Origin of the sequence: Bradyrhizobium sp. YCK136 (genome assembly GCF_044570075.1) — a bacterium.
GTDB classification, from domain to species: Bacteria; Pseudomonadota; Alphaproteobacteria; order Rhizobiales; family Xanthobacteraceae; genus Bradyrhizobium; species Bradyrhizobium diazoefficiens.
In genome coordinates this window covers 5705384-5761786 of sequence record NZ_CP172424.1, presented here as the reverse complement: position 1 = coordinate 5761786, position 56403 = coordinate 5705384, and the positions used below count along the sequence as shown (strand labels likewise).

General features: G+C 64.2%; 53 protein-coding genes and 2 pseudogenes (2 of these 55 only partly in view). 31 read left to right on the top strand and 24 right to left on the bottom strand.

The features are described 5' to 3' along the window. The 3 genes from ACFLEY_RS28125 to ACFLEY_RS28115 all read left to right on the top strand — a co-directional run. Window positions 1-807, top strand: partial view of a sigma-54 dependent transcriptional regulator gene (locus ACFLEY_RS28125; RefSeq protein WP_011086512.1) — the 3' portion only. It extends 570 nt beyond the left edge of the window; only the last 807 of its 1377 coding nucleotides appear in the window; its start codon lies beyond the left edge, outside the window; the stop codon is at window positions 805-807. Between the two features lie 149 nt (window positions 808-956). Next, window positions 957-2675: a class I poly(R)-hydroxyalkanoic acid synthase gene (gene phaC, locus ACFLEY_RS28120; RefSeq protein WP_060911511.1), complete on the top strand. Its 1719-nt coding sequence runs from the start codon at window positions 957-959 to the stop codon at window positions 2673-2675. Window positions 2676-3167: 492 nt separating this feature from the next. Beyond that, a protein-coding gene (locus tag ACFLEY_RS28115; protein WP_110115998.1) for an IS5 family transposase occupies window positions 3168-3928 on the top strand; the annotation gives its coding sequence in 2 pieces (ribosomal slippage) (window positions 3168-3507 and window positions 3507-3928; 762 coding nt in all). Between the two features lie 44 nt (window positions 3929-3972). Here the strand turns inward: ACFLEY_RS28115 and ACFLEY_RS28110 are convergent. Next, on the bottom strand, window positions 3973-5307 hold the full coding sequence (locus tag ACFLEY_RS28110; RefSeq protein ID WP_060909234.1) for an IS5 family transposase: 1335 nt from the start codon (window positions 5305-5307) through the stop codon (window positions 3973-3975). A gap of 1079 nt (window positions 5308-6386) precedes the next feature. On the opposite strand from ACFLEY_RS28110, the gene ACFLEY_RS28105 reads away from it, so the two are divergent. From ACFLEY_RS28105 to dusA, 10 genes and pseudogenes are all read left to right on the top strand, one after another. After that, complete coding sequence (locus ACFLEY_RS28105; RefSeq protein ID WP_211433976.1) at window positions 6387-7466, top strand: HoxN/HupN/NixA family nickel/cobalt transporter; 1080 nt, start codon at window positions 6387-6389, stop codon at window positions 7464-7466. After that, window positions 7447-9762 (top strand): TonB-dependent receptor, encoded by a 2316-nt coding sequence (locus ACFLEY_RS28100; RefSeq protein WP_060911512.1) that lies wholly within the window; start codon window positions 7447-7449, stop codon window positions 9760-9762. The genes ACFLEY_RS28105 and ACFLEY_RS28100 overlap by 20 nt, the downstream gene beginning before the upstream one ends. 40 nt (window positions 9763-9802) lie before the next feature. Further along, window positions 9803-11122, top strand: a complete 1320-nt coding sequence (locus ACFLEY_RS28095; RefSeq protein ID WP_060911513.1) for a DUF3422 domain-containing protein — start codon at window positions 9803-9805, stop codon at window positions 11120-11122. A gap of 67 nt (window positions 11123-11189) precedes the next feature. Beyond that, on the top strand, window positions 11190-12206 hold the full coding sequence (locus tag ACFLEY_RS28090; protein WP_060911514.1) for a HupU protein: 1017 nt from the start codon (window positions 11190-11192) through the stop codon (window positions 12204-12206). After that, window positions 12203-13642, top strand: coding sequence for a nickel-dependent hydrogenase large subunit (locus tag ACFLEY_RS28085; protein ID WP_060908781.1), 1440 nt, complete (start codon window positions 12203-12205; stop codon window positions 13640-13642). Before ACFLEY_RS28090 ends, ACFLEY_RS28085 begins: the two co-directional genes overlap by 4 nt. Before the next feature lie 197 nt (window positions 13643-13839). Continuing rightward, window positions 13840-14931, top strand: a complete 1092-nt coding sequence (locus tag ACFLEY_RS28080) for a hydrogenase small subunit (protein ID WP_060911515.1) — start codon at window positions 13840-13842, stop codon at window positions 14929-14931. A gap of 29 nt (window positions 14932-14960) precedes the next feature. Beyond that, a complete protein-coding gene (locus ACFLEY_RS28075) occupies window positions 14961-16751 on the top strand; it encodes a nickel-dependent hydrogenase large subunit (protein WP_060911516.1) in 1791 nt (596 codons plus the stop codon). A gap of 9 nt (window positions 16752-16760) precedes the next feature. Beyond that, window positions 16761-17504 carry a Ni/Fe-hydrogenase, b-type cytochrome subunit gene (gene cybH, locus ACFLEY_RS28070; RefSeq protein ID WP_060908779.1) on the top strand — a complete coding sequence of 248 codons (744 nt, stop codon included), beginning with the start codon at window positions 16761-16763 and terminating at the stop codon, window positions 17502-17504. Window positions 17505-17520: 16 nt separating this feature from the next. After that, window positions 17521-17604, top strand: a pseudogene (locus ACFLEY_RS28065) (hydrogenase expression/formation protein); the annotation flags it as partial. A gap of 408 nt (window positions 17605-18012) precedes the next feature. Continuing rightward, a complete protein-coding gene (gene dusA, locus ACFLEY_RS28060; RefSeq protein WP_060911517.1) occupies window positions 18013-18972 on the top strand; it encodes a tRNA dihydrouridine(20/20a) synthase DusA in 960 nt (319 codons plus the stop codon). A 53-nt stretch (window positions 18973-19025) separates the two neighbouring features. Here dusA and ACFLEY_RS28055 read toward each other — a convergent pair. From ACFLEY_RS28055 to ACFLEY_RS28030, 6 genes and pseudogenes are all read right to left on the bottom strand, one after another. Next, window positions 19026-19292, bottom strand: a pseudogene (locus ACFLEY_RS28055) (outer membrane protein); the annotation flags it as partial. Between the two features lie 3 nt (window positions 19293-19295). Continuing rightward, entirely contained in the window at window positions 19296-19850 is a 555-nt protein-coding gene (locus ACFLEY_RS28050) for a TIGR02281 family clan AA aspartic protease (protein ID WP_028170824.1), read from the bottom strand. Between the two features lie 28 nt (window positions 19851-19878). Beyond that, on the bottom strand, window positions 19879-20082 hold the full coding sequence (locus tag ACFLEY_RS28045; protein ID WP_011086518.1) for a DUF1289 domain-containing protein: 204 nt from the start codon (window positions 20080-20082) through the stop codon (window positions 19879-19881). A gap of 44 nt (window positions 20083-20126) precedes the next feature. After that, window positions 20127-21722, bottom strand: a complete 1596-nt coding sequence (locus tag ACFLEY_RS28040) for a HAMP domain-containing sensor histidine kinase (protein WP_038966223.1) — start codon at window positions 21720-21722, stop codon at window positions 20127-20129. Window positions 21723-21859: 137 nt separating this feature from the next. Then, window positions 21860-23137, bottom strand: a complete 1278-nt coding sequence (nhaD, locus tag ACFLEY_RS28035) for a sodium:proton antiporter NhaD (protein ID WP_211433978.1) — start codon at window positions 23135-23137, stop codon at window positions 21860-21862. 21 nt (window positions 23138-23158) lie between these two features. After that, the gene (locus ACFLEY_RS28030; protein ID WP_011086521.1) at window positions 23159-24031 is read right to left on the bottom strand and encodes an NAD(P)-dependent oxidoreductase; all 873 of its coding nucleotides are present in this window, start codon (window positions 24029-24031) and stop codon (window positions 23159-23161) included. Between the two features lie 184 nt (window positions 24032-24215). Here ACFLEY_RS28030 and ACFLEY_RS28025 point away from each other — a divergent pair, with 184 nt between their 5' ends. From ACFLEY_RS28025 to ACFLEY_RS28000, 6 genes are all read left to right on the top strand, one after another. Beyond that, on the top strand, window positions 24216-24653 hold the full coding sequence (locus tag ACFLEY_RS28025) for a VOC family protein (protein ID WP_011086522.1): 438 nt from the start codon (window positions 24216-24218) through the stop codon (window positions 24651-24653). Between the two features lie 55 nt (window positions 24654-24708). Next, a complete protein-coding gene (locus ACFLEY_RS28020; RefSeq protein ID WP_060911519.1) occupies window positions 24709-25845 on the top strand; it encodes an Mrp/NBP35 family ATP-binding protein in 1137 nt (378 codons plus the stop codon). Window positions 25846-26048: 203 nt separating this feature from the next. Then, window positions 26049-27140, top strand: coding sequence for a TRAP transporter substrate-binding protein (locus tag ACFLEY_RS28015; RefSeq protein WP_028170829.1), 1092 nt, complete (start codon window positions 26049-26051; stop codon window positions 27138-27140). A gap of 198 nt (window positions 27141-27338) precedes the next feature. Beyond that, window positions 27339-28124, top strand: coding sequence for a hypothetical protein (locus ACFLEY_RS28010; protein WP_249163289.1), 786 nt, complete (start codon window positions 27339-27341; stop codon window positions 28122-28124). Between the two features lie 204 nt (window positions 28125-28328). Beyond that, the gene (locus tag ACFLEY_RS28005) at window positions 28329-29417 is read left to right on the top strand and encodes a TRAP transporter substrate-binding protein (RefSeq protein ID WP_028170831.1); all 1089 of its coding nucleotides are present in this window, start codon (window positions 28329-28331) and stop codon (window positions 29415-29417) included. Window positions 29418-29604: 187 nt separating this feature from the next. Beyond that, window positions 29605-29772, top strand: a complete 168-nt coding sequence (locus ACFLEY_RS28000; RefSeq protein WP_171901253.1) for a hypothetical protein — start codon at window positions 29605-29607, stop codon at window positions 29770-29772. 36 nt (window positions 29773-29808) lie between these two features. On the opposite strand, the gene ACFLEY_RS27995 is transcribed toward ACFLEY_RS28000, so the two are convergent. Then, entirely contained in the window at window positions 29809-30045 is a 237-nt protein-coding gene (locus ACFLEY_RS27995) for a hypothetical protein (RefSeq protein ID WP_038966237.1), read from the bottom strand. 381 nt (window positions 30046-30426) lie between these two features. Here ACFLEY_RS27995 and ACFLEY_RS27990 point away from each other — a divergent pair, with 381 nt between their 5' ends. Both ACFLEY_RS27990 and ACFLEY_RS27985 read left to right on the top strand, forming a co-directional pair. Beyond that, a complete protein-coding gene (locus tag ACFLEY_RS27990; RefSeq protein WP_011086528.1) occupies window positions 30427-31101 on the top strand; it encodes a response regulator transcription factor in 675 nt (224 codons plus the stop codon). Between the two features lie 25 nt (window positions 31102-31126). Then, complete coding sequence (locus ACFLEY_RS27985) at window positions 31127-32539, top strand: ATP-binding protein (protein ID WP_249163290.1); 1413 nt, start codon at window positions 31127-31129, stop codon at window positions 32537-32539. 39 nt (window positions 32540-32578) lie between these two features. Here ACFLEY_RS27985 and ACFLEY_RS27980 read toward each other — a convergent pair whose 3' ends face one another. From ACFLEY_RS27980 to ACFLEY_RS27955, 6 genes are all read right to left on the bottom strand, one after another. Beyond that, window positions 32579-33865 (bottom strand): M20/M25/M40 family metallo-hydrolase, encoded by a 1287-nt coding sequence (locus ACFLEY_RS27980; protein WP_060911521.1) that lies wholly within the window; start codon window positions 33863-33865, stop codon window positions 32579-32581. A 121-nt stretch (window positions 33866-33986) separates the two neighbouring features. Further along, window positions 33987-35588 (bottom strand): TRAP transporter large permease subunit, encoded by a 1602-nt coding sequence (locus ACFLEY_RS27975; RefSeq protein WP_060911522.1) that lies wholly within the window; start codon window positions 35586-35588, stop codon window positions 33987-33989. Continuing rightward, window positions 35585-36124, bottom strand: coding sequence for a TRAP transporter small permease subunit (locus ACFLEY_RS27970; protein WP_011086532.1), 540 nt, complete (start codon window positions 36122-36124; stop codon window positions 35585-35587). Before ACFLEY_RS27970 ends, ACFLEY_RS27975 begins: the two co-directional genes overlap by 4 nt. A gap of 293 nt (window positions 36125-36417) precedes the next feature. Then, window positions 36418-37452 carry a GTP 3',8-cyclase MoaA gene (gene moaA / locus ACFLEY_RS27965; protein ID WP_060911523.1) on the bottom strand — a complete coding sequence of 345 codons (1035 nt, stop codon included), beginning with the start codon at window positions 37450-37452 and terminating at the stop codon, window positions 36418-36420. A gap of 120 nt (window positions 37453-37572) precedes the next feature. Beyond that, window positions 37573-38058 carry a hypothetical protein gene (locus ACFLEY_RS27960; protein ID WP_060911524.1) on the bottom strand — a complete coding sequence of 162 codons (486 nt, stop codon included), beginning with the start codon at window positions 38056-38058 and terminating at the stop codon, window positions 37573-37575. 137 nt (window positions 38059-38195) lie between these two features. Then, window positions 38196-38888, bottom strand: a complete 693-nt coding sequence (locus ACFLEY_RS27955) for an HAD family hydrolase (RefSeq protein WP_060913043.1) — start codon at window positions 38886-38888, stop codon at window positions 38196-38198. Window positions 38889-39038: 150 nt separating this feature from the next. Between ACFLEY_RS27955 and rpiA the strand changes: the two genes are divergently transcribed. From rpiA to gor, 3 genes are read left to right on the top strand one after another with little or no spacing between them, the layout of a single operon-like run. Further along, window positions 39039-39764 (top strand): ribose-5-phosphate isomerase RpiA, encoded by a 726-nt coding sequence (gene rpiA, locus ACFLEY_RS27950; RefSeq protein WP_011086536.1) that lies wholly within the window; start codon window positions 39039-39041, stop codon window positions 39762-39764. 2 nt (window positions 39765-39766) lie between these two features. Then, window positions 39767-40318: a DUF2059 domain-containing protein gene (locus ACFLEY_RS27945; protein ID WP_060911525.1), complete on the top strand. Its 552-nt coding sequence runs from the start codon at window positions 39767-39769 to the stop codon at window positions 40316-40318. Between the two features lie 46 nt (window positions 40319-40364). Next, window positions 40365-41753, top strand: coding sequence for a glutathione-disulfide reductase (gor, locus tag ACFLEY_RS27940; RefSeq protein ID WP_060911526.1), 1389 nt, complete (start codon window positions 40365-40367; stop codon window positions 41751-41753). Window positions 41754-41766: 13 nt separating this feature from the next. On the opposite strand, the gene ACFLEY_RS27935 is transcribed toward gor, so the two are convergent. Next, window positions 41767-42774, bottom strand: coding sequence for an alpha/beta fold hydrolase (locus tag ACFLEY_RS27935; protein WP_060911527.1), 1008 nt, complete (start codon window positions 42772-42774; stop codon window positions 41767-41769). Between the two features lie 373 nt (window positions 42775-43147). Between ACFLEY_RS27935 and ACFLEY_RS27930 the strand changes: the two genes are divergently transcribed. Then, window positions 43148-43597: a hypothetical protein gene (locus tag ACFLEY_RS27930; protein WP_211433979.1), complete on the top strand. Its 450-nt coding sequence runs from the start codon at window positions 43148-43150 to the stop codon at window positions 43595-43597. A gap of 140 nt (window positions 43598-43737) precedes the next feature. On the opposite strand, the gene ACFLEY_RS27925 is transcribed toward ACFLEY_RS27930, so the two are convergent. From ACFLEY_RS27925 to ACFLEY_RS27900, 6 genes are all read right to left on the bottom strand, one after another. Then, window positions 43738-44877: a hypothetical protein gene (locus ACFLEY_RS27925; protein WP_060911529.1), complete on the bottom strand. Its 1140-nt coding sequence runs from the start codon at window positions 44875-44877 to the stop codon at window positions 43738-43740. A gap of 589 nt (window positions 44878-45466) precedes the next feature. Beyond that, entirely contained in the window at window positions 45467-45652 is a 186-nt protein-coding gene (locus tag ACFLEY_RS27920; protein WP_038966239.1) for a hypothetical protein, read from the bottom strand. Between the two features lie 75 nt (window positions 45653-45727). Further along, entirely contained in the window at window positions 45728-46957 is a 1230-nt protein-coding gene (locus ACFLEY_RS27915) for a carboxylate-amine ligase (RefSeq protein WP_060911530.1), read from the bottom strand. A gap of 20 nt (window positions 46958-46977) precedes the next feature. Then, window positions 46978-47805 carry a class II glutamine amidotransferase gene (locus tag ACFLEY_RS27910; protein ID WP_396604262.1) on the bottom strand — a complete coding sequence of 276 codons (828 nt, stop codon included), beginning with the start codon at window positions 47803-47805 and terminating at the stop codon, window positions 46978-46980. A 101-nt stretch (window positions 47806-47906) separates the two neighbouring features. Continuing rightward, complete coding sequence (locus ACFLEY_RS27905) at window positions 47907-48503, bottom strand: redoxin domain-containing protein (protein WP_060911532.1); 597 nt, start codon at window positions 48501-48503, stop codon at window positions 47907-47909. 41 nt (window positions 48504-48544) lie between these two features. Next, window positions 48545-50305, bottom strand: a complete 1761-nt coding sequence (locus ACFLEY_RS27900; protein WP_060911533.1) for an MOSC and FAD-binding oxidoreductase domain-containing protein — start codon at window positions 50303-50305, stop codon at window positions 48545-48547. Window positions 50306-50489: 184 nt separating this feature from the next. Between ACFLEY_RS27900 and ACFLEY_RS27895 the strand changes: the two genes are divergently transcribed. The 5 genes from ACFLEY_RS27895 to ACFLEY_RS27875 all read left to right on the top strand — a co-directional run bounded on the left by ACFLEY_RS27895 (window position 50490) and on the right by ACFLEY_RS27875 (window position 53325). Beyond that, complete coding sequence (locus ACFLEY_RS27895) at window positions 50490-50870, top strand: nuclear transport factor 2 family protein (RefSeq protein ID WP_011086548.1); 381 nt, start codon at window positions 50490-50492, stop codon at window positions 50868-50870. A gap of 364 nt (window positions 50871-51234) precedes the next feature. Further along, window positions 51235-51696, top strand: a complete 462-nt coding sequence (locus tag ACFLEY_RS27890; protein WP_028170845.1) for a TerB family tellurite resistance protein — start codon at window positions 51235-51237, stop codon at window positions 51694-51696. 2 nt (window positions 51697-51698) lie between these two features. Beyond that, a complete protein-coding gene (locus ACFLEY_RS27885) occupies window positions 51699-52061 on the top strand; it encodes a hypothetical protein (protein ID WP_060911534.1) in 363 nt (120 codons plus the stop codon). After that, window positions 52058-52696 carry a TerC family protein gene (locus ACFLEY_RS27880; RefSeq protein ID WP_060911535.1) on the top strand — a complete coding sequence of 213 codons (639 nt, stop codon included), beginning with the start codon at window positions 52058-52060 and terminating at the stop codon, window positions 52694-52696. The genes ACFLEY_RS27885 and ACFLEY_RS27880 overlap by 4 nt, the downstream gene beginning before the upstream one ends. Before the next feature lie 47 nt (window positions 52697-52743). Continuing rightward, the gene (locus ACFLEY_RS27875) at window positions 52744-53325 is read left to right on the top strand and encodes a TIGR00645 family protein (RefSeq protein WP_060911536.1); all 582 of its coding nucleotides are present in this window, start codon (window positions 52744-52746) and stop codon (window positions 53323-53325) included. A gap of 100 nt (window positions 53326-53425) precedes the next feature. Here the strand turns inward: ACFLEY_RS27875 and ACFLEY_RS27870 are convergent, their stop codons facing one another. Both ACFLEY_RS27870 and ACFLEY_RS27865 read right to left on the bottom strand, forming a co-directional pair. Next, window positions 53426-54487: a helix-turn-helix domain-containing protein gene (locus tag ACFLEY_RS27870; protein WP_249162770.1), complete on the bottom strand. Its 1062-nt coding sequence runs from the start codon at window positions 54485-54487 to the stop codon at window positions 53426-53428. A gap of 71 nt (window positions 54488-54558) precedes the next feature. Beyond that, complete coding sequence (locus ACFLEY_RS27865; RefSeq protein WP_060911537.1) at window positions 54559-55497, bottom strand: LysR substrate-binding domain-containing protein; 939 nt, start codon at window positions 55495-55497, stop codon at window positions 54559-54561. Between the two features lie 162 nt (window positions 55498-55659). Between ACFLEY_RS27865 and ACFLEY_RS27860 the strand changes: the two genes are divergently transcribed. Then, complete coding sequence (locus ACFLEY_RS27860) at window positions 55660-56238, top strand: hypothetical protein (protein ID WP_060911538.1); 579 nt, start codon at window positions 55660-55662, stop codon at window positions 56236-56238. Between the two features lie 50 nt (window positions 56239-56288). On the opposite strand, the gene ACFLEY_RS27855 is transcribed toward ACFLEY_RS27860, so the two are convergent. After that, window positions 56289-56403 carry the 3' portion of a substrate-binding domain-containing protein gene (locus ACFLEY_RS27855; RefSeq protein WP_211433446.1) on the bottom strand. 968 nt of this gene lie beyond the right edge of the window, so only the last 115 of its 1083 coding nucleotides appear in the window; its start codon lies beyond the right edge, outside the window — the gene reads right to left on this strand; it ends in the stop codon at window positions 56289-56291.

Sequence of the window (56403 nt, the reverse complement as noted above, 5' to 3'; positions counted from 1 at the left end):
AATCACAGCGGCCGCCGCGGCGGCAATTATGTCGCGGTGAATTGCGGCGGTCTGCCGGAATCGCTGGTCGAGAGCGAGCTGTTCGGCCACGAGGTGGGCGCGTTCACCGGCGCCACCCGTCAGCGGATAGGAAAGATCGAATACGCCAGTGGCGGAACGCTGTTCCTCGACGAGATCGAGAGCATGCCGCTGAGCGTCCAGGTTAAATTGCTGAGATCGCTCCAGGATCGCTCGATCGAGCGCGTCGGCACCAACAAGGCGATCGCGGTGGATTGCCGTGTCGTGGCTGCGAGCAAGGTGAATTTGCTCGAGCTGAGCGAAAAGCGTCTGTTTCGTGCCGATCTGTACTATCGCCTCGGCGTCGCTTTCATCGAGCTCCCGCCGTTGCGCGAACGGCGGGAGGATATCCCGCTGCTGTTCGAGCACTTCACCCTGGATGCGGCGAGGCGGTTCGAGCGTGACGCCCCGATTCTGGACGAACAGACCATGTCTCACCTGCTGGCCTATTCGTGGCCGGGCAACGTACGCGAGCTTCGCAACGTCGCCGACCGTTTCGTGCTCGGTGTCCTCGACAGCAAGGCGGTCAATAAATCCGGTTTCGGTACGTCGGATGTGTCATTGCCGCGGCAACTCGAGAACATCGAGCGATCGATCATCGAGGACGCGCTCCGGCGCAAGCAGGGCGACGTCCAGGCAACGGCCGCGCTTCTCAGCATTCCGAAGCAGACGCTGTACGACAAGATCAAACGCCTCTCCGTGAATGTCGATGGCATCAGGGAGGGTGCGGCCGTCCGCTCCGGGTCCTGAGATCGCGGCGGACCGTGGGACGAACCGACCGGCCCGCCCATGCGGGCCCAGATAGCTAGCACGCTCTCGGTGCAGCCGAGGGCAAAGGGCGCCGGCAGAAGCCGCCCGTTATCGGAAGGCAACGAACCAATCAGATCTTGAGGAACGCCATGAATCGGCCATTCAACGTGCCTGATGAATTTGTCGAGGGCTTTTTGAAGGCGGGGGAAAGTCTGTGGCGATCGCTTGGGTGGGCACCGAACAGCGATCGCGACGGGGCGAACCTCGGCTCAGCCCTGAATTTATCGGGGCGTCTCGCCGAATTGCAGGCCGAGCACATGAAGCGGCTATACCAGCTCACCGAGCACGTCATCAAATCGGCCGCCGGCGTGCAAGGCGAAGGAGGCATTGAGCCTGCACGCGGCGATCGCCGGTTCAACGCCACGGAATGGCGGGACGATGCGGCCTATAGTCTGTTGAAGCAATGCTATTTGCTGAACTCGCGCTACTGCGTCGACTTCGTCGAGGCGCTCGATCTCGACGAGAAGGAAAAGCATCGACTGCGCTTCTTCACGCGCCAGCTCATCGAGGCGATGAGCCCGACCAATTTCCTGGCCACCAATCCGGATGTCATCAAGCTCGCGACGGACAGCGAAGGTCAAAGCCTCAAGGCGGGCCTGGAGAACCTGATGAGCGATCTGGGCAGGGGTAGCCTGACGATCACGGATGAGGAGGCTTTCGAGGTCGGAAAGGATGTCGCCGCATCCAGGGGCGCGGTTGTGTTCGAAAACGAGCTGTTTCAGCTCATTCAATACGCGCCTGCGACGGAGCAGGTGGCCGCCCGGCCTCTGCTGATCGTGCCGCCCTGCATCAACAAGTTCTACATTCTCGACCTCCAGCCGGCCAATTCGTTCGTTCGAGTCGCGGTCGAGAACGGCTTCACGGTCTTCGTGGTTTCATGGCGCAACCCGGATGCCTCCTGCGGCCACATTCGATGGGACGACTACGTTGAGGATGGCGCCATACGCGCCATCGACATCGCCCGATCGATTTCGGGTGTAGACAAGATCAACGTCCTGGGTTGGTGTGTCGGCGGAACGATCTTGTCATCCGCACTCGCCATTCTGCGAACGCGCGGCGATGAATCGGTTGCCAGTGTGACGTTGCTGACGACCATGCTCGACTTCCGAGAACCGGGCGATCTTGGCGTATTCGTGGACGAGGAAGGGGTGCGGCAGCGCGAGCAGACGATCGGGAGGGAAGGCATCTACCGCGGCGCCGAGCTCGGCTTCGTCTTTCAGACGCTGCGGTCGAAGGAGCTGATCTGGCCGAACGTGATCAACAACTATCTGAAGGGAAAGTCGCCGGAGCGTTTCGATCTGCTGTTCTGGAACGCGGATGTCACCAACCTTCCCGGACCGATGTATTGCTTCTACATCAGGAACATGTACCTGGAGAACAATCTTCGGGAGCCGAACCGGTTGACAATGTGCGGCACTCCTGTCGATCTGGCCCGGGTCGATCTGCCTGCTTACGTGCTGGCAACCGCCGAAGATCATATCGTGCCGTGGCGATCGGCCTATCGCACCACCGGCCTGTTCAGTGGCAACACCCGCTTTGTGCTCGGCGCCAGTGGGCACATTGCCGGCGTGATCAATCCCGCCTCCAAGAACAAGCGAAGCTATTGGCTGTCGGACCAGCGATGCGACGATCCCGCCGCGTGGCTTGCGAGCGCCGACGAAAGGCCGGGCAGTTGGTGGAACGATTGGATAGCGTGGCTCAAGCCGTGGGCTGAAGACCGGGTGCCCGCCCGGACGCAACTCGGCAGCAACCTCTATCCGCCGGGGGAAGCGGCACCGGGCCGATATGTGAAAGCGAAGGCGAACTGACATCGTTGAACGGTCATGGAACGATTGGAAGGTAGCGGGAGCGTTAGCCGTTCAAAGCGGTCGCTGAGCGAGGCGATCTCATCATCAGAAATGACTATGGGTTGCTCTTTGTACCGTTTGACGATTTCGATAGGTTACTAAAAGCTGCCACAGAAAAGTCCGAGCGGAGCGGAAGCAGATCTCGAACATTGTGGCGGGCGCGCAGGGATTCTTCTCTGCGCGAGCTGGGCTGCGAAGGTCTCGATTGAAGAGGGAAATTCGTGAGCAGAAATTATACTCACACCGCGAAGTGAGTATGACTCAGGCAGCTACAACCTCGATGTCCAAAGAAGCTTTGCCTGCACATGCACGCCTTGACCTCCGCCTGACGTGTGCACTGAGAATCCGAAGAAGCGATTTCCGCTTCCAATTCATGCAAATATCGTCCTAGGGTCTGTACCTAAATAGCGCCACGTGATTCTCTTGCCTACGTGTTGATTCGGGGGCGAGAGAATGCGCGCTGGTTTGTTTTGGCTGAACGACAGGCAATGGGCGCGTATCGAACCGCATCTGCCGAGGGGACTGACGGGGCCGGATCGGGACGACGACCGACGCATCGTCAGCGGCATCATTCACATGCTGCAATCGGGTGCACGATGGCGTGATTGTCCACGTGAATACGGCCCTTACACGACGATCTACAATCGCTTCAATCGCTGGGCCAAGCGAGGACGATGGTGCGCAATCTTCGAAGCGCTGGCCAAGCCTGGCGAAGACGGCGTCGTACTGTCGCTCGACTCGACCTCGATTAAAGCTCACCGGTGTGCCTCCGGCGGAAAAGGGGGGAGCACAATCAAGCAATCGGCCGCTCGCGCGGAGGCCGCACGACAAAAATCCATGCGCTGAGCGATCCGCTCTGCCGGCCGGTCGTCCTGCATCTGACTCCAGGCCAGGATGCCGATATCGCTGCGGCTCCCGATGTCCTGGCGCTCGCGCCACCCATGAGCGTGCTCCTCGCCGACAAAGGGTATGATGGCGACAAGCTTCGCGGCGAAATCATTCGTCGTGGCGCCAAGCCCGTAATCCCCAATAAATCTAACCGTGTCGTCATCCATCGCTTCAACAAACGCGCCTACAAAGGACGAAATGTCATCGAACGCTGCTTTTGCAGGCTCAAGGACTTCCGGCGCATCGCCACGCGATATGACAAGCTCGCCCGTAATTTTTTGGCCGCTGTTCATCTCGCCGCTCTCGTCGCATATTGGCTCAATTGAGTCTGGACCCTAGTCCTCCGTGAAGAACGCGGACGAGCGCTGATTTAAGCGATCTTTTGAGCCGGGACAGTTTCGGCGAAGGCGCGGATGATGGCACGCAAGAGTTCTGCGAGCCATCGCAGGAGCAGGCCGAAGTTGTAGCCGGCCGCGGCGAGGACGGCGTTGATGCGGTCACCGACGCTGCCTTTGAGATAGTTGCGGTCCATGCGGTGCTCGGCCTTGACGTGACCGATGACGGGTTCGACAGCCGCGCGACGCTTCATCTCGCTCCGGATGGAAGCCGTGACGCGGCGAACCTGACCCGAGATCCAGACCCTGAACCGGTGCGGGTAGTTGTGGCCACGGTACCCTTTGTCGACGTGGATACGACGAGCCTCCACGCCGGTGAGCTTCTCCATGTCGGCGACCACGGGGCCGAGCGTGTGGCCGTCAAAGGGATTGCCGTGCAGCGCCTTGGTATGGAGCACGAACTGTCCACCCTTCGGGGACGTCACGGGGGTGGCGATACTGACCTTGCAGCCGAACTCGTAAGGCGCGCGGGCTTTGCCCTTGCCGATGCACTCGACCTCCGGCGCATGCAACGCATAGACCTTGGGGCCGCGCTGATGCTGATCCTGGCTGCGCACCCGCTGCGCCAGATCGAGCAGCGGGCCGAAGCGCGCTTCCAGCGCCGCATCGCCATCAATCTTGCGGCGGATGTCGCGGATGATCCGGCCAAGCCGCGTCCGCAGGAACTTGAGTTGGCGCCGGGCGCGCTTGAACTGGTGAGCGTGGGTATAGCGGCCGACCATGATGGCGGCGCGCTTGGCCAGGCGCAGATAGCTCTGGCGCAGCGGCACACGGTTGCGCTTGGCAAGCCCGACGAGCTTGGTGATGGCCCGATGCATCAGCCGCGCGTCGGTCGGATGGGCAACGGCCTTGGGCTGCACCGTGGTATCGACCACCACTCGCTCCAGGTCCTTGGGACCGATGGCGCCAGTCTTGTGTGCCACCGACAGACTTTCCTGGATCAACGCGACGAGCTGCTCCTCGCCGAGCCGCTGGCGCCAGCGCGTCATCGACGATCGATCGAACGGCAGCCGGTGGCAGAAGCTTAACTCGCCGCAGAAGTATTGGTAATAAGGGTTCTCGATCCAGCGGGCGCACAGCACCTCATCCGAGAGATTGTGCATGTGCTTCAGAATGAACAGGCCGGCGACAAGCCGCGTCGGTAGGCCAGGCTGCCCCGGCCCGGTTTGGCACACCGAACCAAAGCGGTCATCCAGAAACTTCCAGTCGATCAGCGCCGCCAACCGCACCAGCGGGTGGCCCATGTCGATGATTTGATCGAGCGCCGGAAGCAACAGGTCTTTCTGGCGATCATCCCGCGGTTTGCTCATCGCCGTCCCCAATGCCGATGACCCGTCCGTCAGGGAATCACGAATCGCTCGAAAGCAAAATCCCAAAACGCAAGAAACCGCGGCCCAACACCCGGCTTTCCTGCAAAATCGAATACTTTATCGAGACAACTTCTGCCTATCTCTCAGGCCGATCTGCATTCTTCACGGACGACTCCTAGAAGAGCCAAGCTACGGAAGCCCTCGTCAAACGAGAATTCTCAGTCGGTCTAATCACATAAAGGACTGATCGGAGTTGAAATACCTCAATAAGATGAACAGCTTAGGGCGCAAATTTGCCGTGGCCCCCATGATGGATTGGACTGAGAGTTCAAGTTCTTCAATCGGTTAGAAGGCCGCGTGTGCACGACGTGTGCACCGGGAAATCAAGAGAAATCCTGCGCAGGCTCAGCTGGATCCGATGCACAGTGCCGTCCATGACCAGGACGGGCTGCAGGGACTGCCCGTAACGAAGCGCTGGCCCGGTCAAATGGGCTTGGTGTCAGGTCCGATGGCCGGCTGTGCAGATTGCGCGGGGCCCAAGCCGCTACCGGAGCACTGTACAATGCCAGCACCGACAGGTTGGGCACCGCAGGACGGCGAAGAGCTGTCGCAGATCGTCAACAGGTCGCAGCCGGTCCGATCGAGCAGCATCACGCTGCGTTGAAGACGTCTTCGGCCATGGCGAAAAGCGCCGCGACCGGCCGCCAATGCGGGCATCAACGTTCTGATCCTCTGGGCGCACCGAGGGCAATGCGGTGAAAAAATCGGACAACTAATCGAAATGATGCACGTGAGCGCAATTGGTGCAGTGCTGCAGTTCGTCGGCGGATGGACCGCCGAGGTTTGAGTTGATCCCTCGTATGTGTGCGGCTCCATTCCGTGGTGACTGCGTGTTGCCGATCGTGGATAGTTGATTTCCACACGACGCGTGTTGAGCGACAGCGCTCCCGATCCGAAACTTCCACAAAATCAGTGCTTTCGCCGGCGCCGACCGGGCGATTGGCAGCCTCCCCCGAATGTGGCCCGGCTCTTGCTGAAGAGTATGATGGATTGATACAAACGTCATACTTGGAGGGGGCATGGATCGGTCGGGTCATGTCGCGAGGCGAGCGTTCGAGCCCGGTTCGATCGTGCTGTTCGGTGGACTGATTGCTGCCAACGTCGCCGCGTGGATCTGGGCTTTCACGCTGTTTGCCGACCGGCCCGCGGTGATGGCGACCGCGCTGCTTGCCTGGGTGTTCGGCCTGCGCCATGCCGTCGATGCCGACCACATCGCCGCCATCGACAATGTCGTACGCAAGTTGATGCATGCGGGCGAGATGCCACGATCCGCGGGCCTGTATTTCGCGCTGGGCCATTCCACCGTCGTCGTGGTCGCAACGATATTGATTACGCTCGGCGTGGTGCGCTTCGGTGGCGAAAGCCTGCTCAAGGAGATCGGCGGCCTGATCGGCACCTCCGTCTCGGCGCTGTTCCTGCTGGTGATTGCGGTGATCAATCTCGCCATCTTCGTCGGCCTGCGGCGAACTTTGCGCGAAGTGCGCGAGCAGGGCATCCATCACGCTGCGCGGCTCGATGCGCTGCTCGCTCATCGCGGATTGCTGGCGCACCTGCTCGGTCCCATGTTCCGCCTGGTCACAAAGCCCTGGCACATGTATCCGCTCGGGCTTTTGTTCGGGCTCGGCTTCGACACCGCGACCGAAATCAGCCTGCTCGGCATCTCTGCCACCGAAGCCGTGCGCGGCGTGTCGCTCGCGCATGTGCTGGTCTTTCCCGCTCTGTTCGCCGCCGGCATGGCGCTGGTCGACACCGCCGATTCCGCGCTGATGGTGAGTGCCTATCGCTGGGCCTTCGTCGATCCCACGCGAAAGCTCTGGTACAACCTCACCATCACGGGCGCCTCCGTCGCGGTCGCGCTGTTCATCGGCGGCATCGAGGCGCTGGGCTTGATCGGCAACCGGCTCGATCTCTCCGGCGGTGTGTGGTCGCTGGTCGAGGCCGTCAACCACTCGCTCGCCAATTTCGGCCTCGCCGTGATCGCGTTGTTCGCGATCGCCTGGCTGCTCTCGATCGTGCTCTACCGGCGCTTGATTGCGGACAGCTCAGGCCTTGCCGCCACAGAAGTCCTGGAATGCGCTGATGCGACCGAGGCGGTCTGAGTCTTGCCGACGCTGTGGTCCGCTGACGGTGCTCTCAGCCCTCTGGCCCCTCGCGGTTGACGGCAACGCCTTCGCACGGGACGATGGCGGCCTGCGCGAACTGCCGCCGGTCCAGATTTTTGCCGTTCAGACACCGCGTCACAAGAGGCCGCCTGCGTCGCGGCACGCCGGCACATCGACACGGGCCGGTCATCGGATCTTCGTGTATCCGGCAACAGCGCCAGCATCGGGCACTCGCAGCGTCGTCTCCAGCGCAAAGGGTCCGTCGGGCATGGCCAGCGAACTCACCGTCTCCGGCGAGCAGCTCAACGCGCGCCCCTTCACGCGGCCGGGCGAGGCGCTCGAAGCCGTGCCGGGCCTGATCGTGACCCAGCACTCCGGCGAGGGCAAAGCGAACCAGTATTTCTTGCGCGGCTATAACCTCGACCATGGCACGGATCTCGCGATCACCGTCGATGGCGTCCCCGTCAACATGCGCACCCACGCGCACGGCCAGGGCTATGCCGATCTCAATTGGCTGATCCCGGAAACCGTCAGCGCGATGGACGTGCGCAAGGGGCCGTATTTCGCTGAGGAGGGCGATTTCGCCTCCGTCGGCAGCGTCCATATCGGCCTGATCGATCGCACCGAGAAGGGCCTTGCGCAGGTGACTGTCGGCAGTTTTGGCTATCGCCGTCTGCTCGGCATGGACTCCGCCAGGGTCGGCGACGGATCGTTGCTGGTCGCCGGCGAGCTCGGCACCTACAACGGTCCCTGGAACAATCCGGACAATGTGCGCAAGCTGAATGGGCTCGTTCGCTACAGCCAGGGCACCGCGACGGATGGCATCTCCGTCACCGGCATGGCCTATGTCAATAAATGGAGTTCCACCGACCAGGTGCCGCAGCGCGCGATCACCGCCGGCCTGCTTGATCGCTTCGGCTCGGAAGATCCGACCGACGGCGGCAACACCAACCGCTTCGCGCTCTCGGGCCGCCTCGCGCAGAGCGACGATCTCGGCTCCTGGAAGGCGAACGCCTATGTCGTGAAGAGCCAGCTCGATCTCTTCAACAACTTCACCTATTTCCTCAGCGATCCCGTGCTCGGCGACCAGTTCGACCAGCACGATGATCGCCTGATGGCCGGCGCCAACATCTCGCGCACGCTGAACGGCTCGCTTGCGGGCCTGCCGATGCAGACGAGCTTCGGCCTGCAATCGCGCTATGATGCGATTGATCTGGCGCTGACCAACACGGTCCAGCGCAGCTACCTCTCCAGCATCCGCAGCGACAAGGTCGGCGAGCGCAGCGTCGGCGTCTACGCCGAAAACACCGTGCGCTGGACCGACTGGCTCAGGACCACAATGGGCTGGCGCGGCGACTATTATGCCGCCGACGTCACCTCGCTGTTCAATTCAAACAATTCCGGCAGCGTCAATGCCTCGCTCGGCAGCCCGAAATTCCGCATGGTGCTAGGTCCCTTCAACCAGAGCGAATTCTTCCTTGGCGCCGGCTACGGCATGCACTCCAACGACGCCCGCGGTGCCACAACGACGGAGGACCCGAGCGATCCCGCGATAAAACTCTCGCCGTCGCCGCTGCTGGTGCGCACCAGGGGCGCCGAGGTCGGCGTTCGCAGCAGGATCATTCCCGGCCTCGATTCCTCGTTCAGCGTCTTCATCCTCGACCAGGATTCCGAGATCCTGTTCTCCGGCGATGCCGGCGACACCGAGGCGACCCGGGCCAGCCGCCGCTATGGCTTCGAGTGGACCAACCACTATCGCCCAAAATCCTGGATCGACATCGATGCCGATCTGGCGATGACCCACGCACGCTTTCGCGGCTATGACAGCGACCAGGCGGCGGTCTACGCCGCGCTTGCCGGCTATCCGGAGGCGCAGATCGGCAACGCGCCCGGAAATTACATCCCGAACGCGCCGCCGATGGTGGCATCAGCCGGCATCACGTTCGGCGAGAAGATCGGCTGGTTCGGGACCTTGCGCTGGCGCTATCTCGCCTCCAGCCCGCTGACGGAAGACAATGCGTTCCGCTCGTTCGCAACCAGCATCTTCAACGGCCGCCTCGGCTATCGCGCCGACAATGGCTGGCGGGTCCAGCTCGATGTGCTCAACCTGTTCAATACGAGATCGAACCAGATTACTTATGCCTATGGCTCGCTGCTGAAGACCGATACGCTCTATAATCTCTGCACGTCAGGCACCGCGCCGGCGGCCGTGTGTCAGAACGGCATGATGGATTACGTGCTGCACCCGGTCGAGCCGCTGACGTTCCGCCTCACCATGGCCGGAACGTTCTAGAAGAGGTGGGTTGTGCCCGTTAAAGGCCGAGGATTTGTCGATGAACTCTGGTCCTGATCTCGCCAGCTTCCGGCTGCATCCGCAGCGCGGTGCGGTGCTGAGTGAGGTGCATGCCCGTCCGTTCACGCGGCTGACCGCGCCACTCGGCGCCCTGCGCTTTGCGTTTCTCAGCCAGGGCGACACCGCCGCCGCCGATCGGCAAAGCTTCGCCGCCTTTTGTACCGCGCAGGGACTGCCGGCGCCGGATGCTTCGGCAAAACACCATCAGGTGACGATCGGCGCAATCGTCTTGCGCTGGGAGCAGCATTCCGAGTTCACGACATTCACCTGGATCTGGCATCATGGGGAGCCGCCCCGTCCATTCGGTGCGGTGGACGAGGATCTCGTGGCGCTGATCCGCGCGGTGCCGCAGACGGGACAATTGCTTGTCGCGCTCAAGCTCGAGGTCGAGCAGCCATCAGCCGCGGTCGAACGTGCCGAGCAGCTTTTCGAGAAAGGCAGTCTCGCCATGGCCGCCGTCCAAAGCGGCCCGGCCGTCGTCGCCTCCGACTTCCGCGTGGACGAGCACGGCTTCGTGCGTCTCCTGATTTGCAACGACGGCCTGTCGCCGGGCCGTTTGGGCGCTCTGGTGCAGCGCGTGCTGGAGATCGAGACCTATCGCACGCTGGCGCTGCTCGGCTTGCCGGCCGCGCTCGAGCTCGCACCATCGGTCGATCACATCGGGCGCCGACTGGTCGAGGTGCTCGAGCAGATGCAGGTTGCGGAGGACCTCAAGCTTAACAATCATCTTCTGACCGAGCTGACTGCGCTCGCCGCCTCGCTCGAGCGCGGCGCCGCCGGCAGCCTGTTCAGGTTCGGGGCCAGTCGGGCTTATTACGATATCGTGCAGGCCCGCCTCGGGGTGATCGAAGGTGGCGAGATCGCAGGCTATCCGACCTGGTCGTCGTTTCTCGCCCGCCGGATGGCGCCGGCGATGCGCACCTGCGCCGCCCTGGAGGAGCGTCAGGCCAATTTGTCGATCAAGCTTGCGCGCGCCGCCGATCTCCTGCGCACCCGCGTCGACGTCGAGCTGGAGGAGCAGAACCGCGACCTCCTGCGCTCGATGAACGAGCGCACCAAGCTGCAATTGCGTTTGCAAAGTACGGTCGAGGGCCTGTCGGTGGCAGCGATCGGCTATTACGTCGTCAGCCTGTTCGGGTATCTTGCCAAGGGCGCGCATGACGGCGGCGTACATGTCGAGCCGTCGCTGGCGACCGCGCTGTTCGTGCCGGTCGCTATCGGCGTCACCTGGATTGTCACGCACCGGATTCGCCAGCGGCACTTGAAGCATGACGGCGCGACGTCGGGCGGGCATGATTGAGATCCCTCAAGCCAGAGCCTTGCTCTTGTGCTACGAGCGACGGATGCTTGCGGGCTAAGGAGGAGCCATGAGCCGATCGGAAGGGACGACCAACGTGCTTTGGCTGCAGGGGGCCAGTTGCGGCGGCTGCACCATGTCGATCCTCGAGAGCGGCGCCTCTGGCTGGTTCGACGAGCTCAGGCAGTTCGGCATCAACCTGCTGTGGCATCCGTCGGTCAGCGAAGAGACCGGTGAGGAAGCAGTCGAGGTGCTACAGTCCGTGCTGGATGGCAAGGTGCGGCTGGATCTGCTCTTGCTGGAAGGCTCCGTCGCCCGGGGGCCGAACGACAGCGGCCGCTTCAACATGCTCGCGGGGACCAACCGCTCGATCTATCGCTGGATGCTCGATCTGGCGCCGTGCGCCGACTATGTGATCGCGGTCGGAAGCTGCGCCGCCTATGGCGGCGTGCCGGCCGCCGGATCGAACCCGACCGATGCCGTGGGATTGCAGTTCGAAGGTTCCGATAGCGGCGGCGCTCTGGGCGCGGGCTTCCGTTCGCGCCTCGGTCTGCCCGTCATCAATGTCGCGGGTTGCGCGCCGCATCCGGGCTGGATGATGGAAACCATCCTGGCACTGACCGCCAAGGATCTTGCCGCGACCGATCTCGACGCTTACGGACGACCGAAATTCATAGCCAATCATCTCGCCCATCACGGCTGTTCGCGCAACGAGTTCTACGAGTTCAAGGCGAGCGCCGAGACGATGTCGGAGCGCGGCTGCCTGATGGAGCATCTCGGCTGCAAGGCGACGCAGGCGGTCGGCGACTGCAATCAGCGCTCCTGGAACGGCGGCGGCTCCTGCACCAAGGGCGGCTATGCCTGTATCGCCTGCACCTCGCCGGGATTCGAAGGGGCGCAGAACTTCCTGGAGACCGCCAAGCTCGCCGGCATTCCGGTTGGTTTGCCGACTGACATGCCAAAGGCCTGGTTCGTCGCGCTCGCGGCATTGTCGAAGTCCGCAACGCCCCGGCGCGTGCGGCTGAATGCGACCGCCGACCACGTCGTCGTGCCGCCGGGCCGTTCGACGGCCAAGGGCAAGCCATGACGCGGATCACGATCGGCCCGTTCAACCGTGCTGAGGGCGATCTCGAAGTCCGCCTCGACGTCGAGAGCGGCCGCGTCATGCGCGCCGAGGTGACGGCGCCGCTCTACCGGGGCTTCGAACAGATCCTGGAGGGCCGGCCGCCGCTCGACGCGCTGGCGCTGGCGCCGCGGATCTGCGGCATCTGCTCGGTCTCGCAATCGGTTGCGGCCGCTGCCGCCCTGCGCGACGGCATGGCCATAGAGGCTGCGCCCAATGGCTTGCTTGCCACGAGCATTGCGCATGCGGCGGAGAACGCAGCCGACCATCTGACCCACTTCTATATCTTTTTCATGCCCGACTTTGCCCGCGAGGCCTATGCGGCGCACGGCTGGCACGCGGAGACGCGCGAGCGCTTTGCAGCAACCCGCGGCAGCGCAGCGCGCGATGCCCTGCCGGCGCGGGCACGGCTGCTCGAGACCATGGGCATCATCGCCGGGAAATGGCCGCATAGCCTCGCGTTCCAGCCAGGAGGCACGACGCGCGCCATCGACCTTGGCGAGCGCGTCCGGCTGCTGTCGATCACGACGGCCTTTCGAAGCTTTCTCGAGCGTGTCGTCTTCGCGGACTCGCTCGAGAATGTGCTGGCGATTGCCTCCGCGGACGAGCTGGATAGCTGGCGCGACGGCCGCGGCGGCGATTTCGCCCATTTCCTGCGGCTTGCGGACAGTCTTGCGTTGACCGGGCTCGGCCGGGGCACGGGCTTGATGATGAGCTACGGCGCCTATCGTGGCGTCGACGGCGAGTTGTTTCCGCGCGGCCTGTTCGGCCCGCGCGCCGCGGTCGAACCGCTGCCCCTGACGCAGATCACCGAGGACGTCTCGCACGCCTGGATGCGGGAGTCCTCTGCGGACCCAGCACATAGCAGCACCGTCCCCGATCCCGACAAGCCGGCGGCCTATAGCTGGTGCAAGGCGCCGCGGCTGTCGGGCCAGCCGATCGAGGTCGGCGCGATCGCGCGCCAGACGGTGGCCGGTCAGGCGCTGATCACGGATCTGGTCGCGCGCGATGGCACCAACGTGCGCAGCCGCGTGATCGCGCGGCTGATCGAGACCGCGCGCATCGCGCTGGCCATGGAGCAGTGGACGCGCGCGCTGCGATTGTCGGAGCCATTCTGCAACAATGCGCGCGAGATCCCCGACGGAAGCTATGTCGGGCTCGTCGAAGCCGCCCGCGGCAGTCTCGGGCACTGGATGGCGGTAAGCCAGGGTAGGATCGAGCGCTACCAGATCATCGCGCCGACCACTTGGAATTTCTCGCCGCGCGATTCCTTCGACGTCGGCGGCCCGCTGGAGCAGGCGCTGGTCGGCACCGATGTCGGCGACGCCGGCCCACGTGCGGTCGCGATCCAGCACATCGTGCGCTCGTTCGATCCCTGCATGGTGTGCACCGCGCACTGACCGGAAACTTCGTTGCCGGCTGCAAATCGAATTGTTTCCGCTTCTCGTATCTCCAGCATCCTCGTGTACCGCTCCTGCGAGCAATTCAAACACCCAACGTTCTGGAATCTCTCCACTTTTGAATCGCTCCAGGCTGTTGGCCTGCTTCTTGCTGTCCTTGGCGTCATCGAAAAGTCAAAGCGAAGGCGGGAGGATACATGGGCGCGGCGACGGAAACGTTTTACAGCGTGATCAGGCGGCAAGGCATCACGCGTCGGAGCTTTCACAAATTTTGCAGCCTGACGGCGACGAGTCTCGGGCTCGGGCCGCTGGCGGCGAGCCGTATCGCGAACGCGCTCGAGACCAAGCCGCGCGTGCCCGTGATCTGGATGCACGGCCTCGAATGCACCTGCTGCTCCGAGAGCTTCATCCGGTCCGCGCACCCGCTGGTCAAGGATGCCGTGCTGTCGATGATCTCGCTCGACTATGACGACACCATCATGGCGGCCGCGGGTCACCAGGCGGAGGCCATCCTCGAGGAGACCCGCGCCAAGCACAAAGGCCAGTACATCCTCGCGGTGGAAGGCAATCCGCCGCTGAACGAAGGCGGCATGTTCTGCATCGACGGCGGCAAGCCGTTCGTCGAGAAGCTCAAGATGATGGCCGAGGACGCGATGGCGATCATCGCCTGGGGCGCCTGCGCGTCCTGGGGCTGCGTGCAGGCGGCAAAGCCCAATCCGACACAGGCGACCCCGATCGACAAGGTCATCACCAACAAGCCCATCATCAAGGTGCCGGGATGCCCCCCGATCGCCGAAGTGATGACCGGCGTCGTCACCTTCATCACCACCTTCGGCAAATTGCCCGAGCTCGACCGCCAGGGCCGGCCGAAGATGTTCTACTCGCAGCGCATTCACGACAAGTGCTACCGCCGTCCGCATTTCGACGCCGGCCAGTTCGTCGAGGAGTGGGACGACGAGGCCGCCCGCAAGGGCTACTGCCTCTACAAGATGGGCTGCAAGGGCCCGACGACTTACAACGCCTGCTCGACCGTGCGCTGGAACGGCGGCGTGTCCTTCCCGATCCAGTCGGGCCACGGCTGCATCGGCTGCTCCGAGGACGGCTTCTGGGACAAGGGCTCGTTCTACGACCGTCTCACCAACATCAAGCAGTTCGGCATCGAGAAGAACGCCGACCAGATCGGCATGGTGGCGGCGGGCGCCGTCGGCGCCGCGGTGGCCGCGCATGCGGCCGTGACCGCAGTGAAGCGGCTCGCGACCAAGCGCGAAGACGCCGACCGCAACAGCTGAGCGAAGAGAAACACTAGGGTAGGAACACAATGGGTATCCAGACTCCCAACGGCTTCAATCTCGACAATTCCGGCAAGCGCATCGTCGTCGATCCGGTGACCCGTATCGAAGGTCACATGCGGGTCGAGGTCAATGTCGACGCCGACAACATGATCCGCAATGCGGTCTCGACCGGCACGATGTGGCGTGGGATCGAAGTGATCCTGAAGAACCGCGATCCCCGCGACGCCTGGGCGTTCACCGAGCGGATCTGCGGCGTCTGCACCGGCACCCACGCACTGACGTCGGTGCGCGCGGTCGAGAACGCGCTCGGGATCACCATTCCGGAGAACGCCAATTCGATCCGCAATCTGATGCAGCTTGCATTGCAGGTGCACGACCACGTCGTGCATTTCTATCACCTTCACGCGCTGGACTGGGTCGACGTCGTCTCCGCGCTCTCGGCCGATCCGCGGGCGACCTCGACGCTGGCGCAGTCGATCTCGAACTGGCCGCTGTCGTCGCCCGGCTATTTCAAGGATCTGCAGACAAGGCTGAAGAAGTTCGTCGAATCCGGGCAGCTCGGTCCGTTCAAGAACGGTTATTGGGGCAGCAAGGCCTACAAGCTGCCGCCCGAGGCCAATCTGATGGCCGTGGCGCATTATCTGGAGGCGCTCGACTTCCAGAAGGAGATCGTCAAGATCCACACCATCTTCGGCGGCAAGAACCCGCATCCGAACTGGCTGGTCGGCGGCGTGCCCTGTCCGATCAACGTCGACGGCACGGGTGCCGTCGGCGCCATCAACATGGAGCGGTTGAACCTGATCTCCTCGATCATCGACCGGCTGATCGAGTTCAACGAAATGGTCTATCTGCCCGACGTGGCGGCGATCGGGTCGTTCTACAAGGACTGGCTCTATGGCGGCGGCCTCTCGGGCCAGAGCGTGCTCGCCTATGGCGACGTGCCCGAACATGCCAACGACTATTCCGCCAAGAGCCTGAAGCTGCCGCGGGGCGCCATCATCAACGGCAATCTGTCCGAAGTGTTTCCGGTCGATCACGCCAACCCCGACGAGATCCAGGAGTTCGTGGTCCACTCCTGGTACAAATACCCTGACGAGACCAAGGGCCTGCATCCCTGGGACGGCGTCACCGAGCCGAACTACGTGCTGGGGCCCAATGCGAAGGGCACCAAGACCGCGATCGAGCAGCTCGACGAGGGCGGCAAGTATTCGTGGATCAAGGCACCTCGCTGGAAGGGCCACGCCATGGAGGTCGGCCCGCTGGCGCGCTGGGTGGTCGGCTACGCGCAGAACAAATCCGAGTTCAAGGATCCCGTCGACAAGTTCCTGAGGGATTTGAACCTGCCGACGTCGGCGCTGTTCTCGACGCTCGGCCGCACCGCCGCGCGCGCGCTCGAATCCGTCTGGGCCGGACGGCAGATGCGCTACTTCCAGGACAAGCTCGTCGCCAACATCAAGGCCGGGGACAGCTCGACCGCGAATGTCGACAAGTGGAAGCCGGAGAGCTGGCCGAAGGAGGCCAAGGGCGTTGGCTTCACCGAGGCGCCGCGCGGCGCGCTCGCGCACTGGATCAAGATCAAGGACACCAAGATCGACAACTACCAGTGCGTGGTGCCGACGACCTGGAACGGCTCGCCGCGCGATCCCCAAGGGAACATCGGCGCCTTCGAGGCGTCACTAATGAACACGCCGATGGTCAATCCCGAGCAGCCGCTCGAGATTTTGCGCACCATCCACTCCTTCGATCCGTGCCTGGCTTGTTCGACGCACGTCATGAGCCCGGACGGCCAGGAACTCGCCAAGGTCAAGGTCAGGTAGGAGGGGATCATGATGGATGCAGTTGCTCCGGCCTCGGACGCCAGGCCCGACCTCGCGGCGATCGCTGCCGACGCTTCCGGCGAACGTGCGGTGGGCCGGCCCACCGTCTACGTCTACGAAGCGCCGGTGCGGATCTGCCACTGGGTGAACGCGTTTTCGATCATTGTGCTGATGGTGACCGGCTATCTGATCGGAACGCCGCTGCCGACGGTCGCGGGCGAGGCGTCCGACCATTTTGTGATGGGCTACATCCGCTTCGCCCATTTCGCCGCGGGACAGGTGCTCGCGGTATTCTTCCTGACGCGTATCCTGTGGGCCTTTGTCGGCAACCACCATTCCCGGCAGATCTTCTACATCCCGGTTCATCGCAAGCAATTCTGGAAGGAAGTGCTGCATGAAATCCGCTGGTACGCGTTCCTTGAGCGCGAGCCGAAGATGTATGTCGGCCACAATCCGCTGGCGCAGACCGCGATGTTCACGGGCTTCACGCTGTTCGTGGCCTTCATGATCATCACCGGCTTTGCGCTCTATTCCGAAGGTCAAGGCATCGATAGCTGGCAGCACAAGCTGTTCGGCTGGGTGTTTGCGATCTGGCCGAACAGTCAGGACGTTCACACCTGGCACCATCTCGGCATGTGGGCGCTGGTCGTATTCGTGATGGTGCACATCTACGCCGCGATCCGCGAAGACATCATGTCACGCCAGAGCATCATGTCCTCGATGATCTCGGGCGAACGGCAATTCCGCGACTGAAACGGGAAGGCTAACGATGCCGACATCCTCGCAAGGCGACCGCATCCTGGTGCTCGGCATCGGCAATATTCTGTGGGCCGACGAAGGCTTTGGCGTGCGCGCGGGGGGCTTTCCAACCTCGCGCATGTCTTCGTCATGCAGATCAATCAGATCGCCAAATGTGCGAACGTCCCGCACCGCGCGTGGTTTCGACGATCCATTGCGGTCAATGTTGCGCTCCATCTCAAGCGCCCATTCTTCGCCGTCCTTGCGCCGCCGGAAAGTCTCGGCCACATAACGGTTCTTGCGGCGGACTTGAACCCGCCAGTTTCCCGATCCCAATTGAGTGAAGGTTGCCACGCGTGTGCACTCCGGCTTTCGTGTGCACTATGTGTGCACCGGGAGGTCAAAACGGGTACAAACGTGTGCAATTTCGGCTAGTTTGGAGTGCACACGTTCTCCTTCCATCCCATTGAGAGGATAGGATAAACGATTGAAATATCAAGATTATCGCTTTTCCGTGGCACCCATGATGGATTGGACCGACCGGCATTGCCGGGTGTTCCACCGTCATCTCACGCGGCGGGCGCTGCTCTATACGGAGATGCTGACCACCGGCGCCATCATCCATGGCGACCGGGAGCGGCTGCTCGGGTTCGATGCGTGCGAAAACCCGGTGGCGCTTCAGCTTGGCGGCTCGGATCCGAGCGAGCTCGCGCAGGCCGCGCGCATCGGCGAGGCGTTTGGCTATGACGAGATCAATCTCAATGTCGGCTGTCCGTCCGATCGCGTGAAGGATGGCCGCTTTGGCGCCTGTCTCATGGCGGAGCCGGAGCTGGTGGCGAGGTGCGTCGATGCGATGAAGCGCGCAGTTGCCGTGCCGGTCACCGTGAAGTGCCGCATCGGGATCGACGACCAGGATCCGGAGGTGGCGCTCGATACGCTCGCGCACGCGGTGGTCGCAGCGGGTTGCGATGCGCTGATCGTGCATGCCCGGAAAGCTTGGCTCAACGGCCTGTCACCGAAGGAGAATCGCGATATTCCGCCGCTCGACTATGAGCGCGTCTATCGGCTCAAGCGCGCGATGCCTGATGTGCCCGTCATCATCAACGGCGGCATCCCAGGCATCGACGATGCGAAAGCACATCTCGAACACGTCGATGGCGTAATGCTCGGCCGCGCCGCCTATCAGGAGCCATGGCGGCTGCTCTCCGTCGATTCCGATATCTTCGGCGAGGCGGCGCCGCATGCGACCATGCAGGACGCGCTCGAAGCGATGATGCCTTATATCGAGGCGCAGCTCGCGCGCGGTACGCGGCTGCACGCCATCACACGGCATTTCGTCGGTGCATTCCACGCCGTGCCCGGCGCGCGTGCCTTCCGCCGCCATCTTGCCGAGCAGGGGGTAAAGCCGGGCGCCGGTCTCGACGTGCTGCGCGATGCGATCGCGCGCGTCGGTGTGCGTGCGCCGGCGGAGGCGGCCGCCTGACTGCCGCGACGTGAAGAGCCGGATCGCAACATCCGGCTCTTCGTCGATCGGCCTCAACGGAACAGGTCGAAGTGATAATTCACGCCGACGCGGAAGGTGTGGAATTTCGCGGCGTTCCAGTCCGGCAGGTCGTCGTGCTTGAACTCGGTGTAGAGCTATTCGGCCTTGGCCGACCATTTCGGCAGGAACGCCCATTCGACGCCGCCACCCGCTGTCCAGCCCATCTTCATCTTGTTGATCGGACCGTCCTTGAATTCGCCGGCGGCAAGGCCGGCGGTCCCGAAGAACAGCAGGCGTGAATCCATCGTCGCGATGCCGGCGCTCTAGTCGACCGCCATCCGCGCGCGGCGGGGGCTGCCCTGGAGCTCCGGATAGCCGGTGAGCATCAGCTTGTCGGCGCGCACGCCCCAGCTCTCCAGGCGGTCGAGGAAGCTCATGCCGAGCAGATTGGTCTTCATCTGCCCGCGCTGCACGACGAGGGCCGGCACCGATTTCTCGACGAGGTGGCCGACGGCAAGACGGTCGAGCGTGAGCCGGGCCGCCTTGGTGTGGCCGCCCGCGGTTTCGAGATCGACGTCATATTCGAGCATCTCGAGCGGCAGCCCGATCGCCTTTGCGGTTTCCCAGGTCAGCACCACGGAGGTCGCACCGGTGTCGATCACCATCGGTGCGGCGACGCCGTTGATCTTCGCGCGCAGCGCGAATTCACCGCCCTGGCCGCGCTGGATCTGCACGGCGGGTGCCGGTGTGACGGTCTGGGTGCGGAAGATGTGCGAGACCTTGTTGCTCGCGCGCGCGATCTGATCGGGATCGCCATAGGCGACGACGGCACCGGCTGTGCCGGCAAGCATGACGAGAACGAGCAGGAAGCGGATCATTGCGCACCTCCATATGCGCGCCGGCCGGTCAGGCGTGTTTCCGCGATCCCGCGATCGGCGCAAGTCCAGCTTCCGCCATGCGTGCCGGCAGCAGCGCCATGACCGAGAGCCGTTCCGCGCTTTCCATGGCGTGCCAGCGCGCGATCTCCGGCAAGGTGCGGCCGCAGCCGAAGCACAGCTTGGTCTTGGGATCGATCATGCAGACGGCGACGCACGGCGTTTCTTTGCTCATTTCGGCATAGTGAGGGATCGTCGGGCATTTCTGCAAGCATATCGTTAAGAGCCCGTGCCTGCGCTCATGATCGGCTTGTGGCGCGGCCGGCGCTTCTCGTCAGGCGCGAGGGAGCCCTCCGGCTGGAGCGGCGGAGAATCATCTGACAGCGGCGCCAGCGCGCTCATCACGCGCTCCGGCGGGAAGGTGACGATCACCTCGGTGCCGATGCGCAGCTTCGATTTCAGCGTGAACGTGCCGCCATGCAGGTCGATCAGGTTCTTTGCGATCGGCAGGCCCAGCCCTGCGCCCTGTTCGGCCGACTTGATCGAGTTGGAGCCCTGGCCGAAGGAAGCGAGCACGACCGGAATCTCGTCCTCGGGGATGCCGGAGCCGGTATCCCTCACCGAGAGATATTGTCCGCCCGAAGCTGTCCAGCCGGCCTTGAGCCAGATCTCGCCGCCCTGCGGCGTGAACTTGATCGAGTTGGAGAGCAGGTTGAGCACGACCTGGCGGATCGCGCGCTCGTCGGCCCAAAGCCGCGGCATGGCCTGCTCGAATACCTCGTGGATGGTGATGCCGCGGCTGGAAGCGCGCAGCTTCATCAGATGGTGGCAGTCGGCGACGATGCCGACCAGCGACACGGCTTCCTCGTTCAGCTCGTAACGGCCGGCCTCGATCCGCGACAGATCGAGAATCTCGTTGATGAGGTTGAGCAGGTGCACGCCGGAATTATGGATGTCCGCCGAGTACTCCTTGTAGACCGGCACGGCATGCGCGCCAAAAATCTCGCTCTTCATCACCTCGGAGAAGCCGAGGATCGCGTTCAGCGGCGTGCGCAGCTCGTGGCTCATCTGCGCGAGGAAGCGCGACTTGGCGACATTGGCGGATTCGGCGCGGTGGCGCGCTTCGTCCGAGATCGCCTTGGCCTGCTCCAGTTCGCCGATCAGCGCGTCCTTCTCGGCGCGCGCCTCGAGCGTGGCGAAGGTCGAGGAATGCAGGCGATGCGCCAGCAGCACGAAATAGCCTTCGGCGGCGAGCGCGAGTGCGGCCAGGATGTAATTGTCCAGCGAGCCGGTCACCGCAAAGCTCAGCGCCATGGCGACTGCGACCGGTGCGGTGGCGGCAAGGGCGGCGATCGGCAGATTGGCGGCGAGCATGCTCGATACTGCGATCACCAGCAGCATCAGGAACATCATCAGCGTTTCCGTGACCATGTCGAGCACGGGATGGATCAGGATCGCCATCCAGCACAGGCCGTAGAGCAGGTCGAGCACGACGAAGCGTGTTCGCCACGCGCGCGTCGCGGCGGGCGAGGCGGGCTCGGTCAGGAACCGGCGGCAGCTGCGGATCATCGCGCCGTGGATGCAGAGCATGCCGGCGGTCCAGGCCGCGGCCGGGATCGGCTGCATCCACAGTCCGAACAGCACGCCGGTCGCAACCACCAGCAGCATCACGACATAGGAGGCCGACAGCCGCGTCTGGGCATATTGGCGCAGCATCTCGGCGTCGAAAGCCGGTCGGGTTCCACTGGTCGACGTTAACTTATCGCGCGCCTCGCGCACCCGCTGCGCCGCAGCCCTTCGGCTGCTCGCCGATGGAGCGCTTACCGGCTCGGCCGGAAGCTGCACAACCTCAGGCTTTTCAGCGGGGTTACTCATCAAGCAACACGATTCCTGCCCACGCCGGACGCGGGCCTTCTGCATTGTCTATCTCTGGCAAGAAATCCTTAAGAGCTGACTTAAGGAGCTAAAGAATTACGTTAACCGGGCGTTAATCTGGAGCCGGTCCGAACCGCTCAATGCAGCGCCGCGTACTGCGCGATGTACACCACCGCACCGGCCAGATAGCCGGCGAGCGCGGGGCCAGCGATGCGGCGGGCATACCAGAGGAACTCGATCCGCTCGAGCCCCATCGCGGCAACGCCCGCGGCCGAGCCGATGATCAGGATCGAGCCGCCGGTCCCGGCGCAATAGGCGATGAACTCCCAGATGAAGCTGTCCGGCGGATAATGCGCGAGGTCGTACATGCCCATGGTCGCGGCAACCAGCGGCACGTTGTCGATGATGGCGCTGAGCAGGCCGAGCACGACGACGATGACGTCCTGTCGGCCGAGCGTGGCGTCGAGCCATTTGGCCAGCATCGAGAGCAGGCCGGCATGGTCGAGGCAGGCGACCGCGAGCAGGATGCCGACGAAGAACACGATCGAGGTCATGTCGATCCGTTCCAGCGCATGCACCAGCGTGAGGGGCTGGCGCACATGCTCGTCCTTGTGCCGGTGCACGATCTCGCCGACCAGCCAGAGCACGCCGAGCCCGAACAGGATGCCCATGAAGGGCGCCAGATGCGTCACCGCCTTGAACACCGGCACCGCGATCAGGGTGCCGAGCCCGAGATAGAACATCAGGTTGCGCTCGAACCGGTCGACAGCCAGCAGCCCGGTGTCCTTCGACGGCGGCGCGATGGTCTTGCCCTTGAGCGAGAAGCTGATGAAGGCGAGCGGCACGAGCAGATTGAGGAGCGAGGGCAGGAACACCGCGCTCATGATCCTCAGCGGCGAGATCTGCCCGCCGATCCAGAGCATGGTCGTGGTGACGTCGCCGATCACGGTCCAGGCGCCGCCGGCATTGGCGGCAATGACGATGAGGGAGGCGAACAGCAGGCGGTCGTCGCGACGGGCGATCAGCTTCTGGATCAGCGAGATCATGACGATGGTGGTCGTCAGATTGTCCAGGATCGCGCTCAGGAAGAACGTCACGAAGCCGATCAGCCAGATCAGCGCCACCTGGCTCGTGGTGCGGATCAGCGAGGTGATGACCTCGAAGCCGTCATGGGCGTCGATCACCTCGACGATGGTCATGGCGCCGATCAGGAAGAAAACGATCTGCGCGGTGGAGCCGACGGACTCGTCGAGCTGGCGGCCGACCAGCGCGTGGTCGCCCGTCGCGATCGCGTAGACACTCCAGAGCAGGCCCGCACCGAGCAGCGCGGAAGCGCTCTTGTTGACGCGAAGCGGGTGCTCGAGCGCGATCGCCGCATAGGCCAGGACGAAGATGGCGGCGATCGCGATCAGCAAGGTCGTTCAGATGGTCAGGTGTCAGCGGTTGAGGCGCGCGAGCAGGCTGGACGTATCCCAACGCTTGCCGCCCATCTTCTCGACTTCGGCGTAGAACTGGTCGACCAGCGCGGTCACCGGCAGGGTGGCGCCGTTGCGGCGGGCTTCGGCCAGCGAGATCGATAGGTCCTTGCGCATCCATTCGACCGCGAAGCCGAAATCGTACTTGCCCTCGTTCATGGTCTTGTAGCGGTTCTCCATCTGCCACGACTGCGCCGCCCCCTTGGAGATGGTCTCGATTACCGCGGCGACGTCGAGGCCACTCTTCTTGGCGAAGTGAATACCCTCGGAGAGGCCTTGCACGAGGCCGGCGATGCAGATCTGGTTGACCATCTTGGTCAGCTGGCCGGAGCCGGCGGGCCCGAGCAGTTTGCACATCCGCGCATAGGCGCCTGTGATCACCGGCTCAGCGCCGGCATAGGCGTCCTCGGCGCCGCCGCACATCACCGTCAGCACGCCGTTCTCGGCACCGGCCTGGCCGCCGGAGACCGGGGCGTCGATGAACTTGAAGCCGGCCTTGGTGGCGGCCGCGTCGAGCTCGCGCGCGACTTCGGCGGAGGCGGTGGTGTGGTCGACGAAAGTCGCACCCTTCTTCATGCCGGCGAAGGCACCGTCGGGGCCGATCGTGACCGCGCGCAGGTCATTGTCGTTGCCGACGCAGCACATCACGAAATCCTGGCCCTCGGCGGCGGCCTTCGGGGTCGCCGCGGTCTTGCCGCCGAACTTGTCCGCCCATTCCTTCGCCTTGGCCGCGGTGCGGTTGTAGACGGTGACCTCATGGCCCCCTTTTTTCACGAGGTGTCCGGCCATGGGGAAGCCCATCACGCCGAGACCGAGGAAAGCGACTTTAGCCATGTGTGGTACCTTGTCCGTAGTTTGGGTTTTACGGTTCTTGCCGGGCGGGGCGCGCCGGGTTCCGCCGTGAAGGCGGATCGGGGCGCACCATAAACCCTTGAGGGCAGAGGGCAACGGCTTCGTTTGGCGGCCCCCTGTGCTAGGATGGCGGGACTAAAGGACTTCAAAAAAAGGGAGCGAAAGCATGGGCGGCGTGAGCGTTGGCGTCCTCGATCATTTCAACATCCGGACCCGTAATCTGGCCGAGACGGTGCGCTTCTACGAGGATGTGCTGGGCCTGGAAAAAGGCGCCCGGCCGAATTTCGCCTTCCCGGGTGCCTGGATGTACAGCGAGGGCAAGCCGGTGGTGCACCTCGTCGATATTTCTCCGACCTCGGAGCCACAAAAGCCGGATTCCGGCGTTGTCCACCACGTCGCCTTCGTCAGCCGCGGTTTTGACGGCATGAAGCAGCGGCTGACGTCCAAAGGGATGAAATTCGACTCCCGCCAGGTGCCCGGCGGCGACCTCTGGCAGATCTTCGTGCACGACCCCAACGGGGTGATGATCGAGCTGAATTACGAGGCAGCCCTGGAGCAGGGGGCGGCGCCCGCCGAGATGGCTGACGATATCGGCAGGCAGTAGCCTTTTGGCCGTTTCCGCTCTAATGGGGCACATCCTGGACTCAAGGAGATGCGCTTTGAGCGTGACGCAGCAACAGGTTCTCGACAGCCTCGCCCGGATCAAATCGCCGCGCGGGGTTGCGCTTCCCAATGCCAATGTGCTGAGCGCGATCAGCGCCTCTGACGGCAAGGTGTTCTTCTCGATCAATGTCGATGCCGCGGAGGCGCGGGCCTGGGAGGCCGTCCGGGCCGAGGCCGAGGCCGCCGTGCGCGCCATTCCCGGCGCCACCACCGTGATGGTGGCGCTGACCGCCGAGCGCAAGCCGGGCTCTGCACCTCCGCCGCCGCCCACGCCAAGCCGCGGCACGCCGGGCGTGCAGCCGGTCCATGCCCACAAGCCGCCGCAGGGCGGCCAATCGCCGATGGCGCGGCAATCGGAGATTCCGGGCGTCGCCGCCGTGATCGCGGTCGCCTCGGGCAAGGGCGGCGTCGGCAAGTCCACCACCGCGCTCAATCTGGCGCTGGGCCTGCGCGATCTCGGCCTCAAGGTCGGGCTTCTGGATGCCGACATCTACGGCCCCTCGGTGCCGCGGCTGACAGGCCTGCGCGACAAGCCGGAGCTGGATGGCGAGCGCAAGATGATTCCGCTCCGGCGCTTCGGCCTCGCGATCATGTCGATCGGCTTCCTGGTGGAGGAAGAGACCGCGATGATCTGGCGCGGTCCGATGGTGATGTCGGCGGTCACGCAGATGCTGCGCGACGTCGCATGGGGTAGCCTCGACGTGCTCGTCGTCGACATGCCGCCGGGCACCGGCGATGCCCAGCTCACGCTGGCGCAGAACGTGCCGCTGAAGGGCGCCGTGATCGTCTCGACCCCGCAGGACCTGTCGCTGATCGACGCGCGGCGGGGGCTTGCGATGTTCCGCAAGGTCAACGTGCCCGTGCTCGGCATCGTCGAGAACATGAGCTACTTCCAGTGCCCGCATTGCGGCACGAAATCCGACATCTTCGGCCATGGCGGAGCGCGCCACGAGGCCGAGAAGCTCGGAGTCCCGTTCCTGGGCGAGATCCCGCTGCACATGGCGATTCGCGCTACCTCGGACGCCGGCAATCCCGTCGTCGACAGCGAGCCGGACGGCCCCCATGCGGCGATCTACCGCGCCATTGCGGGCCAGGTTCGGGACCAGCTCAAGGGCGCCATCGCGGCGGCCTGAGCGGGGCGACGCCAATCCATTGGGGACATGCGACTTTCGTAGAGCCCCGTCATGCCAATGTCGCGTTCCGCAGGCGGGGCTTCCGTGTTAAACGCCCACGGCAGTCAAGCCCCATCGGTTCGACGCGGCCCAAGCGCGTCGCCGGAATGAGCGGCGGCAAAGAGGAAGTTCGGGGGAACGCCCCAGCAAGGAGAGACCTGAAAATGAAGCGTCGTGATTTCCTGAAAGTGTCGGCAGCAGGCGCGGCGGCGACAGCCGCGGTGGCCTCGCCGGCGATCGCTCAATCATCGCCCGAGATCAAGTGGCGCCTGACCTCGAGCTTCCCGAAGTCGCTCGATACGATCTATGGCGGTGCCGAGCAGGTGGCGAAGTACGTCGCCGAAATGACCGACAACAAATTCCAGATCCAGGTGTTCGCGGCCGGCGAAATCGTCCCCGGCCTCCAGGCGCTCGATGCGACCTCGAACGGCACGGTCGAGATGTGCCACACCGTGTCGTACTACTATGTCGGCAAGGATCCGACCTTCGCGATCTTCGCCTCGGTGCCCTTCGGCCTCAACGCGCGCCAGCAGAATTCGTGGCTGTACCAGGGCGGCGGCAACGAGCTCGCCAACGAGTTCTTCAAGAAGTCGAACGTGATTGGCCACCCCTGCGGCAACACCGGCACCCAGATGGGCGGCTGGTTCCGCAAGGAGATCAAGACGGTTGCCGATCTCTCCGGCTTGAAATTCCGCATCGGCGGCATCGCCGGCCAGGTGCTTCAGAAAGTCGGCGTCGTGCCGCAGCAGCTCGCCGGCGGCGACATCTATCCGGCGCTGGAGAAGGGCACCATCGACGCCGCCGAGTGGGTCGGCCCCTATGATGACGAGAAGCTCGGCTTCGCCAAGGTCGCCAAGTACTACTACTATCCGGGCTTCTGGGAAGGCGGTCCGACCGTCCACGCCTTCACCAACCTGGACAAGTGGAATTCGCTGCCGAAGAACTACCAGGCGATCCTCACCAACGCGATGGCCAATGCCAACAGCTGGATGGCCGCGCGTTACGACATGCAGAACCCGTCGGCGCTGAAGCGTCTGGTTGCCGGCGGCACGCAGCTTCGTCCCTTCACCAACGAGGTGCTCGAAGCCTGCCTCAAGGCGACCAACGAGCTGTGGGGCGAGATCTCGGCCAAAAACGCCGACTTCAAGAAGTCGATCGACGCCATGCAGGCCTACCGCTCCGATGAATATCTGTGGTGGCAGGTTGCCGAGTACACCTACGACAGCTTCATGATCCGCTCGCGCACCCGCGGCTGATCTTCGAAGAAGTCGCAAGATCGGAAAGCCCGGCCTCCAGACGAGGCCGGGCTTTTTCTTTGCTGGTGCATCCAGGGTCAGAAACAAAAAATGTCTAAAACAACCCCATGCACAGTAGAAGTGGGGCCGGGGCGCCTTGCTCGGTGGATGCTGCCAACAGTTTGACGGGGCGGGGCAAATCAGCGGGACAGAGCAATCATGGAGCAGCCGGTGCCGACGGGGCGATTTGCCCGACGGCGACCGGAACGACATCGTCATTTGGCGCGCCGCATCGGCCCCCCGTCATTGCGAGCGCAGCTTGGCCCCGCCGCATTGCATTCGCGGCACTGGCTGCGCTCTGCGAAGCCGCTTGATTCGTCGGGCAAAACAGTGCCAGAAAGCGATCATCGCAGAATCCGAAATTTGTCCGATGATCCCTGGAGTGACGATCGCGGATCGCGTTGGGGGCTTGCCATGATGACGCATGCAAGGCTGCTTGGAATCGTTGTCGCTGTAACGTGGCTCGGGTGGTCCGCGGCATCGGCGGCCGGCGGTATGTCGAAAGATATTTGGAAGGGTGCCTGGAAATTCGAGATCGATCGCCAGGATCGGCCGTACCTCGGCTATTACGACACCAGGGGCAAAACAGTATTTCGCATCGGCTGCGGCGCGCATTTCGAGATGGATGCGGTCTATCCGGGGGAAGCGCCGAAACAGGACCACACCAAGGCCTCGATCACGATCGCCAACGGCAAGACGCAGATGGATTTTGCCGGCTTCAACTACGCCGGTCCCGAGTCCTTCCCGCCGGACACAACAATGTTCAACCAGCCGGACCTCGGCTATCCCGGGCTTGCCGAAGACAAATGGCGCGCGCTGGAAAATCGCCTCTTCGATCTTCTGGACTCCGGGCAGCCGCTGACGATCTCGGCCGAGGGCAAGAGCTACGTGCTGCCGCCGGTCGCGCTGCCGCGCTGGCGGCCGCGCTTCCAGAAAATCTGCTGACGCGCCCTCCGCTCGCGCACCCGCGGCTGATGATCCAAGCGCTACGCCTTAAGTCGCACGCCGCAAGACTCGCGCCTCCGGAGGAGGCCAGGCTTTTTCTCTGCCGCAGTGCGATGACGATGGAATTCCGTTGGGCCTTGCGTCATGCTGGCCCCAAGCCTCGGCAAGAAGGCTTCACAATCAGATCCATCAGGGCAGGAAATCATGAAGAGAAGAGACTTCATCAAGGTCACAGGACTTGGTGCGGCCGGCGCCGCCACGCTCGCCGCTCCCGCGATCGCGCAGTCGATGCCGGAAATCAAATGGCGCATGCCGACGAGCTGGCCGAAATCGCTCGACACGCTCTTTGGCGGTGCCGAGATGATGTGCAAGATGGTTGCGGAAGCCACCGACAACAAATTCCAGATCCAGATCTTCGCGGCCGGCGAGATCGTGCCGGGCCTCCAGGTACTCGACGCCGTGCAGAACGCCACCTGCGAGATTGGCCACACCGCCTCGTACTATTATTTCGGCAAGGACCCGACCTTCACCTTCGGCTCGGCGGTGCCGTTCGGGCCCAACATGCGCATCAACCAGGCCTGGTACATGCAGGGCGGGGGACGGGAAGTCCTCAACGAATTCTACAAGAGCTACAACGTCGTCTCGCTGCTTGCGGGCAACACGGGCTGCCAGATGGGCGGCTGGTTCAGGAAAGAGGTCAACACGCCCGAGGATCTCAAGGGCATGAAATTCCGCATCGGCGGCTTTGCCGGCCGCGTGCTGCAGAAGCTCGGCGTTGTGCCGCAGCAGCTCGCCGGCGGCGACATCTATCCGGCGCTGGAGAAGGGCACCATCGACGCCGCCGAATGGGTCGGTCCCTATGACGACGAGAAGCTGGGCTTCTACAAGATCGCGCCGCACTACTACTATCCCGGCTGGTGGGAGGGCGGGCCGATGCTGCTGGCCTTCGTCAATCTCGACAAGTGGAATGCGCTGCCGAAGTACTATCAAAGCGTGCTGGAGCAGGCCGGCCATTACGCCAACAATTACATGATGGCACGCTACGACACAGCCAATCCGCTCGCATTGAAGAAGCTGCTCGCCAACGGCGCCAAGCTGCACGCCTTCTCGCCGCCGATCATGGAGGCCTGCTACAAGGCCGCCAAGGAGCTGCACGCCGAAGTCGGTGCGACCAACGCCAACTTCAAGAAGGTCCACGACTCTCTCGCCAAGTTCACCGGCGATGGCTACGCCTGGTTCCAGGTCGCGGAAGTCGGCTACGACATCTTCATGGCGCGGCGGTCGCAGAGCTGATCGCGACTTCTGTCGCATGCAGCGCCCCGGAGCGAAGGCTGCGGGGCGTTGCGGTCGCAGCTCTGGAGGTGACAGACTCAAAACATGAAAAACGACCCCATCCTCAATAGACGAGGGGACATGGCAAGAGGCTCCGTGGATGCTGCCAACAGCCTGATGCGTCAGGACAAATCAGCTGAAGCAGGCGATGATCGCGGAGCCGGGGTCCGTGCCGCGTTTTGAGAGCCAGGTCAGGATCAGCCACGGGCAGTCGCACCGATGGATGGCGCTGCCGTTCTTTGAAACGGCAGTTCCGCTGCTTGTCGTGATGGGATTCGCAGCTGGTCTGACGCTGGTGATCGAGCGCGCGTTCTGAAGTCGCTACGCGCATGTTCGAAGCGTCGAGGTCGGTCTAATCCCCGATGTCATACTGCTTGCTGAGGTGATCGCCGATCTGGACCAGCATGGCGACACATTCGGGGTAGCCGGGTCGATCGGACGTGGCCTGATCCGCGTCGGCGCGAAACTCCCAGGAGGTGCCATCGCGAACGATGGAAATCGCCATTCCATCGGGGCAGTCGGCGTGGACCTTCAACTCGGCCCTCGCCATTGCGATCAGCTCGCCTTCAGTCTTGACCGGCCTGCTCATGAAGCTCGTCCCTCCGTCCTGGAACAGAAATTTGCCTATATCCGGCAAATTAGCAAACAAGTCCTGGATAGTAACTGATCCATATCATCGGGATCAGGCGCTCACCGGCGGTGGGCTCGGGTTTGGAATCCGATCCTACCCGCGTGCGTGGTGGATGACCGTCGGAGGCCTGTAAGCGGCAATGCCGTCTCGTTGCGCTCCACCGGCCGGCATCGCGGCTTTATCAGGACACTTCTGATCGGCTTACGTGAGCCTGACAGGAAGGCCCGCCGCGTGTTTTTTCGCTGGCCGAGGCGTCCGGAATGGTGGAAGAGAGCGATGATGCGGCCCTGGCCGTAACCTTGGCCGTAAGATGACTCCGGAACATCCGGCGGGACTGAGATGCGCCTTCTGATCGTCGAAGACAATGCCGAGCTGTCGCGGCTGGTGGCCGCTGGGCTGTCGGCGGCCGGCTACGAGAGCGACATCGTGAGCAGCGCGGCCGAGGCGCGCGAGGCGGTCGGCAGCGTCAGCTATGCCGCGATGATCCTCGACCTCGGCCTTCCCGACGGCGACGGCCTGTCGGTGCTGCGCGAGCTGCGCCGGCAGATGGAGCCGCTGCCGGTGCTGGTGCTGACCGCGCGCGGCGGCTTGCAGGATCGCGTCAACGGCCTGCGCAGCGGCGCCGACGACTATCTCGCAAAGCCGTTCGCGATGGAGGAGCTGGTGGCGCGGCTGGAGGCGATCCTGCGCCGGCCGGGCCAGCTGCTCGGCCGCTCGCTGCGGTTGGCCAACCTCGTCTACGACACCGAGAGCCGCCAGATCTTCATCGACGACCAGCCGCGGATCATCTCCGCGCGCGAGGCCTCGGTGCTCGAGATCCTGCTGCGCCGGCAGGGGCGGGTGGTGCCGAAGAAGAACGTCGAGGATCACATCTTCGGACTCGAGGGCGAGGTCGCCTCCAACGCCGTCGAGGTCTACGTCTCGCGGCTGCGCAAGCAGCTCACCGAACACGGCGCCAAGGTCGTGATCCACACCATCCGCGGCGTCGGCTATCTCATGGCCGAGGAGAAATAGCGTGTCCGCCGCCCGGTCATTCGCCATGCCGACGTTCAAATCGCTGATCTCGCGCATCGTGTTCCTGCATATCGTGGCGGTCGCGGTGGTTGCGATCTTCCTGCCGCTGGTGCTGTTCTGGCTGCTCAACTCGGAGGTCGACCAGCTGCACCGCGATGCCATGCGCGCCCAGGCCGAGGTGCTCGCCGAGCGCATCGTCCCGCAGGCAGACGGCACGTTGACCTTCAATCTGCCCGACAGTCTGAAGGGCCTCTATTCGGAAGCCTATGGCCGCTACCAGTACGACATTCGCGATTCCGAGGGACGCGTGCTGTTCTCGTCGCGGCGAAAGACCGGTGATACCGCCCCGCCGCGCTTGTCCGAGACGATTTCCGGTGCCGGCGTGAGCCGCGTGATCGAGGGCAGGACGGTGCGCATCCGCGTCGCCGAGGATCTTTCGCACCGCGACGTCATCATCGACGACATCATCTCGAACTTCTTCCGACGGGTCGGGTGGATCACCATCCCGATCCTGCTGATCCTGCTCGCGACCGACATCATCATCTTCCGCCGTGCGGTCGCGCCGCTGTGGAAGGCCTCGGAGGAGGCCAGCAATATCGGCCCGGCGCGCACCGACATCCGCCTGCCGACGGAGCAGATCCCGCGCGAGATCATGCCGCTCGTCACCGCCGTGAACCAGGCGCTCGATCGCCTCGAGGACGGCTTTCGCGTGCAACGCCAGTTCACCGCGGATGCCGCGCATCAATTGCGCACGCCGCTTGCGATCCTGCGCACGCGGATCGAGACGCTCGGCGACCGCGAGGCAAGGCAGGCGCTGCATGCCGACATCGAGGGCATGAGCCGCATCGTCGCCCAGCTGCTGGAGATCGCCGAGCTCGACACGCTGGTGCTCGATCCCGGCGAGACCGCCGACCTGCGCGCCGTCTGCACCGAGGTGGTCGGCGCGATCGCGCCGTTCGCGCTCGCCCAGCACAAGGACATCGCACTCAGGGGCACCGACGCGCCGGTGATGGTCCACGGCAATTCCGAGATGCTCCAGCGCGCGATCTTCAACCTCGCCGAAAACGCGATCAAGTTCACCGCAAAGGATACGTCCGTCGATGTCGAGGTCGGTGACGACGGTGTAGTGCGCGTGCGCGATTGCGGTCCCGGCATCGCGGACGCCGAGCGCGAGCTGATCTTCCAGCGCTTCTGGCGCGCCGACCGCCAGCGCAGCGACGGCGCCGGTCTGGGGCTCTCGATCGTGCGCGGCGTGGCGGAGGACCATGACGCGACGGTGGCGGTGGAGAACCTTCCCGGTGGCGGCGCGGAGTTCACGCTGCGGTTTCGGCTGGCGGAGAGGGCAGGCGGCCCCTCTCCCCTCATGTCCGCCGAAGCCTTGGCGAAGGCGGATGTGGGAGAGGGTGGCATAGGCGGCCTTCGGCCGCCGTCCTCATAACGCCGATGCTTTGCATCGGCGTCCACTTTAGGGCGGCCGCTATTTCAGCTTACCCGTGGACAGGTCCATGATCATGCGCGTGGCCAGATAAAGCCGCGGCACGATGCTGTTGATCTGCACATATTCGGCATCGTTGGAGTGCGCGCCGAAGCCCGACAGGCCCATGCCTTCCACCACGGCTCCGCTGGTCTTGAGCGCGGCAAACGCGGCGTCGGTGCCGCCGCCGGTCGCCTTCTCGTCGACCTTGAGGGACAGTCCGATCTCCCCATAGATCGTCTTGCCGTAGGCCGCGACGCGGCGCGAGGCGTCGTTGGCTTCCAACGGCGGACGACGCACCTCGAATTTCAGCTCGACCCTGGAGTCGGGCAGCAGGCGATTCTTGATCTTCTCCTGCAGCGCCTTCTGCAACTCGTCGAAATCGGCGACCTTGAGCGCACGCGCATCGGCCTGGGCCGTGGCGTCGGCCGGGATGACGTTGCGGTTGGTGCCGGCCTTGGAGACCGTCCAGTTCAGCTTCAGGCCCTGCTCTGGCTTGGACAGGTCCTTCATCTGCAGCACCTGGTGCGAGAGCTCGTACAGCGCGTTGACGCCGCCCTCGGGCCGCGCGCCCGCGTGCGAGGACTTGCCCTGCACCGTGAGATAGGCCGAGCCGATGCCACTGGTGGCGAGGCGCAGCGTGCCGTCGGTGCCGCCGCCTTCGAACGAGAACACCACGTCCTGATCCGCGGCGAATTTGGCGATGGTGCTGCGCCAGCCGGGCGAGGAGATCTCCTCGTCCCCATTGGTGAGCACCGTGAGCGTGCCGTAATCCTTGAAGTTGAGTTTCTGGAGCATCGCCACGGTATGGAGAATGAGCGCGACGCCCTGCTTGTCGTCGGCAATGCCGAGGCCGTAGGCCTTGTCACCGTCGACGCGGAACGGTTGGTCCTTCAGCATGCCCTTCAGGTACACCGTGTCCATGTGGGTGATCAGCATGATCTTCTTGCTGCCGGTGCCCTTGAACACGGCGTGCACGGCCGGGCCGATTGTCTCGGGCGTGTCGTCGAGGCGATAGATGTCGGTGGGGTGCAAAATCTCCACTGTGCCGCCGAGCTGCTTGAGCTGGCCGGCAACGCGCTCGGCAATCTTTTCCAGGCCGTCGACGTCCTTGCTGCCCGATTCGATGCCGACGAGATCGCGCAGCGTGTCGAGCAGCGGCTGCTGCTCCTTTTGCGCCAATGCATGGACATCGGTCATCGGTTCCGCATGCGCAAACGTTGCGGCACATGCCAGCCAGAGCGATGCGATCAAGGGAGTGAACGACGGAGCAGGGTGCGATCGGGACATGCGCGGCGGTCCATCAGTTGGAGGATGGCCCGGTATGCCCGTGTTTGCGGCGCGTGTCACGTGCGCGGACGCGCGCGTCATGAACCGCCGAGGCGGAACATGACGGCGATGGTCATGGCCGCTACTTCTGCGGCGGTCCGAGATCCAGCGGCGGCAGCTCGATCTGCGGCACCTCGATCTTGACCTTGTCGAGATCGACGTTGAGAGGCTTGTCGAGCAGGCCCGTCACGGTGATCGGGAAGATGATCACGAGCATCACCATGATCAGCTGGAGGCCGATCCAGGGCATCGCGCCCCAGTAGATGTCGGAGCTCTTCACTTCCTTCGGCGCCACGCCGCGCAGGTAGAACAGCGCAAAGCCGAACGGCGGATGCAGGAACGAGGTCTGCATGTTCACGCAGAGCATCACGCCGAACCAGATCAGCGCCGCGTCCGGTCCCACCACGGGGGCGAGGATCTTCTGCGCGATCGGCGCGATCATCGGCAGGATGATGAAGGCGATCTCGAAGAAGTCGAGGAAGAAGGCCAGGAAGAAGATGAAGAGGTTGATGAAGATCAGGAAGCCCCAGACGCCGCCGGGCAGCGAGGTCAGGAGGTGCTCGAGCCAGACGCCGCCGGAGACGCCGAGGAACACCACGGAGAAGCAGGTCGAGCCGATCAGGATGAAGGTGACCATGCAGGTGAGGCGCATGGTGGACTGGTAGCCTTGCGTGATCAGGTCGCGCAGGTCGGGGATGCGCGCGGCCCGGATGCAGATCCACGCCACCGCCAGATAGGTAAGGGCGAAGGCGAGCTTGAAGATCAAATTCTCGCTCATCATCATCGCGACGATGATGCCGACGCCGGCGGCGATCACGCCTGTTATCAGGATCTTGCGGTCGGTCGAGGTGAAGTCCTTGTGGTGGATCGCGGCGAGCACGATGGCGCCGACGGCACCCATCGCGCCGGCTTCGGTCGGCGTGGCAAGGCCCATCATCATGGTGCCGAGCACGACGAAGATCAGCACGGCCGAGGGGATGATCCCCATCAGGCACTTCTTCCACAGCGGCCAGCCGGTCAACGTGCGCGCGTCCTTCGGCACCGGCGGCACGTGGCCCGGCTTGATCAGGCCGAGGATGAACGTGTAGCCGGCAAACAGCATGATCTGGAACACCGAGGGGCCCCAGGCGCCGAGATACATGTCGCCGACCGACTTGCCGAGCTGGTCGGCGAGCACGATCAGCACCAGCGAGGGCGGCACCAGCTGCGTGATCGTGCCGGAGGCAGCGAGCACGCCGGTGATGTAGCGCATGTTGTAGCCGTAGCGGATCATCACCGGCATCGAGATCAGCGCCATGGCGATCACCTGCGCGGCCACCGTGCCGGTGATGGCGCCGAGGATGAAGCCGACGATGATGACGGAATAGCCGAGACCGCCGCGGATCGGGCCGAACAGCTGGCCCATCGAATCCAGCATGTCCTCGGCCAGCCCGCATCTCTCCAATATGGCGCCCATGAAGGTGAAGAACGGGATCGCGAGCAGCAGCTCGTTGGAGAGCACGCTGCCGAACACGCGCCCGGGAATCGCCTGAAGGAAGTTGAGATCGAAGAAGCCGAGATGGATGGCGAGGAAGCCGAAGGAAAGGCCGACGGCCGCCAGCGTGAAGGCGACGGGGAAGCCGATCAGCATCGCCAGAACCAGGCCGCCGAACATCAACGGCGGCATCATCTCCAGCGTAATCATTGGGTCGGCCTCTCGTACTTGGCGTCGATCGTCACATAGCCCTGGAGAGCCGCGATACGCTTGATGACCTCGGAAACACCCTGGAGCGCCAGCATCACGAAGCCGGCGGGGATCACGAACTTGATCGGCCAGCGGATCAGGCCGCCGGCATTGGCAGACGTCTCGCCGACGCTATAGGCCTGCATGAAGAACGGCCAGGACAGATAGGCGAGCAGGAGACAGGAGGGGATCAGGAAGAACAGCGTGCCGATCATGTCGAGCCAGAGCTGGCCCCGCTCGGACAGGGTCAGGTAGAAGATCTCGACCCGCACATGCTCATTGCGCTTGAAGGTGTAGGCCGAGCCGAACATCACGAGGATGGCGAACATGTACCATTGCAGCTCGAGCCAGCCGTTCGACGAGTCGTTGAAGGCGTAGCGGATCATGGCGTTGGCCGCGCTGACCAGGCACGCCAGGAGCACGAGCAGGTTACAGACGTACCCAATCTTTTCGTTGAGGGCGTCGATGGCGTTGCTCAGCGCCAGCAATGGACGCATCTTACTTTCTCTCCGTCGCGGCCTTACACTTCACGGAAGGCTTCAGCACGCATCGCTCGGCTCGCGTGCAAGATGCACACGACCGCACGGATTGTATTCCGGAGCGATTGCGGCGTCAGTCCTCCCCTCGTGCCTTGCCGTCTTGACCGCGACCGCCAACGGGCGGGCCGGCTTATTGTTGCCGGGCAAGCAAAGGCGGTCGCACCAAATCAGTGGCGTCACGTGTCGTCAATTGGAAAATGGACAAATTGACGCGCCGTCAAAAGCTTAGGTTAGCGGAGCGGGGCCGATCCTCAGCCGCCGGTGACGCTCATGTGCCTGGAGACGCTGGGGCGGTTGTGGCGGCGGTCGATGATGAAATCGTGGCCCTTGGGCTTCAGCCCGATGGCGCGGTCGATCGCATCCGCAAGCAGCATGTCGTCGTCCGATGCACGCAGAGGTTTGCGCAAATCGGAGGCATCCTCGTGGCCGAGGCAGGTGTGCAGCGTGCCGGTGCAGGTGATGCGCACCCGGTTGCAGGATTCGCAGAAATTATGGGTCATCGGCGTGATGAAGCCGAGCTTGCCGCCGGTCTCGGCGACGCTGACATAGCGCGCCGGCCCGCCGGTGCTCTCGGCCAGGTCCGTCAGCGTGAATTGCTGGGCGAGGCGCGCGCGCACCAGCGACAGCGGCAGATACTGGTCGATCCGGCCTGCGCCGATCTCGCCCATCGGCATGACCTCGATCAGCGTCAGGCCCATGTTCTTGCCGTGGGCCCAGCGCATCAGCGAAGGCAGCTCGTCCTCGTTGAGGTTCTTCAGCGCCACCGCGTTGATCTTCACGGCGAGCCCTGCGGCACGCGCGGCCTCGATGCCTTCCAGCACCTTGTCGATCTCGCCCCAGCGGGTGATCTCGCGAAACTTCTTGGGATCGAGCGTGTCGAGCGAGACGTTGACGCGGCGGACGCCGCAATCGGCGAGCTCCCTGGCATACTTTGCCAGTTGCGTGCCGTTGGTGGTCAGCGTCAGCTCGCTCAGGGCGCCGCTCGACAGATGGCGCGACAGCGAGCGCACCAGCGTCATCACGTTGCGGCGGACCAGCGGCTCGCCGCCGGTGAGTCGCAGCTTCTTGACGCCCTTGGCGATGAAGGCCGAGCAGAGCCGGTCGAGCTCCTCCAGCGTCAACAGGTCCGCCTTGGGCAGGAACGTCATGTCTTCCGACATGCAGTAGAAACAGCGCAGGTCGCAGCGATCCGTGACGGAAACGCGCAAATAGCTGATGGTCCGCCCGAACGGATCGGTCATGGCGCTGGACAGCGCTGCGCGGGGGTTCGCGGAAGATCCGTTCATACCAAATGCCTTGTCACTTACGGCGACGGGCGCACCTTTGCTTCAACGGTGCTCTGAAAGCAATCTAAGCATCGGACGCGGCTAGGACAATCGGGTGGTATACGTAACTCAGCCCTTGGATCAGCGATTGCTCGCGTTCGGATCGGGGAACGGCGAGCCGGCGGCGGCCGGTTCGGCGGCCGCGGGCGCGGCTGCGACCGGTTTCGGCTTCTTCGGCCGGTGCGCTTTCCTCACCGGCTTGGGCGGCACCGCCGGCTGGAGTTCCGCAAACACCGGATTCGGATCGGTGGTGACCGAGGCGGGCGTGGTGAGATCGCCGGGGTTCTTGATGATGTTCACCGGGACGCTCGCCGGCTGGTACTTGGGCAGCGCGAAGGCGACCGTGAACGGCGCGTCCGGGGCGGGAACCGAGACCGAGCAGGGGGTCTTGCAGCCCGGACCGAGCGAGGTCGAGGCATCAGCCCCCGGGGGATTGGATTCGAGCCGGACCTGAATGGTCGGGGGCGCCGATTTGAACATGTCCCAGGACATCGAGGAGCAGCCACCAAGACTTGTTGCCCCCAGGAGGCTCGCTCCCGCTAGCGCAATCGCGATCACACGACGCATCAACCACCCACTTCTACTGCGACGAACCGCCACATCCCGGGCGGACCTTAGGGACGTCGCTGAGGGCAGGCAACCGGCGCGCCGCGCATAGTTAATAGTTGGTTAACGCGGGGGTATCTTCGCTTTTTGCTGAGATTTCAGGACCTTGCCGAACCCAGCGGCGTCATCAGGCTGGTGGCTGCGGCCGGCAGGTCACGCATGTGATGGATCAGCCGGTCCGGCTTCAGCTCGGCGATCGGCACGTCCGTGTAGCCGAAGCTGACCCCGATCACGGGCACCCCGGCGCGCCGGGCTACCCCGACATCGGTTCCGGCGTCGCCGACCATGATGCTGGCTTTGACCTCGCCGCCGGCGCGGGCCACCGTTTCCCGGAAAATGGCCGGATCGGGCTTCTGGACGCCAAAGGTGTCGGCGCCGCAGATCGCCGCGAAGCGGCGGCTGAGGTCGAGCTGGTCCAGCAGGCTCTTGGACAGCCATTCCAGCTTGTTGGTGCAGACCGCCAGGCGATGGCCCTGCGCCGCAAAATGGTCGAGCGCGGTCTCGAGCCCTTCGAAAGGCCGGGATTCGACCGCGATATGCTCGGCGTAATAGGCGATGAAATCCGCCGTCATCCGGTCCATGTCCGAAGGCGTGACGATGCGGCCCTCGGCCTCCAGGCCCCGCTCGATCAGCTTGCGGGCGCCGGCGCCGATCATGTTGCGGGCTGACTGCATCGGCACGGGCGGCAGGCCTTCGCGGTCGAGCACGTAGTTCAACGCGGTGATCAGGTCGGGCGCCGTATCCACGAGCGTGCCGTCGAGATCGAAGACGATGGTGTGAGGGGAGGTCATGGTCCAAGCGCTATCGGTCCGGCCGTGCCGGCGCAAGGGGCGATGCCATAAGATCAGCTTATAGGCCTGTTCCCGCGCGGAAAACGAGGCTACATAGGCCGCCGCAAGCAACCTATCGGCGGCACACTCTCAATTCAGGGGCGGCGCATCGTGAACATGGACCAGTTGAAGCGGCAGGCTGCGGCGCGCGCCCTCGAGGAGGTGCGTGACGGCATGCAACTCGGGCTCGGCACCGGCTCGACCGCCAAGCATTTCGTCGAGCTGCTCGGCGAGCGCGTCGCGGCCGGACTCAAGGTGATCGGTGTGCCAACCTCCGAGGCGACGCGCCTCGATGCGACGCGCTGCGGCGTGCCGCTGACCACGCTCGACGAGATCGATCATCTCGACATCACTGTTGACGGCGCCGACGAGATCGATCCCGAGCTCAACCTGATCAAGGGCGGTGGCGGCGCGCTGCTGCGCGAGAAGATCGTGGCGGCCGCATCGGATCGCATGATCGTGATTGCCGACGACACCAAATGGGTGCCGACGCTCGGCCGCTTTCCGCTGCCGATCGAGGTCATCCCGTTCGGGCTCGGGGCGACGCGCCGGGCGATCGAGACGGCATTTGCGCAGTGCGGCGTTTCCGGGCAAATGGCGGTCCGCAAGGCCAAGGGTGGGGACAAGGATGGCCACGTTTTCGTCACCGATGGCGGCCACTGGATCCTCGATGCCCAGCTCGGACGGATCGTGGATCCGCCCAGCCTCGCCAAGGCGTTGAGCGCCATCCCCGGCGTGGTCGAGCATGGGTTGTTCATCGGCTTGGCCAGCTCGGCTGTTCTGGCGGGTGGCGAGGGAATTCGCGTGATCGAACGGCGAAAGCCGAAAGGAGACTAGGAATGAAGAGCGTTTTGAAATTCTTGCCGGCCGCGACCCTCGCTGCGGGACTGGCCCTCTCGGCTGCCCCGGCCATGGCGCAGCAGCCGGCGCCGGCCCAGCCCAAGGCCGCCGTGGCGCCGGCTCAGCCGAAGGCCTCGCCGGCGGCGGTTGCGGCGGCCAGGGAAATTCTGCAAATCAAGAACGCGACGGCGATGTATCAAGGCGCCGTGCCCGGCCTGGTCGAGAAGACCAAGATCGCGCTGATCCAGCAGAACCTGAACTATCAGAAGGATCTCAACGAGGTGGCAGGGGTCGTCGCCCAGCAGCTCAACGGCCGCCAGAACGAGATCGGCGAAGGCATGGCGCAGATCTATGCCAGCGAGTTCACCGAGCAGGAGCTGAAGGACCTCGTCACCTTCTACAAGTCGCCGCTCGGCAAGAAGCTGATCGACGCCGAGCCGCGCGCCATCGGCCTCAGCATGGCCTTCATGAACTCCTGGGCCCAGAACTTCGCCGAGACCGTGATGGGCGCCTTCCGCGCCGAGATGCGCAAGCGTGGCAAGGAAATCTGACAGTACCTATCTGATAGGGAGTTCCTGAAAGAGGTCGGAGTGGACAATGGCTGAATTCGACGTCGACCTCTTTGTCATCGGTGGTGGTTCGGGCGGCGTGCGTGCCGCCCGCATCGCGGCCGGCCACGGCGCCCGCGTCATGATCGCGGAAGAGTACCGCATGGGCGGCACCTGCGTGATCCGCGGCTGCGTGCCGAAGAAGCTGTTCGTGATCGGCTCGCATGTCCGTCACGAGATCGAGGACGCCGCCGGCTTCGGCTGGACCATTCCGTCCATGAGCTTCGACTGGGCGACGCTGATCGCCAACAAGGACAAGGAGATCGCGCGGCTGGAGGCGGCCTACACGACGAATGTCGAGAAGTCGGGCGCGCAGATCGTCAAGAGCCGTGCGGTGATCGAGGACAAGCACACCGTCCGCCTGCTCGAGAACGACAGGAAGATTACAGCAAGATACATTTTGATCGCCACCGGCGGCGCGCCCAACCATGGCGCCTCGATCCCCGGCATCGAGCACGTGATCTCCTCCAACGAGGCGTTTCACCTCAAGATGCTGCCGAAGCGGATCGTGATCCAGGGCGGCGGCTACATCGCGCTGGAATTCGCCGGCATCTTCGCGGGCTACGGCTCCGACGTCACCGTGATCTATCGCGGCGACAACATTTTGCGCGGCTTTGACGAGGATGTCCGCACTCACGTTCGCAGCGAGATGGAGAAGCAGGGCATCACCATTCTCACAGGCTGCACGGTGGCGAAGGTCGATCGCCATGGCGAGGAATTCACCACCCATCTGTCGAACGGCTCGAGCGTTGCGTCCGACCAGGTGATGTTCGCGATCGGCCGTCATCCTTCCGTCGCCAATCTCGGCCTGGAGAAGGCCGGCGTCGCCATCAATCCGAAGAACGGCGGCATCGCGGTCGACCATTTCTCGAAGAGCTCGGTCGACAGCATCTATGCGATCGGCGACGTCACCCATCGCCACAATCTGACGCCGGTCGCGATCCGCGAGGGTCATGCGTTCGCCGACACCGTGTTCGGCAAGCGCGAGGCGAGGGTGGATCATGCCTATATCCCGACTGCGGTGTTCTCGCAGCCGGAGGTCGGCACCGTCGGTCTGACCGAGACCGAAGCGCGCGCGCAGTTCAGTCACGTCGACATCTACAAGACGACCTTCCGCCCCATCAAGGCGACGATGTCAGGCCGCGATACCCGCGTGCTCATGAAGCTCGTCGTCGATGGCACGTCCGACCGCGTGCTCGGCTGCCACATCGTCGGTGACGCCGCCGCCGAGATCACCCAGGCGGTCGCGATCGCGGTGAAGATGAAGGCGACCAAGGCCGATTTCGACGCGACCATCGCGCTGCATCCGACCGCGGCCGAAGAGCTCGTCACCATGCGCACCCCGACCGCGCGCCACGTGCGTCAGGCGGCGGAGTAGGGGCGTTCCCGTCTCAATGCAACGTTCCGGCCGCGGCTTCCTCGACTGCGGCCATCAGGTCGGCCGTGTTCGATTGCTGGATCATGTGACCCGCGTCCGGGACACGGTGCATCTTGCTGTGCTTGATCTCGTCATGCAGACGGCCCGACTGCTCGTCGATGTCGATGAGGCGATCGTCTTCGCCGGCCAGGATGGTGACCGGCATGGCCAGTTCGCCGTAGGTCTTCGCCGACAGCATTGCCGCAGGGACCATCAGCGCCGCCTCGGCGGCGCCGGCACGAAGCTGCGAGGGACGCACGGCCAGTGACTTAGGGAAGCCGTCGAATTTTTGCGGGACGGATTTCGGTCCGAACAGCTGTCGCAGCATCGCCGGCCACATCAGGCGGCTAAGGATTGGCGAAATCGTGTGACTGAGGATATCGCCGAATCCCGGTATCGCCGGCCCGGCCATCGCCATCATGGCATCGGTGTGGGCGGTCGGGAAATAATAGCCCGATGCCAGGATCAAGGCCTCGACCGTCGAGGGGTGTCTGCTTGCCAGGGCGATCGCAACCGACGCTCCCCAGGAATGTCCAAGCACGATCGCCTTTTCGACGCCGATATGCGCAAGCGCGTCCTTGAAGAGATCGGCTTGCGCCGCAGGCGTCCACACCACATTGCGCGGCCGCAGGCTGTGGCCGAAGCCGGGACGGTCGAACACGATGACGCGATAGTCTTTCGCGGCGAGGTCGATCAAGCCGCTCGACTCGAAATCCTGGATCATGCTGCCATTGCCATGGAGCAGGACCAAAGGGCGTCCGGATCCGCGCTCGACATAGTGCAGGCGAACGCCGTCGATGTCGATGAACCGTCCTTGTGGCGGGTTATCGCGTTGTGCCTTGTCGGCAAGCCGCCGATTGACGACCGCGGCCGCAGCCATCAGGCCGGCTGCTGCGATGAGCGCGGAGGCGAACGGATATTCCGCAAGAGCATGAAGGGTCGTCGCCGCCAAAGACGGCGAACGCTTTTTCAGTATGCGCATATGACACTTTCGCTGACCGCAGCCAGCTGTTGGAGAGTAGGAAGGGACGCTTCCGTGTCGACTCGGACCTCGCCTTTGTCGTGCCAACGGAGGGCACGCATGGCCAGATTCCATTCTTGGAGACGGCATGCGCATTCACGGGTCATGTCGTGCAGACGCAACAGGAGGCGTGGAGATATGTTCCTAACCCCAATTGATGCGGCAAGCAGGTCGCATCATGGCCGTTGGTCGGACGCCAAGGGCGGTTTCTCAGGATCGCGCTCTGGTGAATGTCGTGTGAGGCACCATATCCAGCATATCACTGGCACAGACATCACAGGCGCCAGTGACAGAGAGACGCTGCCGCGCTCCCGCCACAAACAGGAGGCGCGCGATGAACGTCTTGCTTTATCCTCTGCATCTATGCCGTAAGTTCGAACGTCGCTGGAGCGCGAAAGTGATTCAGGACGACGGCCAATTGCCGCCGTCGCAAGGGACGGACGGCTGTACTGCCTGCGGGCGGCTCGTCGTGGCTCCCGTGCACTCGACCTATTTGCCCACCGGGAAGCTCGTCAATCAGTGGCGGTGTCCGGTGTGCCGGAACGCCTGGCAGACCTCTGCAGATTCCGCGAGCAGCACGGATCTTCAATCGAACCGGTCCGAGCATCTCCGGGAGAACGCCGGACACTGTCTGGCCCTGGAAGGCACCGCGCCCGACGACACGGAGCGCAAGCAGTTCAGGCGCATGGGCGATGCCTGGCTCGCTCTTGCGGACACGCAGGATTGGCTCGACGGCGTGACGCCGCCGGTCTCGCGACCTTCGCCGCAAAGCGCGCAGGCCTGATCCCGTCAACCTTCCCGACGTGCCTCAAGGACATTGCATGATTGAGACGCGCAACCGCGTATGTCAGGCGGGCGCTGCGGCGGATCATTGCGCTAAATGAGATCTCGACGGCCCGCTTCGGCGGGCCGTTGTTTTGGGCGCTAGGCGTATAGGTACCCGACCGGCCTGCCTTCGGTGCGCAGGGGACGGATGTCCTTGTGCGTGATGATCTGACCGGCCAGGCCGTCGATCTCGTCGCGCTGCGTCGCCGTCCAGCTGCGAAGGTCGTTCATGCCCTTGAGCAGGCCGAGCCGGAGGACCTGGGTGTTCTCACCGACGCCAATGAGGTTGATCGAGCTCTTGCCGGCCGTCACCACGTCGCCGGCAGAGAGCTCAAAGGTCGCGCCTGACTTGTTCTCGAATTCGGCCGTGCCGCGGATGACGCGATAGATCACGACCTCGCCCTTGGCAAACGAGGTGCCGTCCGCTGTTGCCGACGTGCTCTTCGGCAGCAGCGACTGACCGGGCGGGTCGGTTGCGATGATGTGGCCGGTGACGAGATGCCCGCTCGGCACCTCGATGCCGATATCGCGCACATGGACCGGCATGGCCGATTTGACCGAGCCATCGGTGAGCGGCTTGAACAGCGCATCCAGCGCCAACGGGTCCTGAAGCCAGAAGCCTGCATCGGCAGGACGATCATGCAGAGGATGGCTCCAGGCCACACGCGGCGTCTCGGCCTCGTTGATCTGGCTCGGACCGACAATGGTCGGGTTCGGAAACGTGGTGGGATCGGTGATGAAGGCTTCGAGGAACTTGCCCGAATAGCCCATCGAGATCGGATCGGGCACCACCGTCTGCGGCGTCTTCAAATTCTCTTCGGTCGAAAGGCCCGACCAGGTGTAGAACAGCTGGCGGTGCACGATCGCGCTTTGCAGCATCACAGCGCCCGGGCCGACACTGTAGAAGCGTCCGTCGTAGTCGAAGGTGAATGCGCCCGAGGTGACCAGCACGAGCTGAAAGCCGCCCGGCGGAAGATGAAGATGGAAATCGGTGGGGCCGGTGTCCGGGCGGTAGATCGGCAGATTGGTCGCGACTTCGTGCAGGAGGAAGGTTTCGTTGTTGGCGTGAAAGCCCTCGTCGGCGCGATTGTAGAGGGCTTGCGGCCGGTAGGTCGCCTCAAACTTCGCATTCTTGTCGCGGTCGATCGCGACGAAGTCCTGATCGTTCAGACGAAGGGGCGTGCCATTCGGACGGGTGAGGCCGGTGAATTTGAGATCGCCCGCAGCATGCACGTTCATGGCATTCTCCGATCTGATCCGCTCGTCCCGGCTGCCCTGGTGGCGAGGGAGGGGACTTGGGGCCTGATAATGCTCTGCGAATCTTGGGCCAGTTCGGTTGCAGGGCAGCAGAGGGCCTCCGCGGGTCGGGATGGCGAGACCGGACAGCAGAAAATCCAGTGGTTCCGCCGAAGGTTAGACCGCGCGTTGCGCGGGATTGCCCGACCGTCCTGCCGAACCTCGCGATCTCGCGAACGTGACGCAAACTGTCTAATTTGTCGGCAAGCCCTGACGGGCAGCGTGCAGGACATGGCTGCTCCCAGGCGCAACCGCGGAACGCATTCGGCTCGGCGGGATTAGGCGTCCTAGGTTGCCTTTCGACCGAGGCAGCAGGTCTCGTCCGGCTCTAACCCGGGAGTTTCCATGCAAGACGGCTACGCAAGGCCGCAGGAGGCCGCCCGCTACATTGCGGAGATCTGCACCGAGCTGCGCGAGATCGCGCACACGGCCGGACTTTCATTCCTGGCTCACCTGCTCAGCATGGTGATCTGCAAGCCGGAAGGCATTGCAGCACCGAGGGACAGGAATTCCGTAAGACGTCCGAAGCCGCTCATTCGAACGACTGAAGCGCGGCGCGCTCGGGCTTGCCGGAGGGGCTGTCCGCCCACTTCGCCATGTCCATCGTTCGGGCATCGACACCTTCGCACCAGAAGCAGCTCGATTCCGTCGCGCCCTTCTCGGACAGGATGGGCACCAGGCCGTGGCCGCAGCCGGCGCAACAGGTGATGTCGGTCATGCTTTTCTCCAAGACACCGTACGAGACACGGCAAATTCCGGAATGCCGTTATCGTTCCCAAAGCTTGCGCGGGCGCTATGTCGGCGCAGACGCGGTGCGTCCGACCGGAGCGCTCGTCCCTGATATCGTCGATGCAGCGATCCAGCGTGACACGGCCGCGATGTCGTTGCCGTTTTCACGGTAGGCGCGGAGCTGGAATTCCGCCGAGCTGCCACGTTCCACGATGGTGCGGCAATGCTCGACCTCGGCCGCGCAATTCAGCGCATCCGCGTCCTCGGCGATGTCATCGATCAGGCGGGAGAGCAGCTCCGAGATGGTGACTGGCCCGTCCTTCGAGGCAAAGATGCAATCGGTGCCGTAGCGCTGGGCGCGCCATTTGTTCTCGACGGCGATCGCGCGCTCGACGACCGTGACGGCTTTCGACAGATGAGGCCGCCGATACAGATGTCGCGTCAGGCAGCGATAGAGCGAGGCGATGGCAACGGCGTCGTCGACGAAGGTGCAAGTGTCGGGCGCGCGAAGCTCGAGGGTCGGATGCTTCATGGAAGGGCGCATCGCCCACCAGATGTGACTCTCGTCAGGGATCACGCCGGAGCGCTGCAATGCGCCGACATACTCGTCGTAATCATGCCTGCTCTCGAACAGTTCGGGCAGGCCGGTGCGCGGCAGCTCGGAATAGGCCGCCAGGCGGTAGCCCTTCAGGCCCGTCTTGTGCGAGTTCCAGAACGGGGAGGACGCCGACAGCGCGATGAACAGCGGCAGGTGCGGCAGCATCGCCCGCATCACCGCCATGCGCTTCTCGGGATCGGGTAGCTGGACGTGCACATGCATGCCGCACATCATGTTGCGGTGGCCGATGCTGCGCAGATCCTCGATCATCTCCTCGTAGCGCGGCTTCGGGCTCGGTTGCGACATGCGCCAGACGGCGGTCGGATGGGTGCCGCAGGCCATGATCACGAAGCCGTACTGGGCGGCAACGTTCGCGACTTCGCGGCGGAGAAAGCGCAGCTCTTCGCGCGCGTCGTTGACGTCGACGTGAACGTTGGTGGCGACCTCGAGCTGGGATTGCAGCATCTCTCGCATGGCCTGACCGCCGGTCGACCAGTTCGCCGACTCGAACAGCTCGTTGGGCGTCTGGATCGCGACGTCCAGGCTGCGCCGATCGGCGAGGAAGTATTCCTCCTCGATGCCGAATGAATATTCAGCGGCCTTGCCACGACCGCCGGCCGAGCGAATGACGAGGTGCTGCTTGTCGTCGGAGGAATCGAGACGCAGCAATTTCAAGACGTCCGAAGCAAATGTCATCGTGCCACCCGGCGAAGGCATTACCTGCGGGAAATAATCCTCCTGACGGGGGCGGGTTCCGCGTCAGCCCCACTGGAAATTGCAAGGTCGAACGGAACAATTTTCGCGCTTTCGGACGCGCGCGCGATCAGGGCGTGATTCGGCGGCACTTCCGTCCAGTCCGATTCCTTGTCGAACGGCTCGAACACGACGACGACCTGGCCGCCGGCCTCGCGAAAATAGAGCGTGTTGGCGGCATCGTTGACCGCGACGCGAAACGCATAGAGATCCCTGCCGTTGGCGATCGCGCTGGTGAAGCGCAGTCGCTCGCGAAGCCGGCCTTCGTTGACGAGACCGACGAGCGATTGCAGCACGGCCTGGGTTGCTCGAAGCGGGTCGTTGTCGAGGCCCGCGCCCATGATGGCGAGGAAAACGGCTTCGGAGTCGGTCGTCCCCAATCGCGACGGATAATACGCATCCGGAATCAGCGCCTCGACCTTGCGCCGCAGCCGGTTCCAGCTGCCGACGAATCCGTTGTGCATGAACATCCACTGGCCGCAGGCGAAGGGATGGCAATTCTGCCGCGTCACCGCCGTGCCGGTGGCGGCGCGCACATGGGCGAAGAAGAGGTGCGAGCGCAGATGGCGGCAGAGATAGCGCAGGTTTTCATCCGACCAGGCCGGGCGCGTCTCACGGTAGAGGCCGGGCTCCGGATGCTCGCCGTACCAGCCGAGCCCGAAGCCGTCGCCATTCGAACCCGCGGTGGACTGGAGCGAGCGGATGCTCTGCGCGATCAGCGAATGCTCGGGCTCGGTGACGTAAGGTTCGAACGAGGTGGTTTCGCCCCGGTATGCAATCCAGCGGCACATGCAGGTTCCAGTCGAGGGTTATTCTTGAGGTGCACCAACAAACCCGACGGCGTTTGTGTTCCCGACAGAAGCCGCGGCGACTGCGTGACACCTGCCTGTGTCTAATCCTGCTCGTCGAGTACCTTGGACGGAGCCTTGCCATACGGATAGAAATGCTCCTTGCGGCCCTGATCCCAGAGCGCCTTGAGCCCCGGTGCGGTGATGTCCCAATCCGGACGGCACTTCATGGTGACGGCCCTGAGATCCTGGCGAAGCTCTTCGACGGTCGGGCGGCCGAAGAACCAGTAGCCATTGTAGATCTTGTGAACGACGAGGCGGGGCTCCAGCACGACGACGTGCGGGATCATCGGATTGTGGACCGGATCGGTGTATTCGGCGATGTCGAGATCCTTCTGAACGATACGCCTGGCATCGGAGAGGAAGGGCCAGTGAGCTCCGACCCCGCTGCGGTATTCGTTGGTCTGGAGGATCGTGTCGGTGGTGATGGTGACCATGCGGCAGTAGCCCACCTCCATCTCGCGATGGAGTTGCAGCAAGCCCTCGGCCTGGCGTCGATCCTTGGGACAAAATCCGCCGCGGCCAAGGACGAGCACCATGGGATCATCGCCCTGCAACTCCGAGAGCTTGCGGCGTCTGCCGGTGTGGTCACTGAGCTCATAGTCCGGGAAGGTGACACCTTCCGTGATGTCGGGCCGCATTTGAATCGCTCCATGGTTTGGCGAGGGTGTGTCGAAGCCGGTCAAAGATCGATCACGACATCTGCCTTCGGTTGCGAGCAGCAGATCAGGACATTGCCGTCCGCGGGCGGGTCGAGCGGATCGGGCGCGTAGCTGACTTCTCCGGCCACGAGCCCGCTCTCGCAGTTGTGGCAAACCCCGGTCCGGCACGACCAGCGCACCGGGACGTCGCACGCTTCGGCCAGCTCGAGCAGGCTGACATAGGATGGTCCCCAGCGGACATTGAGGCCGCTGCGCGCGAATGACACCATCGGGCCCGGGCCGGGTGCTCCGACCGGCGCATGCGCGGGTGTCCGCGGCGAAGCCGCGATGCCGGGCGTCAGCGATGGCCTCGCGCCGAACAGCTCGGTGTGGATGCGATCGGGCGCGACGCCCAATGCGGCCAGGCCGGCCGTGAGATCGCTCATGAAAGCGGCCGGCCCGCAGAGATAGAAATCGCCGTCGCGCGGCATGTTGAGCCGTTCGATCAGGTGCTGATCCAGATGTCCGGCGCTGTCGAAATCCGCTCCCGGACGATCGGCCGGATCGGGTGCGCTGAAGCAGACGTGCCTGTGATAGTGAGCGAGTCCGGCCAACAGCCCGCGCGTCTCGGCGGCGAACGCATGCTCGCGGCCGTTGCGCGCGCCGTGCAGCCACCAGACGTCTCGCGTCGACCCTTCCGCGACGAGCGCGTGGAGCATGGCGAGCACCGGCGTCACGCCGATGCCCGCGCTGAGCAAGACGACGGGCCGCGCATCCTGCCGGAGCGTGAAGCTGCCGCGTGGCGCACCGACTTCGACGACGTCGCCAACTCGGAGACTGTCGGCGATATAGAGGGAGGCCGCGCCGTGTGCTTCCCGCTTGATGCTGATGCGGTAGGGCGGGGCATCGGAGCGGCTCGACAGCGAGTAGCTGCGCGTCATCGCCTGTGCCTCAGAGGGCCCGAGCCGCACGACGACAAATTGACCGGGCAGGGCGGGGGCCGCGCGATGGCCGTCCGTGGGTTCGAGGATCAGTGACGTCACGGTGCCGCTTTCGGCGATCTTGCGCGAGACGCGAAACGGACGGAAGCCGCGCCAGGCAGGAGGTGGGCTCGCCGCCGGGCCGAGCCCGGCGTTTCCTGCGGCAATCTTGCTTGTGCGCTGCTGCTCGAGCAGCGCTGCGAAGGAACGATTCCAGCCGCGGCTCAGCGCCGGAATCCGCAGCGCGCGCTCCAGGCGGTCGCGTGGGTGAGGGGGCAGGTAAAGCAGCGCGTTGATCTCGAACACGCTCATGCTTTCAGGACCTCTGGCGACTTGCGTGATCTCGTCACCGGCCTCCACGTCGCCTTCCTCGATCACGCGAAAATAGAAGCCGGGCCGGCCGTGCCTGACGAGCAGTGCGGGCATGTCCGGCTCGTCCATGCGAATGCCCAGCCGGTAGCAGGTGACGCGCGGCTGCGTCACCTCGAACAGGGCGGAGCCGATCCTGTAGCGGTCTCCGATGCACACGTTGGTGTCGGCAAGGCCTTCGACGGTGAAGTTCTCGCCGAATTGACCATGAACGAGATCCGGTCGTCCCAGATGTTCCTGCCAGTACCGATAGGACTCGTCCTGGTAGACGAAGACGGCGCGCTGTTCGCCGCCATGGCCGGCCGTATCGCCCTGGCCGTCGCCGTCGATGTTGAGCCTGCGCACCCTGCGCGGCCCTTCGACGGGGGCCTTCCAGATGCCGGTATGGACGGTCTTGCCTTGCCAGGCGACGTCGCGCGGCAGGCCGACATTGACGGAAAGCAGACGTGCCATCACGGTTTCCCGACCCTGAGGTGCGACCCGATCCGACGGGTCGCCTGCACGCTAATCTGCATCCAATTCGAACTGTTAGCTCGTTAGCCGTTGTTAGACGTTGCAAGGGAACCCTTGCCGCCGGAGTCCTGCGTCATCAGATCAAGGCGGCGGGAGGCGGTTTCATTCGGGATCGGAGGTCGAGATGGACGATCGAGCCAGATTGGCGGCGCTCCAGCGCCATTGGGACGCTTCGGACGCGAACGATTTCGAGGCCGAGCACGCCATCTATCGCGACGACGCGGTGCTCGACTATCCCCAATCGAGCGAGCGCATCCACGGCCGGAGGAACATTCAGGAGAGCCGCCTCGTGCAGCCGAACAAGAAGCGCTTCTCGGTTCGGCGGATCATCGGCGGCGGCGATCTCTGGGTGAGCGAGTTCGTGCTGACTTATGACGGCGTGCCGTCCTACGTCGTGAGCATCATGGAATTCCGCGACGGACTGGTGGCGCACGAAACGCAATATTTCGGCGACCGGTTCGATCCATCACCCTCGCGTGCGCATTTGGTTGAGGTCGTGAGGTAGGAGCGGTGCCCGTGCCCACACTCCGTCATTGCGAGCGCAGCGAAGCAATGACGGTGGGGATGCAGCGCGTCCTGGACATGCGCACCACTGCTTAACCAAACATGGCAACACGGAACCGATGCGGCGGCTGGTCGCAGTCTCATCGCCTTGATTCCGACAGACCCATCTTTATGTCTGAGGCGAACAAGAATCCGGGCCCCTCTGGCGAGGCCGCCGACGAATGTCGGCAAACCTCGTGATGTCGGATGACCTGTCCCGCGCGAATGCGATGGATCGGCCGATCGTCGGGTCTTCTCTGTTCCCTCCGACCCAATCGTCCCCATCGCAGCTCCGCGCGGCCATTTCGCAACGTTGAGGAGCATCGATGTCCGACGCCAAGTACTCAAACCCGATCGAACTCGAGATTGCCGAACCGTCCAGCCTCAACGAGCAGGCAGCGGCGGCGCTGATCATCGCCGGTGCGCTTGTCGCGGTGGCCGACCGGCGCGTCTCGCCGGTCGAGCGCGACGAGGTTATCCGTTTCATCAGGGATCGCGGACTGGCGCCGCATATCGGCGACGACCGATTGTTCGCGATGTTCGACGAGCTGGCGGAACGGCTCGAGGAGCCGGACTTTGCCAATGTGGTGATCGACACGCTGCGCCCGGTCTCGAACATGTCGCTCTCGTCCCATCTGATGGAGCTGTCGGAGCGCGTTGCGGCCGCGGACGAGGACGTGCATCCTCATGAGGTGCAGGCGATCAAGCTGCTGCGGCTGCTGACGCTGGTGTTGCCGCGCGCCAAGCAGGTCGGACCGGGTGCGGCAGGCCCCGTCCCAAAGGAGTGAGCATGAGCGCGGCATCGGACGAGCATACGACCCGAACCGAGGGCACCACGGGCCAGATGGCCGGCGGTGACCCGCGCCTCGACAGGCTCGTCCATCGCCTGCCGCCGCGCGTGGGCGACACCGTCACCTATCTGCTCAAGCCGTCCAGCCGCTGGGTGAGAATCCCCTCGGGCGCGCTGCTCGTCGTCGGCGGCGTGCTCTCCATCCTGCCGGTGCTCGGCATCTGGATGCTGCCGCTCGGCCTCGCGCTGCTTGCCGAGGACGTGCCGGCGCTGCGCTCGTCCCGGTCGAAGGTGTTCGACTGGATCGAACGCCGCAAGCCGCAATGGCTCGAACCGTCCGCATCGAAGAATGATCAATCATGATTGAATTCATCACCGCCGACGCGCTGACCGCGCTGCTTCAGGTCGTCCTGATCGACCTCGTGCTCGCCGGCGACAACGCCGTCGTCATCGGCCTTGCCGCTGCCGGGCTGCCGGCCGAGCAGCGCCGGCGCGCCATCGTCGTCGGTATTGTCGCGGCGACTGCGCTCCGGATCGCCTTTGCCGGCGTCGCGACCCAGATCTTGCAGGTGATCGGCCTCCTGCTCGCCGGCGGCGTGCTGCTGCTCTGGGTGTGCTGGAAGATGTGGCGCGAACTGCGCGAGCAGGCCGCGCATAGAAGCGGGCTTGCGTTCAGCCATGGCGGCGGCGGAAGCGCGGCATCGGCACCGCGCAAGACCTTCGGCCAGGCCGCGTTGCAGATCGTCGCGGCCGACGTCTCGATGTCGCTCGACAACGTGCTCGCGGTCGCGGGCGCGGCGCGCGAGCATCCCTACATCCTGGCCTTCGGCCTGCTGCTGTCGGTCGCGATGATGGGTGTGGCCGCCGATCTGCTCGGCCGCGTGCTCCAGAAGCAGCGCTGGATCGCCTATGTCGGCCTCGCCATCATCGTTTACGTCGCCTTCGAGATGATCTATCGCGGCTCGCTCGAGCTCGCGCCGGTCATCGCGAGTCTCTGAGGCCGAATCTCTTGGGCGACATCTCTTGCCTGCACTCGGAGTGATCAATGATTTCTGAACCCAAAGCACCTTCGGCCGCGCCTTCGCTGCCGCAAATCGGCCCGTTCGCCCAGCTGATCTTTGGCTCGCGCTGGCTGCAGGTGCCGCTCTATGTCGGCCTCATCATCGCACAGGGCGTCTACGTGCTGCTGTTCCTCAAGGAGCTCTGGCACCTGGTTGTGCACTCCTTTGACGCCAGCGAACAGCAGATCATGCTGGTCGTGCTCGGACTGATCGACGTCGTCATGATCTCGAACCTGCTGGTGATGGTTATCGTCGGCGGGTACGAGACCTTCGTCTCGCGGCTGAACCTGAGCGGCCATCCCGACGAGCCGGAATGGCTCAGTCACGTCAACGCCAGCGTGCTCAAGATCAAGCTTGCGATGGCGATCATCGGCATCTCCTCGTTCTCGCTGCTTCGGACCTTCATCGAGGCCGGAAATCTCGGAACCACGCGCAGCAATTTCACCGAGACCGGCGTGATGTGGCAGGTGCTGATCCACCTGACCTTCATCATCTCGGCGATCGGCATTGCCTGGGTCGATCGCCTGAGCGAGAGCGGACACCGCAAGGAAGCGGGGCGCGGCTGAGCGCCTGGCGGGCCGAGATCGAGGTCGGCGAGGGGCGGCGAGGTGGTTTCTCTTGCGCTGAGCGAACTGCTCGCGACCGCGCGATTTGACCGGAGAAATCTCAGAGGTGCGGACTGTCGTCCGCAAAATCGCGGGCCTGCGCCAGCGTCCCGGACGGCATCTCGCCGAACGTCGTCTTGTAGAGTTTCGAGAATTCGCCCATGTGCCAGAAGCCGTTCGCGAGCGCCGCGGCCTTCACGGTCATTCCGTTACCTCCGGTCAGGAGCTGCGTGCGGGTCGACCACAGCCGCTTCAGCCTGAGATGGTGATGCAGGCTGACGCCATGCACCGCCTGTGTCGCGCTCTGGAGCGTGCGGACGGAGACGCCGAGCGCATTTGCGAGATCGCCGCTGTAGAGCGGGATGCCGCCGGACAGCGTGGCCGCCTCGTCCAGCCGCGCGACCAGCTTGCGATGCTTGTCGAACGATCCGCGCCGGCGGTCTTGCGCGTCGACGGGGGCAAGGGCGGCATCGAGGCCCGCGAGAAGCCTTTCCTGGATCGGCCGGTCGATGGCTTCGAATTGCCTGGGATCGTTGCAGCGCGAGGCCAGGCAGAACATGTCGAGAATCGCGGCGCGCAGGCCCGCCATCGTGTCGCCGCTGAGACGCGTGAATTCGAGCCCGGTCTCGTAGTCCGCCCAGCCGCGATGGCGCATGTCGGAGTTGAAGCGCAGCATCAGATAGGTGTTGGCGTGATGCTCGACCGCCTCGGTGGGCACCTTGCCGCGCACGATTCCGATCATCGAATTGTCGATCTCGCGCCCGTTGGCGGTGAAATGACAGGCGAGCGGGATGACGAGGCCGACGCCGTGATCGGTGCGGATGTTGGCCTGAAGGCGCCGGGCGAAGGTTCGCTGGAGCACGAACAGACCATCCTGGAGCGGCAGGATGGCGCGGTGCAGCGAGAACTCGCGCGGCTCGAGCGGTGTGCTGATGCCGCCGCCCAGCACCTCGCTTGGACGAAAGGACTCGAAGTCGCTGTAGCGCTCGATGCCCAGGACTCGCGACGGCTTGAGCCAACGTACCGGCATCTCGGGTCCCAGTGATCTCAGGCGTTCGGCGTGTGCCGGCGCGTCCTCGACCTCGCGCGCGCGCGACATCGGCCGGAAATGTTGCCGGAGCAACCGTGCTTCAGGCAAGTCCGCAAGACCACGGGGCGCGCGGTCGCCTCCAAGCTGGCCCGTTTGCCGAGATGTCACGCCGTCTGCGGATAGGCCGCGTTCTCGCGCCGCTCGCGGTCGCCCAGTTCGCGCACCAGTTCCTGGAGAAAGGACTCGGTGTAGGCGGGCAGGGTGCGCTCGGCGCGAACATAGATGCCGAGGTCGGACCAGACCGGGCTGCCGGCATTGTCGAGCGGCAGGAAGACGAGCTGGCTCTCGCGCGACAGCCGGCCGATGCCAAGCTGGGTCAGGAAGGCGACGCCGACGCCGCGTGCGGCAAGCTCGCGCATCAGGTCGATCGAATTGGCCTGGATCGCCGGCTCCGGCGTCTCGGAGAGCTGTGCGATCAGCGGCTGGAGCAGATGATAGATCGACAGCTCCGGCAGCGCATTGATGACGGGGAAGGCGAGGCATTGCTCCAGCGTCACTGTCTTGCGGCGCGCCAGCGGATGCTCGCGCGATACCACTGCGCCGAGGCGGAACCGCTTCAAGGCGACCTGGCGCAGGTCCGGCGGATGGCGGAGCGCCATGGCGATGCCGATGTCGGCCTCGCCGCGGCTCAGGGCCTCGAGCACGTCCGACGATCCCTTCACCTCGGTGGTGAAGCTGACGCGGCGGGCGCGGCCGCGGTGCGAGGCGATCAGGTCCGGCAGCACGGATTCCGTCAGCGACTCGATGCAGGCGATGCTGACGGTGCCGCGCCAATTGCCGGACAGGGACGCGACGTCCGAGCGGAAACGGTCGAGGTCCTGGAGCACGTTCATGACATGCCGGGCCAGCATCTCGCCGACCGTCGTCAGCGTCAGGCCGCGCGCATTGCGCTCGAACAGGGGCGATCCAACCTCTTGCTCGAGCTTGAGAATCTGGCGGCTGACCGCCGAGGAGGCAACGTTCAGGACGCGCGCCGCGGCCCTGATCGAGCCGGTGCGGCGGACGGCGTGGAAGTACTGGATGGCCGGTGAGTGAAATCGCATGGGTCCCCCGGCACGAACTATAGCCGTTGCCGAAACGGCATCAACATGTACGAAATTCTCTGCTTTTCGAGAGCGCTGGTCCCCCCTAGGTTCGCCGCCGGCTCGGCCGGGTCCCAAAGAGGGCCGCCGGGCCGGCGCAACGACGCGCCAGGGGATTTCGGGGTGAACGAGAACATCGCTTGCGAGCTGGAGCACGAGCCGGACCCCCGTCTGGTCGATCGCCGCCGGGCGGCCGCCTATGTCGGCGTGACCGCCGGTCGCTTCGAGCAATTGGTGCGCGACAGCGTCGTGCCGCCGCCGGTCATGGTGGACAACAAGCGGCGCTGGCCGATGGCATTGCTCGATGTCGCCAAGGACGCGGTGGTCGGCAGCGTGCCGGGCCTTCCGCCGGTCATGGCCGATGTCGCGACAGAGGCGCACCTCTGCGAGCGCGACCCGGCGCCGGCCTCGCACGAACTGCCCGACCAGGCGTGGTTCGAGCAGCGCGCGCGGTTCGTGCAGCGCGTCCGCCGCTCGCTGCTCTCGGGCAATGAGATCCGCCTCCTGCGCGAGTTCAAGCTGCTCAAGCAGAACCAGATCAGCATGTTCGGCTACTATGGCAGTTTTGAAGCGCTGATGGTGCGCGGCTACATCGTCGAGATCGACCGCAAGCCGCCGTCGAGCCGTCCGCTTGTGACCTATCGCCTGACCGACCGCGGCGAGCAGGTGGTGTCGGCGCTCAAGGACGAGCCGGTCGTTTGACCGGGCGCGTAGCGGCAGTCCGCCAGGGTAAGGGCAGCCTCGGCCGTTCATCAGCGCACGGCGTGCATCTCCAGAAACGCCTTCACGCCGGTGACCGCACCGGTGTCGGACGGGACGTAACCGGGCAGGCTCGCGACAGCGGCACGAAAATCGGCGCTGCGCATG

Excerpts from the sequence above, each read along its gene's own strand:
- phaC (WP_060911511.1), top strand. The coding sequence starts at position 957 with ATGAATCGGCCATTCAACGTGCCTGATGAATTTGTCGAGGGCTTTTTG.
- ACFLEY_RS28110 (WP_060909234.1), bottom strand. The coding sequence starts at position 5,307 with ATGAGCAAACCGCGGGATGATCGCCAGAAAGACCTGTTGCTTCCGGCG.
- ACFLEY_RS28105 (WP_211433976.1), top strand. The coding sequence starts at position 6,387 with ATGGATCGGTCGGGTCATGTCGCGAGGCGAGCGTTCGAGCCCGGTTCG.
- ACFLEY_RS28100 (WP_060911512.1), top strand. The coding sequence starts at position 7,447 with ATGCGACCGAGGCGGTCTGAGTCTTGCCGACGCTGTGGTCCGCTGACG.
- ACFLEY_RS28095 (WP_060911513.1), top strand. The coding sequence starts at position 9,803 with ATGAACTCTGGTCCTGATCTCGCCAGCTTCCGGCTGCATCCGCAGCGC.
- ACFLEY_RS28090 (WP_060911514.1), top strand. The coding sequence starts at position 11,190 with ATGAGCCGATCGGAAGGGACGACCAACGTGCTTTGGCTGCAGGGGGCC.
- ACFLEY_RS28085 (WP_060908781.1), top strand. The coding sequence starts at position 12,203 with ATGACGCGGATCACGATCGGCCCGTTCAACCGTGCTGAGGGCGATCTC.
- ACFLEY_RS28080 (WP_060911515.1), top strand. The coding sequence starts at position 13,840 with ATGGGCGCGGCGACGGAAACGTTTTACAGCGTGATCAGGCGGCAAGGC.
- ACFLEY_RS28075 (WP_060911516.1), top strand. The coding sequence starts at position 14,961 with ATGGGTATCCAGACTCCCAACGGCTTCAATCTCGACAATTCCGGCAAG.
- cybH (WP_060908779.1), top strand. The coding sequence starts at position 16,761 with ATGATGGATGCAGTTGCTCCGGCCTCGGACGCCAGGCCCGACCTCGCG.
- dusA (WP_060911517.1), top strand. The coding sequence starts at position 18,013 with ATGATGGATTGGACCGACCGGCATTGCCGGGTGTTCCACCGTCATCTC.
- ACFLEY_RS28050 (WP_028170824.1), bottom strand. The coding sequence starts at position 19,850 with ATGATCCGCTTCCTGCTCGTTCTCGTCATGCTTGCCGGCACAGCCGGT.
- ACFLEY_RS28045 (WP_011086518.1), bottom strand. The coding sequence starts at position 20,082 with ATGAGCAAAGAAACGCCGTGCGTCGCCGTCTGCATGATCGATCCCAAG.
- ACFLEY_RS28040 (WP_038966223.1), bottom strand. The coding sequence starts at position 21,722 with ATGAGTAACCCCGCTGAAAAGCCTGAGGTTGTGCAGCTTCCGGCCGAG.
- ACFLEY_RS28030 (WP_011086521.1), bottom strand. The coding sequence starts at position 24,031 with ATGGCTAAAGTCGCTTTCCTCGGTCTCGGCGTGATGGGCTTCCCCATG.
- ACFLEY_RS28025 (WP_011086522.1), top strand. The coding sequence starts at position 24,216 with ATGGGCGGCGTGAGCGTTGGCGTCCTCGATCATTTCAACATCCGGACC.
- ACFLEY_RS28015 (WP_028170829.1), top strand. The coding sequence starts at position 26,049 with ATGAAGCGTCGTGATTTCCTGAAAGTGTCGGCAGCAGGCGCGGCGGCG.
- ACFLEY_RS28010 (WP_249163289.1), top strand. The coding sequence starts at position 27,339 with ATGGAGCAGCCGGTGCCGACGGGGCGATTTGCCCGACGGCGACCGGAA.
- ACFLEY_RS28005 (WP_028170831.1), top strand. The coding sequence starts at position 28,329 with ATGAAGAGAAGAGACTTCATCAAGGTCACAGGACTTGGTGCGGCCGGC.
- ACFLEY_RS28000 (WP_171901253.1), top strand. The coding sequence starts at position 29,605 with ATGATCGCGGAGCCGGGGTCCGTGCCGCGTTTTGAGAGCCAGGTCAGG.
- ACFLEY_RS27995 (WP_038966237.1), bottom strand. The coding sequence starts at position 30,045 with ATGAGCAGGCCGGTCAAGACTGAAGGCGAGCTGATCGCAATGGCGAGG.
- ACFLEY_RS27990 (WP_011086528.1), top strand. The coding sequence starts at position 30,427 with ATGCGCCTTCTGATCGTCGAAGACAATGCCGAGCTGTCGCGGCTGGTG.
- ACFLEY_RS27985 (WP_249163290.1), top strand. The coding sequence starts at position 31,127 with ATGCCGACGTTCAAATCGCTGATCTCGCGCATCGTGTTCCTGCATATC.
- ACFLEY_RS27980 (WP_060911521.1), bottom strand. The coding sequence starts at position 33,865 with ATGTCCCGATCGCACCCTGCTCCGTCGTTCACTCCCTTGATCGCATCG.
- ACFLEY_RS27975 (WP_060911522.1), bottom strand. The coding sequence starts at position 35,588 with ATGATTACGCTGGAGATGATGCCGCCGTTGATGTTCGGCGGCCTGGTT.
- ACFLEY_RS27970 (WP_011086532.1), bottom strand. The coding sequence starts at position 36,124 with ATGCGTCCATTGCTGGCGCTGAGCAACGCCATCGACGCCCTCAACGAA.
- moaA (WP_060911523.1), bottom strand. The coding sequence starts at position 37,452 with ATGAACGGATCTTCCGCGAACCCCCGCGCAGCGCTGTCCAGCGCCATG.
- ACFLEY_RS27960 (WP_060911524.1), bottom strand. The coding sequence starts at position 38,058 with ATGCGTCGTGTGATCGCGATTGCGCTAGCGGGAGCGAGCCTCCTGGGG.
- ACFLEY_RS27955 (WP_060913043.1), bottom strand. The coding sequence starts at position 38,888 with ATGACCTCCCCTCACACCATCGTCTTCGATCTCGACGGCACGCTCGTG.
- ACFLEY_RS27945 (WP_060911525.1), top strand. The coding sequence starts at position 39,767 with ATGAAGAGCGTTTTGAAATTCTTGCCGGCCGCGACCCTCGCTGCGGGA.
- gor (WP_060911526.1), top strand. The coding sequence starts at position 40,365 with ATGGCTGAATTCGACGTCGACCTCTTTGTCATCGGTGGTGGTTCGGGC.
- ACFLEY_RS27935 (WP_060911527.1), bottom strand. The coding sequence starts at position 42,774 with ATGCGCATACTGAAAAAGCGTTCGCCGTCTTTGGCGGCGACGACCCTT.
- ACFLEY_RS27930 (WP_211433979.1), top strand. The coding sequence starts at position 43,148 with ATGAACGTCTTGCTTTATCCTCTGCATCTATGCCGTAAGTTCGAACGT.
- ACFLEY_RS27925 (WP_060911529.1), bottom strand. The coding sequence starts at position 44,877 with ATGAACGTGCATGCTGCGGGCGATCTCAAATTCACCGGCCTCACCCGT.
- ACFLEY_RS27920 (WP_038966239.1), bottom strand. The coding sequence starts at position 45,652 with ATGACCGACATCACCTGTTGCGCCGGCTGCGGCCACGGCCTGGTGCCC.
- ACFLEY_RS27915 (WP_060911530.1), bottom strand. The coding sequence starts at position 46,957 with ATGACATTTGCTTCGGACGTCTTGAAATTGCTGCGTCTCGATTCCTCC.
- ACFLEY_RS27910 (WP_396604262.1), bottom strand. The coding sequence starts at position 47,805 with ATGTGCCGCTGGATTGCATACCGGGGCGAAACCACCTCGTTCGAACCT.
- ACFLEY_RS27905 (WP_060911532.1), bottom strand. The coding sequence starts at position 48,503 with ATGCGGCCCGACATCACGGAAGGTGTCACCTTCCCGGACTATGAGCTC.
- ACFLEY_RS27900 (WP_060911533.1), bottom strand. The coding sequence starts at position 50,305 with ATGGCACGTCTGCTTTCCGTCAATGTCGGCCTGCCGCGCGACGTCGCC.
- ACFLEY_RS27895 (WP_011086548.1), top strand. The coding sequence starts at position 50,490 with ATGGACGATCGAGCCAGATTGGCGGCGCTCCAGCGCCATTGGGACGCT.
- ACFLEY_RS27890 (WP_028170845.1), top strand. The coding sequence starts at position 51,235 with ATGTCCGACGCCAAGTACTCAAACCCGATCGAACTCGAGATTGCCGAA.
- ACFLEY_RS27885 (WP_060911534.1), top strand. The coding sequence starts at position 51,699 with ATGAGCGCGGCATCGGACGAGCATACGACCCGAACCGAGGGCACCACG.
- ACFLEY_RS27880 (WP_060911535.1), top strand. The coding sequence starts at position 52,058 with ATGATTGAATTCATCACCGCCGACGCGCTGACCGCGCTGCTTCAGGTC.
- ACFLEY_RS27875 (WP_060911536.1), top strand. The coding sequence starts at position 52,744 with ATGATTTCTGAACCCAAAGCACCTTCGGCCGCGCCTTCGCTGCCGCAA.
- ACFLEY_RS27865 (WP_060911537.1), bottom strand. The coding sequence starts at position 55,497 with ATGCGATTTCACTCACCGGCCATCCAGTACTTCCACGCCGTCCGCCGC.